The 56,589-nt window shown below is 61.6% G+C and carries 51 protein-coding genes and 1 riboswitch (2 of these 52 only partly in view); of the genes, 30 read left to right on the plus strand and 21 right to left on the minus strand.

Translation table 11 applies throughout. The features are described 5' to 3' along the window. The 4 genes in view from ACMGF7_RS19445 to ACMGF7_RS19460 are tightly spaced (at most 10 nt apart) and all read right to left on the minus strand, a layout consistent with a single transcriptional unit that may run on beyond the window. On the minus strand, nt 1–328 hold the 5' portion of the coding sequence (locus tag ACMGF7_RS19445) for an ABC transporter ATP-binding protein (RefSeq protein WP_015377959.1). Its footprint begins 386 nt before the window's first position; 328 of the gene's 714 nt are visible here — the first part of the coding sequence; its start codon is at nt 326–328; its stop codon lies off the left edge, out of view. After that, complete coding sequence (locus ACMGF7_RS19450; protein WP_004938167.1) at nt 321–1,091, minus strand: ABC transporter ATP-binding protein; 771 nt, start codon at nt 1,089–1,091, stop codon at nt 321–323. The genes ACMGF7_RS19445 and ACMGF7_RS19450 overlap by 8 nt, the downstream gene beginning before the upstream one ends. Next, nucleotides 1,088–2,200, minus strand: a complete 1,113-nt coding sequence (locus ACMGF7_RS19455) for an ABC transporter permease subunit (RefSeq protein WP_044031172.1) — start codon at nt 2,198–2,200, stop codon at nt 1,088–1,090. Before ACMGF7_RS19455 ends, ACMGF7_RS19450 begins: the two co-directional genes overlap by 4 nt. 10 nt (nt 2,201–2,210) lie before the next feature. Further along, nucleotides 2,211–3,161: a branched-chain amino acid ABC transporter permease gene (locus ACMGF7_RS19460; RefSeq protein WP_420286582.1), complete on the minus strand. Its 951-nt coding sequence runs from the start codon at nt 3,159–3,161 to the stop codon at nt 2,211–2,213. Nucleotides 3,162–3,330: 169 nt separating this feature from the next. Between ACMGF7_RS19460 and ACMGF7_RS19465 the strand changes: the two genes are divergently transcribed. The 3 genes from ACMGF7_RS19465 (at nt 3,331) to ACMGF7_RS19475 (ending at nt 5,680) form a co-directional block, all read left to right on the plus strand. Beyond that, complete coding sequence (locus ACMGF7_RS19465) at nt 3,331–4,260, plus strand: LysR substrate-binding domain-containing protein (RefSeq protein ID WP_044031173.1); 930 nt, start codon at nt 3,331–3,333, stop codon at nt 4,258–4,260. A gap of 262 nt (nt 4,261–4,522) precedes the next feature. Continuing rightward, the gene (locus ACMGF7_RS19470; protein WP_049240918.1) at nt 4,523–5,242 is read left to right on the plus strand and encodes a glucosamine-6-phosphate deaminase; all 720 of its coding nucleotides are present in this window, start codon (nt 4,523–4,525) and stop codon (nt 5,240–5,242) included. A gap of 117 nt (nt 5,243–5,359) precedes the next feature. After that, nucleotides 5,360–5,680 (plus strand): cupin domain-containing protein, encoded by a 321-nt coding sequence (locus ACMGF7_RS19475; RefSeq protein WP_049241068.1) that lies wholly within the window; start codon nt 5,360–5,362, stop codon nt 5,678–5,680. Here ACMGF7_RS19475 and ACMGF7_RS19480 read toward each other — a convergent pair. Further along, nucleotides 5,659–6,786, minus strand: a complete 1,128-nt coding sequence (locus ACMGF7_RS19480; RefSeq protein ID WP_065426065.1) for an alpha/beta fold hydrolase — start codon at nt 6,784–6,786, stop codon at nt 5,659–5,661. The genes ACMGF7_RS19475 and ACMGF7_RS19480 overlap by 22 nt on opposite strands. 106 nt (nt 6,787–6,892) lie before the next feature. On the opposite strand from ACMGF7_RS19480, the gene ACMGF7_RS19485 reads away from it, so the two are divergent. Then, nucleotides 6,893–7,786, plus strand: a complete 894-nt coding sequence (locus ACMGF7_RS19485; RefSeq protein ID WP_049240920.1) for a LysR family transcriptional regulator — start codon at nt 6,893–6,895, stop codon at nt 7,784–7,786. Between the two features lie 39 nt (nt 7,787–7,825). Here the strand turns inward: ACMGF7_RS19485 and ACMGF7_RS19490 are convergent, their stop codons facing one another. After that, nucleotides 7,826–8,419, minus strand: coding sequence for a TetR/AcrR family transcriptional regulator (locus ACMGF7_RS19490; protein ID WP_049240921.1), 594 nt, complete (start codon nt 8,417–8,419; stop codon nt 7,826–7,828). A gap of 140 nt (nt 8,420–8,559) precedes the next feature. On the opposite strand from ACMGF7_RS19490, the gene ACMGF7_RS19495 reads away from it, so the two are divergent. The 3 genes from ACMGF7_RS19495 to ACMGF7_RS19505 are packed head-to-tail and all read left to right on the plus strand — an operon-like array spanning nt 8,560 to nt 11,427. After that, the gene (locus ACMGF7_RS19495) at nt 8,560–9,615 is read left to right on the plus strand and encodes a sugar phosphate isomerase/epimerase family protein (protein WP_420286584.1); all 1,056 of its coding nucleotides are present in this window, start codon (nt 8,560–8,562) and stop codon (nt 9,613–9,615) included. A gap of 26 nt (nt 9,616–9,641) precedes the next feature. After that, nucleotides 9,642–10,535, plus strand: coding sequence for an alpha/beta fold hydrolase (locus ACMGF7_RS19500; protein WP_420286585.1), 894 nt, complete (start codon nt 9,642–9,644; stop codon nt 10,533–10,535). Next, nucleotides 10,525–11,427 (plus strand): alpha/beta hydrolase, encoded by a 903-nt coding sequence (locus tag ACMGF7_RS19505; protein WP_197763528.1) that lies wholly within the window; start codon nt 10,525–10,527, stop codon nt 11,425–11,427. The genes ACMGF7_RS19500 and ACMGF7_RS19505 overlap by 11 nt, the downstream gene beginning before the upstream one ends. Before the next feature lie 48 nt (nt 11,428–11,475). On the opposite strand, the gene ACMGF7_RS19510 is transcribed toward ACMGF7_RS19505, so the two are convergent. After that, nucleotides 11,476–12,909: an NAD-dependent succinate-semialdehyde dehydrogenase gene (locus tag ACMGF7_RS19510; protein WP_164094923.1), complete on the minus strand. Its 1,434-nt coding sequence runs from the start codon at nt 12,907–12,909 to the stop codon at nt 11,476–11,478. A gap of 197 nt (nt 12,910–13,106) precedes the next feature. Here ACMGF7_RS19510 and ACMGF7_RS19515 point away from each other — a divergent pair, with 197 nt between their 5' ends. Both ACMGF7_RS19515 and ACMGF7_RS19520 read left to right on the plus strand, forming a co-directional pair. Further along, complete coding sequence (locus ACMGF7_RS19515; protein ID WP_164123803.1) at nt 13,107–13,934, plus strand: AraC family transcriptional regulator; 828 nt, start codon at nt 13,107–13,109, stop codon at nt 13,932–13,934. A 98-nt stretch (nt 13,935–14,032) separates the two neighbouring features. After that, the gene (locus ACMGF7_RS19520) at nt 14,033–15,001 is read left to right on the plus strand and encodes a DMT family transporter (RefSeq protein WP_197763530.1); all 969 of its coding nucleotides are present in this window, start codon (nt 14,033–14,035) and stop codon (nt 14,999–15,001) included. A 27-nt stretch (nt 15,002–15,028) separates the two neighbouring features. On the opposite strand, the gene fusA is transcribed toward ACMGF7_RS19520, so the two are convergent. Together fusA and ACMGF7_RS19530 are read right to left on the minus strand one after the other, a co-directional pair. Next, nucleotides 15,029–17,134, minus strand: a complete 2,106-nt coding sequence (fusA, locus tag ACMGF7_RS19525) for an elongation factor G (protein WP_420286586.1) — start codon at nt 17,132–17,134, stop codon at nt 15,029–15,031. A gap of 226 nt (nt 17,135–17,360) precedes the next feature. Next, nucleotides 17,361–17,609 carry a glycine zipper domain-containing protein gene (locus tag ACMGF7_RS19530; protein ID WP_004938127.1) on the minus strand — a complete coding sequence of 83 codons (249 nt, stop codon included), beginning with the start codon at nt 17,607–17,609 and terminating at the stop codon, nt 17,361–17,363. Nucleotides 17,610–17,830: 221 nt separating this feature from the next. Between ACMGF7_RS19530 and ACMGF7_RS19535 the strand changes: the two genes are divergently transcribed. Continuing rightward, nucleotides 17,831–19,327, plus strand: coding sequence for an alpha/beta hydrolase (locus tag ACMGF7_RS19535; RefSeq protein ID WP_164094925.1), 1,497 nt, complete (start codon nt 17,831–17,833; stop codon nt 19,325–19,327). 32 nt (nt 19,328–19,359) lie between these two features. On the opposite strand, the gene ACMGF7_RS19540 is transcribed toward ACMGF7_RS19535, so the two are convergent. From ACMGF7_RS19540 to ACMGF7_RS19550, 3 genes are read right to left on the minus strand one after another with little or no spacing between them, the layout of a single operon-like run. Continuing rightward, nucleotides 19,360–20,397, minus strand: a complete 1,038-nt coding sequence (locus tag ACMGF7_RS19540) for an ABC transporter ATP-binding protein (RefSeq protein WP_021503743.1) — start codon at nt 20,395–20,397, stop codon at nt 19,360–19,362. Beyond that, entirely contained in the window at nt 20,394–21,977 is a 1,584-nt protein-coding gene (locus tag ACMGF7_RS19545) for an ABC transporter permease (RefSeq protein ID WP_049240937.1), read from the minus strand. Before ACMGF7_RS19545 ends, ACMGF7_RS19540 begins: the two co-directional genes overlap by 4 nt. 33 nt (nt 21,978–22,010) lie before the next feature. Beyond that, on the minus strand, nt 22,011–23,027 hold the full coding sequence (locus ACMGF7_RS19550; RefSeq protein ID WP_004938115.1) for an iron ABC transporter substrate-binding protein: 1,017 nt from the start codon (nt 23,025–23,027) through the stop codon (nt 22,011–22,013). Nucleotides 23,028–23,439: 412 nt separating this feature from the next. On the opposite strand from ACMGF7_RS19550, the gene ACMGF7_RS19555 reads away from it, so the two are divergent. The 5 genes from ACMGF7_RS19555 (at nt 23,440) to ACMGF7_RS19575 (ending at nt 28,385) form a co-directional block, all read left to right on the plus strand. After that, on the plus strand, nt 23,440–25,059 hold the full coding sequence (locus tag ACMGF7_RS19555; protein ID WP_176325900.1) for an ABC transporter substrate-binding protein: 1,620 nt from the start codon (nt 23,440–23,442) through the stop codon (nt 25,057–25,059). A gap of 142 nt (nt 25,060–25,201) precedes the next feature. Then, nucleotides 25,202–25,375, plus strand: a riboswitch (M-box (ykoK) riboswitch). 75 nt (nt 25,376–25,450) lie between these two features. Then, nucleotides 25,451–26,473 carry a magnesium transporter gene (locus tag ACMGF7_RS19560; protein ID WP_048323604.1) on the plus strand — a complete coding sequence of 341 codons (1,023 nt, stop codon included), beginning with the start codon at nt 25,451–25,453 and terminating at the stop codon, nt 26,471–26,473. A gap of 138 nt (nt 26,474–26,611) precedes the next feature. Beyond that, on the plus strand, nt 26,612–26,695 hold the full coding sequence (gene mgtS / locus ACMGF7_RS19565; RefSeq protein ID WP_369803928.1) for a protein MgtS: 84 nt from the start codon (nt 26,612–26,614) through the stop codon (nt 26,693–26,695). A 107-nt stretch (nt 26,696–26,802) separates the two neighbouring features. Continuing rightward, nucleotides 26,803–26,982, plus strand: coding sequence for a hypothetical protein (locus ACMGF7_RS19570; protein WP_004938106.1), 180 nt, complete (start codon nt 26,803–26,805; stop codon nt 26,980–26,982). Nucleotides 26,983–27,008: 26 nt separating this feature from the next. Next, a complete protein-coding gene (locus ACMGF7_RS19575; protein ID WP_273890382.1) occupies nt 27,009–28,385 on the plus strand; it encodes a cation diffusion facilitator family transporter in 1,377 nt (458 codons plus the stop codon). Here the strand turns inward: ACMGF7_RS19575 and ACMGF7_RS19580 are convergent. After that, nucleotides 28,328–29,173 (minus strand): inositol monophosphatase family protein, encoded by an 846-nt coding sequence (locus tag ACMGF7_RS19580; protein WP_273890383.1) that lies wholly within the window; start codon nt 29,171–29,173, stop codon nt 28,328–28,330. The genes ACMGF7_RS19575 and ACMGF7_RS19580 overlap by 58 nt on opposite strands. A gap of 316 nt (nt 29,174–29,489) precedes the next feature. After that, nucleotides 29,490–31,220: an ABC-F family ATP-binding cassette domain-containing protein gene (locus ACMGF7_RS19585; protein WP_197799164.1), complete on the minus strand. Its 1,731-nt coding sequence runs from the start codon at nt 31,218–31,220 to the stop codon at nt 29,490–29,492. Nucleotides 31,221–31,669: 449 nt separating this feature from the next. Here ACMGF7_RS19585 and ACMGF7_RS19590 point away from each other — a divergent pair, with 449 nt between their 5' ends. Then, nucleotides 31,670–34,099 carry a DUF3772 domain-containing protein gene (locus tag ACMGF7_RS19590; RefSeq protein ID WP_170310334.1) on the plus strand — a complete coding sequence of 810 codons (2,430 nt, stop codon included), beginning with the start codon at nt 31,670–31,672 and terminating at the stop codon, nt 34,097–34,099. A gap of 48 nt (nt 34,100–34,147) precedes the next feature. On the opposite strand, the gene ACMGF7_RS19595 is transcribed toward ACMGF7_RS19590, so the two are convergent. After that, complete coding sequence (locus tag ACMGF7_RS19595; protein ID WP_004938091.1) at nt 34,148–34,330, minus strand: hypothetical protein; 183 nt, start codon at nt 34,328–34,330, stop codon at nt 34,148–34,150. A 197-nt stretch (nt 34,331–34,527) separates the two neighbouring features. On the opposite strand from ACMGF7_RS19595, the gene ACMGF7_RS19600 reads away from it, so the two are divergent. The 7 genes from ACMGF7_RS19600 to ACMGF7_RS19630 all read left to right on the plus strand — a co-directional run bounded on the left by ACMGF7_RS19600 (nt 34,528) and on the right by ACMGF7_RS19630 (nt 40,017). Then, the gene (locus ACMGF7_RS19600; RefSeq protein ID WP_370531148.1) at nt 34,528–34,635 is read left to right on the plus strand and encodes an alpha/beta fold hydrolase; all 108 of its coding nucleotides are present in this window, start codon (nt 34,528–34,530) and stop codon (nt 34,633–34,635) included. A gap of 55 nt (nt 34,636–34,690) precedes the next feature. Next, nucleotides 34,691–35,152 carry a GNAT family N-acetyltransferase gene (locus ACMGF7_RS19605; RefSeq protein ID WP_041922341.1) on the plus strand — a complete coding sequence of 154 codons (462 nt, stop codon included), beginning with the start codon at nt 34,691–34,693 and terminating at the stop codon, nt 35,150–35,152. Between the two features lie 320 nt (nt 35,153–35,472). Beyond that, nucleotides 35,473–36,915, plus strand: a complete 1,443-nt coding sequence (locus ACMGF7_RS19610) for a sensor domain-containing diguanylate cyclase (RefSeq protein ID WP_015377933.1) — start codon at nt 35,473–35,475, stop codon at nt 36,913–36,915. 104 nt (nt 36,916–37,019) lie between these two features. Next, nucleotides 37,020–37,370 (plus strand): DUF1428 domain-containing protein, encoded by a 351-nt coding sequence (locus tag ACMGF7_RS19615; RefSeq protein ID WP_004938082.1) that lies wholly within the window; start codon nt 37,020–37,022, stop codon nt 37,368–37,370. Between the two features lie 11 nt (nt 37,371–37,381). Beyond that, nucleotides 37,382–37,855 carry a VOC family protein gene (locus ACMGF7_RS19620; protein WP_015377932.1) on the plus strand — a complete coding sequence of 158 codons (474 nt, stop codon included), beginning with the start codon at nt 37,382–37,384 and terminating at the stop codon, nt 37,853–37,855. Nucleotides 37,856–37,881: 26 nt separating this feature from the next. Further along, nucleotides 37,882–38,571, plus strand: coding sequence for a VIT1/CCC1 transporter family protein (locus tag ACMGF7_RS19625; RefSeq protein ID WP_015377931.1), 690 nt, complete (start codon nt 37,882–37,884; stop codon nt 38,569–38,571). 108 nt (nt 38,572–38,679) lie between these two features. Next, on the plus strand, nt 38,680–40,017 hold the full coding sequence (locus ACMGF7_RS19630) for a D-serine ammonia-lyase (RefSeq protein WP_420286589.1): 1,338 nt from the start codon (nt 38,680–38,682) through the stop codon (nt 40,015–40,017). Between the two features lie 54 nt (nt 40,018–40,071). Here the strand turns inward: ACMGF7_RS19630 and ACMGF7_RS19635 are convergent, their stop codons facing one another. The 4 genes from ACMGF7_RS19635 to tet(41) form a co-directional block, all read right to left on the minus strand. Continuing rightward, a complete protein-coding gene (locus ACMGF7_RS19635; RefSeq protein ID WP_152903418.1) occupies nt 40,072–41,508 on the minus strand; it encodes a 6-phospho-beta-glucosidase in 1,437 nt (478 codons plus the stop codon). Nucleotides 41,509–41,636: 128 nt separating this feature from the next. Further along, complete coding sequence (locus ACMGF7_RS19640; RefSeq protein ID WP_004938065.1) at nt 41,637–42,371, minus strand: MurR/RpiR family transcriptional regulator; 735 nt, start codon at nt 42,369–42,371, stop codon at nt 41,637–41,639. 258 nt (nt 42,372–42,629) lie between these two features. After that, entirely contained in the window at nt 42,630–43,586 is a 957-nt protein-coding gene (locus ACMGF7_RS19645) for a sulfonate ABC transporter substrate-binding protein (RefSeq protein WP_015377929.1), read from the minus strand. Between the two features lie 197 nt (nt 43,587–43,783). Continuing rightward, complete coding sequence (gene tet(41), locus ACMGF7_RS19650; protein WP_420286590.1) at nt 43,784–44,962, minus strand: tetracycline efflux MFS transporter Tet(41); 1,179 nt, start codon at nt 44,960–44,962, stop codon at nt 43,784–43,786. A 64-nt stretch (nt 44,963–45,026) separates the two neighbouring features. Here tet(41) and tetR point away from each other — a divergent pair, with 64 nt between their 5' ends. From tetR to ACMGF7_RS19675, 5 genes are all read left to right on the plus strand, one after another. Then, nucleotides 45,027–45,668, plus strand: a complete 642-nt coding sequence (gene tetR, locus ACMGF7_RS19655) for a tetracycline resistance transcriptional repressor TetR (RefSeq protein WP_004938056.1) — start codon at nt 45,027–45,029, stop codon at nt 45,666–45,668. Between the two features lie 175 nt (nt 45,669–45,843). Next, complete coding sequence (locus ACMGF7_RS19660; RefSeq protein ID WP_021503731.1) at nt 45,844–46,317, plus strand: (2Fe-2S)-binding protein; 474 nt, start codon at nt 45,844–45,846, stop codon at nt 46,315–46,317. Further along, on the plus strand, nt 46,314–48,572 hold the full coding sequence (locus ACMGF7_RS19665) for a xanthine dehydrogenase family protein molybdopterin-binding subunit (RefSeq protein ID WP_197763537.1): 2,259 nt from the start codon (nt 46,314–46,316) through the stop codon (nt 48,570–48,572). The genes ACMGF7_RS19660 and ACMGF7_RS19665 overlap by 4 nt, the downstream gene beginning before the upstream one ends. Nucleotides 48,573–48,600: 28 nt before the next feature. Beyond that, the gene (locus ACMGF7_RS19670; protein ID WP_049240952.1) at nt 48,601–49,899 is read left to right on the plus strand and encodes a c-type cytochrome; all 1,299 of its coding nucleotides are present in this window, start codon (nt 48,601–48,603) and stop codon (nt 49,897–49,899) included. Between the two features lie 69 nt (nt 49,900–49,968). After that, nucleotides 49,969–50,574, plus strand: coding sequence for a nitroreductase family protein (locus ACMGF7_RS19675; protein WP_004938044.1), 606 nt, complete (start codon nt 49,969–49,971; stop codon nt 50,572–50,574). A 209-nt stretch (nt 50,575–50,783) separates the two neighbouring features. On the opposite strand, the gene ACMGF7_RS19680 is transcribed toward ACMGF7_RS19675, so the two are convergent. Continuing rightward, nucleotides 50,784–51,680, minus strand: coding sequence for a DMT family transporter (locus tag ACMGF7_RS19680; RefSeq protein ID WP_197842833.1), 897 nt, complete (start codon nt 51,678–51,680; stop codon nt 50,784–50,786). A 129-nt stretch (nt 51,681–51,809) separates the two neighbouring features. Between ACMGF7_RS19680 and ACMGF7_RS19685 the strand changes: the two genes are divergently transcribed. Continuing rightward, complete coding sequence (locus tag ACMGF7_RS19685; RefSeq protein WP_197763540.1) at nt 51,810–52,379, plus strand: helix-turn-helix domain-containing protein; 570 nt, start codon at nt 51,810–51,812, stop codon at nt 52,377–52,379. 123 nt (nt 52,380–52,502) lie between these two features. Further along, nucleotides 52,503–54,428, plus strand: coding sequence for a DUF3857 domain-containing protein (locus ACMGF7_RS19690; RefSeq protein WP_004938037.1), 1,926 nt, complete (start codon nt 52,503–52,505; stop codon nt 54,426–54,428). 67 nt (nt 54,429–54,495) lie between these two features. On the opposite strand, the gene ACMGF7_RS19695 is transcribed toward ACMGF7_RS19690, so the two are convergent. Beyond that, nucleotides 54,496–56,589, minus strand: the 3' portion of a protein-coding gene (locus ACMGF7_RS19695; RefSeq protein WP_274864129.1) for an FdhF/YdeP family oxidoreductase. It continues 204 nt past the right edge of the window; the window shows 2,094 of its 2,298 coding nt (coding positions 205–2,298); its start codon lies off the right edge, out of view; its stop codon occupies nt 54,496–54,498.

The following is a 56,589-nucleotide window of genomic DNA, read 5'->3' on the forward strand; positions in this document are numbered from 1 at the left end:
TGTCGCGCCGCGCATAGGCGCCGAGCTGCAGGTTCTCCCGCACCGTCAAACGGGTGAAAATGCCGCGTCCCTCCGGCACCATCACCAGCCCCCGTTGCAGCAACCGGTGCGGCGGCACGCCGCGAATCGAGAAACCGTCGAACAGGATGTCGCCTTCGAACGGCTGCAGGCCGGTCAGCGCTCGCAGGCTGGAGGTCTTGCCCGCGCCATTGGCGCCGATCAGTGTCACCTGTTCGCCGGCGTTGACCATAAAATCGATGCCTTTGACCGCATGAATGCCGCCATAAGACACTTTGAGTCGTTTAACGCTCAGCAGGGCTTCAGACATGCGCGCCGCCTCCCAGATAGGCCTGAATGACCGCCGGTTCACGTCGCACCTGCGCCGGCTCGCCTTCGGCGATCGCTTTGCCGTAATCCAGCACCGTCAGCCGATCGCACAGACCCATCACCAGTTTGACGTCGTGTTCGATCAGCAGCAGCGTTTTACCGCTGTCGCGGATGCGCAGCAGCAGCTCGCGCAGCGCCACTTTTTCACCGGCGTTCATGCCGGCCGCCGGTTCATCCAGCGCCAGCAGCCGGGGCTCGGTCGCCAGCGCGCGGGCAATCTCCAGACGGCGTTGGTGGCCATAGGCGAGATCGCCGGCGCGGTAATGGGCGAATTGGCTGATGCCGACGTACTCCAGCAGCGCATGAGATTTATCGCGCACCGCCTGTTCCTCCTCTTTCGCGCGCCCGTGGCGAGCGATCGCCGCCCACAGGCCGTTGCGGGTGCGCACATGGCAGCCGACCATCACGTTTTCCAGCACGCTCATTTCGTTGAACAACCGCAGGTTCTGGAAGGTGCGGGCGATGCCGGCCTGCGCCACTTTGTCGATGGCCTGCGGTTTATAGCGCTGGCCCAACAGGCTGAACTCGCCCTCGTCGGCGCGATACAGGCCGGTGATCAGGTTGAAGCAGGTGGTTTTGCCGGCGCCGTTCGGCCCGATCAGGCCGTAGATTTCCCCTTGGCGGATGCTCATGCTGACGTCATCCACCGCCGTCAGGCCGCCGAAACGTTTGCTGACGTGATTTAAAGCGAGCAGCGGCGTCATGCGGCGTTCCTCCCGGCATGGCGAGCCGGCCATAGGCCCGCTGGGCGATACAGCATCACCAGGATCAGCGCCAGGCCGTAGAACAGTTGGCGGATGATTTCCGGGTCGATCAGCACCTGGCCGAACAGCGCCTGCTGCAGCGGCCCCATGCTGCTGCGCAGCAGCTCCGGCAGGGCGGCCAGCAGCAGCGCGCCCAGGATCACGCCGGGGATGTGCCCCATACCGCCGAGCACCACCATCGCCAGTACGGCGATCGATTCCTGCAGGGTGAAGGATTCCGGCGACACGAAGCCTTGAAACGCGGCGAACAGCGCGCCGGCCACGCCGCCGAAGGTGGCGCCGATGGCGAAGGCCAGCAGCTTGAAGTTGCGGGTGTTGATGCCCATCGCCCGCGCGGCGTCCTCGTCTTCGCGGATCGCCGTCCATGCGCGGCCAATGCGCGAATTCTGCAGCCGCAGGCTGATAAACAGGATCGCCAGAAGCAGCGCGGCGAACAGGTAGTAATACAGGTACAGGCCGGAAAAACGCACGCCGAACCACTCATGCATGCCGGAAAACTTCAGGCCGAACAGGCTGACCGGATCGACGCCGGAAATGCCTTTGGGGCCGTTGGTGAGGTTGACCGGGCGATCCAGGTTGCGCATCAGAATGCGCACGATCTCGCCAAAGCCCAGCGTGACGATCGCCAGATAATCGCCGCGCAGCCGCAGCGTCGGCGCGCCGAGCAGGATGCCGCACGCCGCCGCCAGCAGCGCCGCCAGCGGGATCAGCCACAGCATCGACAGATGCAGTCCGTCGGGGAACCACTGCAGCAGCAGCGGGAACTGCTGCGTCAGATGCGGTGACGACAGCAGCGCGGCCAGATAGGCGCCAACGGCGTAAAAAGCGATAAAGCCCATGTCCAGCAATCCGGTCATGCCCACCACGATGTTCAGCCCGAGCGCCAGCATCAGGTACAGCAAGGCGAAGTCGACAACGCGCACCCAATAGTTGCCGCCGGCGGCACCCGCCACCCAGGGCGCCAGCAGCAGGGCGAGAATGAACAACGTCAGCCCCAGCCCGGCGCGACGCGGCCTGGCCAGAGGAGCGGGGGGAGTCAAAACGGTCATCATGATGTCCTTATGCGCGCGTGGCGATGCGTTCGCCCAACAGCCCGGAGGGGCGGAAAACCAGCACGGCGATCAGCACCAGAAACGCGAACACGTCCTGGTAGTTGCTGCCGAACACGCCGCCGGTCAACTCGCCGAGATAGCCGGTGCCCAGCGATTCGAACAGCCCCAGCAGCAATCCGCCGAGCATCGCGCCGCGCAGGTTGCCGATGCCGCCGAGCACGGCGGCGGTAAACGCCTTGATGCCGGGCAGAAAGCCCATCGAGAAACCGGCGTTGCCGTAGTTGCTGGCCATCATGATGCCGGCGACCGCCGCCAGCGCGCCGCCGAGCGCGAAGGTCAGAACGATGATGCGGTCAGGACTGATGCCCATCAGGCCGGCGACCTGCGGGTTTTCCGCCGTGGCGCGCATGGCGCGGCCGAAATGGCTGTGTTCGACCAGCAGCCAGAGGCCGGCCATCACCGCTACGGCCACCGCCAGCGTGACGATCGCCGTGCCGGTGATCACCGCCGGCGCATGTTCGGCGCTGCCTGCGGTCAGGGCGATGGGCGTCATCGGCAACAGCTGCGGAAACATCAGGGGATTGCGTGACCAGATCAGCATCGCCAGGGTTTGCAACAGCAGCGAGACGCCGATGCCGCTGATCAGCGGGGCCAGGCGCGGTGCATTACGCAACCGGCGATAGGCCAGACGCTCGATCGCCATCGAGGTGATGGCGCAGACCGCCATGGCGAACAGGGCCGCCAGCAGCAGCGTGGCGTAGGGCGATAACGCGGGAAAGTGGTGTTGCAACACGCTTATCGCCGACAGCGCGCTCAGCGCCCCGACCATCAGCACGTCGCCGTGCGCGAAGTTGATGATGCGCAGGATGCCGTACACCATGGTGTAGCCGAGCGCGATCAGCGCATAAATGCTGCCGAGCATCAAACCGTTGACGGTTTGCTGTACCAGCGTATCCATAAGGAGAGTCCGGAGATAATGAGTCAGAGGCTCACAGTAGAGAATTTAAAAAAATTGTAAAATACGGAAAAATACTTTCTTATACAAAAAACGAGTGATTTTAATGCATTGATTTTTATGTATATTGAATCCATTCCTTCAGTGTCGATTTCCCAAAAACAGTCAATATATGAAAAAAACAGAACAGTACGATGAGCCATTGCCGATGCTGCCGAACGATCCGCCGCTGCGCGCCGTGCGGGCGTTCGAGGCCATCGCGCGCCTGGGTGGCATCAGCGCGGCGGCTAACGAGCTGATGATTTCGCCTTCGGCGGTCAGTCATCAACTCAAAACGCTGGAGGCATTTTTGCAGATGCCGTTGACCGAACGGCAGGGGCGCAACCTGGTGCTGCGCAGCGAGGGGCGGGAGTACTACCGTTCGATTCGCTCGGCGTTCAACGTGCTGCGCCAGGCGACCGAACACGTGCGTGAACAATCCGCGTCGCGGCAGGTGACCATCAGCCTGATCCCGCTGTTCGGCATGGGCTGGTTCATTCCGCGGCTGCGCGGTTTTCTGCGTGAAAATCCGGATATCGACATCAATGTGGTCTACGCCAACCACCGCAATTACCTGAGCGACGCCGCCGATCTGTCGATCCGCTTCGGGGTCGGGCAGTGGACCGGCTATCGCAGCGAGAAGCTGATGTCCGGAAAAATGGTGCCGGTGTGCAGCCGGGCATTCAGTAAACTGCACGGTCTGCTCGATACGCCGGATCAGCTGGCGACGCTGCCGCTGCTGCACGACGAGGAGCGCAATACCTGGATGCAATGGTTTCAGCAGGCCGGCGTCAAGCGCCCGCTGCGCAGTATCGGCCCGATGTTCGAGGATGGATTGTTGACGTTGGCGGCGGTGCAGGCGGGGTTAGGGTGCGCGTTGATGCGTGAACCGTTAATCGCCCACTACCTTGAGAGCGGTGAGTTGATCAAAATGTTCGATCTGCCGATCGACGACGGCCGCGATTATTACCTGTGCGCTCGGCTGGACAGTGAACTGTCGCAGGAAGGCGAAAATCTGCGGCAGTGGCTGCGCCGTGAGGCGGCGGAAAGCCGAGGGGATTAAGCGCCGTTTGGCCATGGCGGCGCGGAACCTTCGAACCGCCCAGCCTGGCGCGGCGATTTGCGCGGCTTGATAGCCGGCAAGAAAAGAAATGTCACAACTGCGGCGCCTATCACACCGTGCAGATTGCATTTCATTCCTGGCCGCCATAACCTGACAAGAAACGGATTGTTACTGACGCGATCAGGCAAAACCTAACTTCTCTCCCGGCATCGAACATGGCCGGATGGGCGGTTAGGTTTTTTTTTTGCAAAAGGAGAAGGGAATGAAACTTGTCGTCGCTAATGACTACCAGGAAATGAGTGAGCTGGCCGCCAGCCTGTTGTTGAGTTACATGCTGCGCCCGCAGCGCGTCAATCTGGCTATCACCGCCGGCTCGACGCCTAAACGGATGTATGAGTTGTTGGCTCCGCGCGTCAAGGGCCACGCGGAATTCGCCAACGTGCATTACTATAATTTCGATGAAATTCCTTACGCCGGCCGATTGGGCTATGGCGTCACCATGGAGAATCTGCACCGTATGTTCTTCGGCCCGGCGGCGATCCCCGAGCGGCAACTGCACGTCTTGAATTCGGACAACTACCTCCAGCACGATCGGCGTATCGCCGAGGATGGCGGGCTGGATGCAATCGTGATGGGCGTCGGAGCGGACGGGCATTTCTGCGGCAATCTGCCGGGCACCACTGCCTTCGAAGACCGCACTTGTCGGGTGCCGGTTTCCGCCAGGCCGGATATGGCGGACATTTTGCTCAAAGAGGTGGGCGGCCGCACTGAATGGCTGCCCGATCATTACGTCACCCTGGGGCCTGCGAGCGTGATGGCCGCCAAAAAGCTGGTGCTGATCGTCAACGGTTCCCACAAAGCGGACATTTTGCGGCGCATTGTCACCGGCCCTGTCGACGCCGCAGTGCCCGCCAGCATTTTGATGTTGCATCCGGACCTGTTGATTATCGCCGATCGGGAGGCCGCGGCGCTGCTGTCTTAAGCGTTCATCCGGCGCATCTCGCCTCAGAACCAACGGTCATAACCTGCAACCAAAGCGTCTTTCCCTGTGGCACAGAATCAGGCTAGAGTGCGTTTTTTCATGCAACTGGGGATGACGATGCTGTTCGATTTAAACCAGCAGGCGGCCGAACTGCCCGAGGCCTGGCGTTCCGCCGTGCTGGGCCGCGTCGGTGCGGCCAATATCAAAGTGCTGCGTATGGATGCGCGCAGCATTGCGGATGAAGTGCATGATTACAGCGAAGGGTTGCTGGTGATCAGCGGCCGCCTGCGGCTGCAGGTGGCGGGGGAAGAAGTGGTGGTGCGGGCCGGGCAGCTGTATCAGGCCGCGGCCGGCGTGCCGCACCGCGTGTTGCCGGGCAGCGAAGGCACGCTGGTGATTGTCGATCTGCCGGAAGATCAAGCGCCGTCGTTGGGCTGAGGCTGCGCCAGAAATCTGACAACGCCCTGGAGAAAGCGTTGTCTGCCGGCGTTATCCCTATCGAGATGGACAAAATGTGTTGCTTCAGGAATGACCAGCTTTTCGGCTGAAGGGGCATCTTTCATGATGGCGTCAACATCCTCGGGCCGGCTCCAGAAATCCCGCTCCGAGCGAACAACCAATACGGGAACGGTGGTTAAGGCGGTTGCCGACCACTGTTTTCTGCCCATCGCCAGTTCAAAGCTGTCAGCCATTGCACCGGTCGGTGCGCGGAAGCTGTGTGGCGTTCTGCGCTGCGAGGTGTTGTCCGATGCCAGTGCGGCATCACCGTAAGCGCGTTTAACTGTCTCATCACGCCACTGTGTTTTATCCGCCACGGGAATGCTGTTATCCCAGGCAACAAACAGACTGTCCCGCGTGCTCAGGTTCCAGCCGCCAAATTTGGCTGCGTTGAAATGTCCCGGGTTTTGAGGATCGTCCAGCGGCGATCCCTGGCCCAGCAGCGGGTGGTGGGTGGTTCCGCCATAAAGCGTGTTATAGAGCACCAGTCGTTCCACATTCTGTGGGTATTGGGCCGCATAAGCGCCCGCCCAGTGTCCTCCCGTCGCCCATCCCAGGAGGTTAACGCGAGGGGCGCCGCTCCACGCCTGAATAGCCTGCACGGCGTGAGCGATATCGGCCACGGCATCCGCAGTGCGGATTAAAGGCGCCGATTGGTCTGGGGGGCTATTCATCGCGGCCGGGCGGCTGGATAGCCCATACCCCCGCAGATCGAGGATGTACACTCGAAAGCCTGCAAATGCCAGATCTGCCGCCAGAGAGCCGCCTTTGACAGGCAAGTCAAAGGAGGCGAGGCCGGGAACCCGCGCGCCATGAATCAGCAGCACAGGCGGTTGCGGTATCTTGCCTTCAGATTTCAGGCGGACTTCCCTGACATGGAGTTGCTCTCCGTCCGCAAGCACAATGTACCTGTCTGTTCGCTTTATCGGCGCGGAGATTTCATTTTCTTTCGATGCAGCCAGTGTGGGTGATGCCGACATCACAAGGAGGGCCAGCAACATATTTAGGCTTCGGTAAGTCAGTGACAACGATCTGAGTATGCTCATTGTTATTTCTGCTCCGCGAATATATACAGAAAGCATCTTCTGGCGGCCTTGCTTGTGTGTCTAATACTATCGTGAGGCTTTCTTAATACGTTTAAGGTATCGCGATATGCTCACCCTGCGTCAGCTTCGCCAGTTTCTTGCTGTTGCGGAGACCATGAATATCAGGAAAGCGGCAGAGCGCCTGCATATGGCTCAGCCGCCCCTTACCGCTGCGATCCGTCATATGGAAGAGACGTTGGGCACCCGGCTTTTTGAACGAACTAATCGTATAACGGCGCTGACGCCGGCAGGCAAAGTGTTACAGAAAGAAGCGGCTGCGACGCTGATGCAGATGGAACGGTCGATGTTGCTGACACGACGCGCCGGCCAGGGAATGACGGGGGCTTTGCGCATCGGTTTTGTCGCTTCCGCCGTCAGACATCTGCTTCCCGAAATAGTCGCCCGTTTTCACTTTTCCTGTCCGGAGGTCGTCCTTGAACTGAAAGAAATGACCACCGCGCGACAGGTTGTGAGCCTTTTGGAAGACACGCTTGATATTGGCATTGCGGTTTTACCTGTTCCTGAATACGCCATACCGAAACTGTCTTGCCATCCATTTTTTAGCTGCCCGCTGATTGCCGTTATGCCGAGTAAACATCCTGCCGGAACAAGCGACGTTCTTTCGCTTTCTGCCCTGGCCAGGGAGCCGTGGGTATTGTTTCCCGAGCAGGAAGGGCCAGGTCTCTATCGTGCTATCATTGAGGCCTGCGAAAAGGCAGGATTTGCTCCTGAGGTTGTTCAGCAAGCCGTGCAGATGGAAACGATAGTCGGCCTTGTTGCTTCGGGATTAGGAGTCAGTCTGGTCCCTGAATTCATGCAAAAAAGCGGCTGGGCAAACGTTTCTTTTTGTCGGCTTAGTGGAGAACAGATCCCGTATCAGGTTGCTTTGATTCACAAGCCGGAAAATACCAATCCTCACGTCGCAGATTTTGTCACAAACGCGGTTCCTCCACAGCCATAGGTAAAACGCGCCGGAGTTTGAACCGCATTCAAGAATCGATTAGGCGCGGTTGCCCAATGCCCTGAGCGCCACGTTCATCGCCGCCAATAACCGCGCTTCTGTGACGCCGTCACGCGCTTGAATCGACAGGCCGTGCAAGAAGACGGCGAAATAGTCCCCCAGGCTGTCGGCGTCGGTGTCGGCCGGCAGTTCGCCGGTTTGCACCGCCTGGCGCAGCCGTTCGACGATCTGCTGCGTGCGCTGCAGCCGATGCTCTGCCAGCCAAACTTTGAGTCCGTCGTTTTCCGCGCTGACGCTGGCGGCGGAGGAGACCACCATGCAGCCCTGCGGCAGATCCGGCCGGCTATAGAGCCGCACGGCATCTTCCAGCAGGCGTTTGAGCGCCGGGCGAATGCCGCTTTCCTGCGCGAAGGCGCGATCGGCAAAGCCGCCTTCCTTGGTTTCGTAACTGGCGATCGCCTCGCGGAACAGCTGCTCTTTGGAGCCGAACGCTTTGTAGATGCGCGCGGAAGCAATACCCAATTCCGCCACCAGATCCGACATCGAGGTGCCTTCGTAACCCTGCCGCCAAAATAAGTTTCGCGCCTTCAAGAGCGCCTGTTCGCGATCGAACTCGCGCGGTCTGCCTGCCATTCGCTGCTCCAATTTACCTGCCATTCAGCGACATAGGATCGCCTAAATCGGCGGGAATACCAATGCCTTTATAAATTTCGCTTGCGGTCGCCACGCTTTGCTCCTATTGTTTGTCAATCGACAACTAATTGGAGCTTACGATGAAAACCCTCAAAGGTCCAAGCCTGCATCTCGCGCAGTTCAGCGATGAGACAGCGCCGTTCAACAGCCTGCCCGCCATTGCCGAGTGGGCGGCGCAGACCGGTTTTAGCGCGTTGCAGATCCCGGCCTGGGATCGGCGTTTATTCGACGTGGCCACCGCTGCGCAAAGCCAAACCTACTGCGACGATCTGACCGGTATGTTGGCGGAGCATGGGTTGGTGGTCAGCGAACTGACCAGCCATATTTTCGGCCAACTGATGGCGGTGCACCCGGCTTACGATGCGCTGTGCGACAGCTTCGCGCCGCCGGCGCTGCACGGCGATGCCAAAGCGCGCGGCGAGTGGGCGTGGCAGCAAATGCTGCTGGCGGTAAAAGCCTCGGCGCGGCTCGGGCTCAGCGAGCTGGGCACCTTTTCCGGTTCACTGGCCTGGCCCTATCTGTTCCCGTTCCCGCAGCGCCCGGAAGGATTGATCGACGCCGCGTTCAACGAGCTGGCCAAACGCTGGCTGCCGGTGCTCAACGCCTGCGACGAGCAGGGCATCAACCTGTGCTACGAAATTCACCCGAGTGAAGATCTGCATGACGGCGTGACCTACGAGATGTTTCTGGAACGCGTCGGCCACCACCCGCGTTGCCGGGTGCTGTTCGATCCGAGCCATATGGTGCTGCAGCAGCTCAACTATCTGGAGTTTATCGATATCTATAAAGAGGTTATCGGCATGTTCCACGTTAAGGACGCCGAGTTCAATCCGACCGGCCGCCAGGGCATTTACGGCGGTTATCAGTCATGGATCGATCGCGCCGGCCGCTTCCGCTCGCTGGGCGACGGTCAGGTCGATTTCAACGGCATTTTTTCCCGTTTGACGCAGTACGGCTATTCGGGCTGGGCGACGCTGGAGTGGGAATGCTGCCTGAAAAATCCGCAGGACGGCGCGCGCGAAGGCGCGGCCTTCATTCGCGATCGCATCATCCATGTCACCGACAAAGTGTTCGATGACTTCGCCGGTGCGCCGGTCAATCCTCAGCAGATCAATGCGTTGCTCGGCATTCGCTGAGCCTGACCCCACAGGGAGTTAACCCCATGAAACAACAAGAGAACGAGATCCTGTTGCAGGATCTCGGGGCGGAACACGTCTATACCCAGGTCAATGGCCAACGTATCCACTGCGTGATAGCCGGTGAAGGGCGGCCGGTGTTGCTGATCCCCGGCTGGCCGCAAACCTGGTACACCTGGCGCCATGTGATGCGCGCCTTGGCGGCGGCCGGTTTTCAGGCGATCGCCGTCGATCCGCCGGGCATCGGCGACTCTGACAAGCCCGTCGGCGGCTACGACACCGGCAGCATCGGTGCGGCGTTGCACGCGATGATGGCGCAACTGGGCCACGAACGTTACCAACTGGTCGGCCACGACATCGGCATGTGGGTCGGTTACGCCATGGCGAGCGATTTTCCGCAGGCGGTGGAGCGCCTGGTGCTGACGGAGGCGGTGATCCCCGGTCTGGCGCCGCCGCCGCCGATTTTCGTCGCGCCGGAGGAGAACATCTTCCTGTGGCATTTCATGTTCAACCAGTTGGCGGATTTGCCGGAGACCCTGACCCAGGGGCGCGAACGGGAGTATCTTGGCTATATCTTCAACCGCTGGTCTTATCGGCGCGATCGGGTGGCGGCTGAGGTCTATATCGCCGCCTATTCGGCGCCGGGCGGCCTGCGCGCCGGATTCGACTATTACCGGGCGATCCCGGATACCGTTCGCCAGAACCGAGTGCGCGCCGCCACGCCATTGACGATGCCGGTGCTGACCGTGGGGGCGGAACACGCCACCGGCGACGCGCCGCTGACGACGCTGCAGGGCAATGCGCGCGATCTGCGGGGCGAAACGGTCGCCGGCTGCGGCCATTTCATCACCGAGGAGTGTCATGAAGCGTTTATCGCATTGATTACACCGTTCCTGGCGGGAGAACAGCATGCCGCTTGATGAACGCATCGCCGCCTTTTTGACGGCATCGGCCGATGTGCCGCCGCCCGCGTCGCTGGCGGACATGCGGGCGGCCACGGAAACCGGTTTGCGTCTGCTGCAGGGCGAGGCGGCACCGAGCGGCGGCGTCAGGGACTATACGGTGGTCGCCACCGATGGGCACCGGATTGCGCTGCGCGCCTATCTACCGGCGGGGGAAAGGCGCGCTGCCGCACAACCGGCGATGCTGTTCGCCCACGGCGGCGGCTGGTGCCTCGGTTCGCTGTCGCTGTATGACCAGCCCTGCCAGGCGCTGGCTAACGCCACCGGCCGGGTGATCCTGTCGGTCGACTATCGTCTGGCGCCGGAGTATCCGTTTCCGCAGCCGCTGGAAGATGTCTATCAGGCGCTCTGCTGGGTGGTGCAACAGGCGCCGCAGTTGGGGATCGACGCGCAGCGCCTGGCGGTGGGCGGCGACAGCGCCGGGGGCAATCTGGCGGCGGCGGTCGCGCTGCTGGCGCGGGATCGCGGCGGCCCGCATATCGAGCGCCAACTGCTGCTGTACCCGGCGCTCAGCCGCGAAATGGCGACGGAGAGCTATTGCGAGTTTGTCGAGGGGCACTTTCTGACGCGCGACGCGATGGTATTTTGTTGGCAGCAGTATCTGGCTCAGCGGCGCGAACCCTACGGCGAACCGCTGCACGCCGCCACGCTGCGCGGGTTACCGCCGGCCACCATTCTGAGTTGCGAATATGATCCGCTGCGCGATGAGGCCGAACAGTATGCGCAGCGGCTGCGTGAGGCGGGTGTGGCGGTACGCTGCGAACGGTTGCCGGGCATGGTGCATGCCTGCATACACATGCTGGGGTTGACCCCGGCGGCGCGACGGCTGTTCGAGCTGGCTCGCGAGTAAAAAAAAGCCCCGCATTGCGGGGCGTTTGGCTATTCATCAGACACGTGATTAACGGCCGGCGACGGTGACGAAGCGGGTTTCCAGATAGGATTCGATCGCTTCGCTGCCGCCTTCGGTGCCGTGACCGGAGTCTTTCACGCCGCCAAACGGCGTTTCCGGCAGGCCAAAACCGATGTGGTTGATGCTCAGCATGCCGCTCTCCACGTCGCGCCCCAGCGCATTGACGGTGGCGATGTTGCGGCTGTAGGCGTAGGCGGCCAGCCCGTACGGCAGGCGGTTGGCTTCGGCGATCGCCTCGTCGTAGGTGGCGAACGGGCGCAGCAGGGCGACCGGGCCAAACGGCTCTTCCGACATGGCGCGCGCGCTCAGCGGCACGTCGCGCAGCACCGTCGGCTCGAAGAAGTTGCCTTTGCCCGCCACGCGTTTGCCGCCGGTGCTGGCCTTCGCTCCGTGGGCGATAGCGTCCTGCACCAGCGCCTCGATATTGTCGACGCTGCGGCCCAGCACCATCGGGCCCATCGTCACGCCGTCTTCCAGCCCGTTGCCGAGCTTGAGCTCACGCACGGCAGCGGTGAATTTCTCCACGAAGGCTTCATAAACGCCTTGCTGGATCAGGAAGCGGGTCGGGGCGATACAGACCTGGCCGGCGTTGCGGAACTTCGACTGCGCCAGCTCTTTGGCCGCTGCGTCGAGATCGGCGTCGTCAAAGATCAGCACCGGCGCGTGGCCACCCAGCTCCATGGTGGCCTTTTTCATATGCTGGCCGGCCAGCGCCGCCAGATGTTTGCCCACGCGGGTGGAGCCGGTGAAGGAGATCTTGCGAATGGTCGGATGCGGGATCAGGTATTCCGAGATTTCCGCCGGGGTGCCGTACACCAGCGCGATCACCCCGGCTGGGATACCGGCGTCGGCGAAGGCTTTGATCAGCTCTGCCGGGGAGGCCGGGGTTTCTTCCGGGCCTTTGACGATGATGGAACAGCCCGCCGCCAGCGCGGCGGACAGCTTGCGCACGATCTGGTTAATCGGGAAGTTCCACGGCGTGAAGGCGGCCACCGGGCCGACCGGCAGTTTCAGGGTTTGCTGCTGCACGTCGCGGGCGCGGGACGGAATGATCTGCCCGTAGGTGCGGCTGGCTTCGCCGGCGAACCAGTCGATAACGTCGGCGGCGTTGAGAATTTCAATCTTGGCCTGCGCCACCGGTTTGCCCTGTTCCTGCGTCATGATGGCGGCGATGGCGTCGGCGCGTTCGCGCAGCAGCGCAGCGGCTTTGCGCATCAGGTTGGCGCGCTGGTGTGCGGCGGTGTTGCGCCAGAGGTTAAATCCGCGCTCGGTGGCGGCCAGCGCCAGATCGAGATCCTCTGTGGCGGCGTGCGCCACCTGACCGATGACCTCGTCGCTGGCGGGGTTGGTGACAGGCAGGGTTTTCCCGGCCAGCGCGTTGCGCCATTGTCCATCGATATACAGTTGAGTATCCGGATACATTGTTGCCTCTTGTTTACGGAGTGGTCAGGGGCCGCTGAGTTTTGCGATGCGGCGCGCCTGAATGGGACAGGGACCTTAACCCTACGCCGAATGGCGGCGATCGTCCAGGCGAGGGGCACGAAAGGACCAGGGCGGCTACTCAATCGGCGATGTTTTGGCTATGCTGAGCAGATTGTCAGCACGGATGAGGAGGTCGGGTGCAAGGGGTTCCACAACAGTTTCCGTTCGAGAAGGATTGCGCGCAGTTCCGGCATTTGTCGCATCTGCCCGGCGTCGAACTCTATCAGGCGCACATTGAGCGCTATGCCTTCGAGCCGCATACCCATGACGCCTTCGCCATCGGCACCGTGGATACCGGGGCGGAGCGTTTTCGCTATCGCGGGGCGCAGCATTTGGCGGCGCCGGGCGCGCTGGTACTGATGAACCCGGACGAGCTGCACACCGGCGAAGCCGAAACGCCGGGCGGTTGGTGTTACCGCATGCTCTATCTGGCGCCCGAGGCGCTGGAGCAGCTGTCCGGCGATCGGAGCCAGTGGTTTACTGATGCGGTGCGCCACGATCCGCGGGCGGCGCAGCGCCTGTCCGCCATTCTCGCCATGCTGTGGCAAACCGACGATCCGCTTACGCTCGACGGCCTGCTGCTGGAGGCCGTCGAGTTGCTGCAACCGCATATCCGCACCGGTCAACGAGAGAAAGCCGAGGCGGCGCACCGTTTCGAGGTGGTGAAAAGCTACCTGCACGATAATTACGCCGAGGCCGTAACCCTCCACCAACTGGCCGATCTGGTCTCGCTCAGCCCGTACCATTTCCAGCGCAAGTTCAAGGCCGAATATCACGTCTCTCCGCAGCAGATGCTGATGGCGATCCGGCTGTCGCAGGCTAAACGCATGCTGGAGCGCGGCATGCCCGCCGCACAGGTGGCGGCGGCGGCGGGGTTGACCGATCAGGCGCACCTGACGCGCGCGTTCGCTAACCGTTACGGCGTCACGCCGGTGCGTTTCCAGAAACAGGTGAAATTGGGCTAAAACAGCAACCTGCTACAATCATTCCTCCCCGCGTTTTCGTTACTCTGCCGCTGTCTTGTCGGGCGGGTTGGCCGCGCCGGCCGTTTGTCGGAGTCGTTATGTTCATTGGCGTTGTGTTTGCCCTGGCCGCCGGGCTGATGTGGGGACTGATTTTCGTCGGCCCGCTGCTGGTACCGGACTATCCCGCCGCGCTGCAGTCCACCGGGCGCTATCTGGCCTTTGGGCTGATTACCTTGCCGCTGGCGTGGTTTGATCGTCGCCGTCTGCGCAAGCTGCGGCGTCAGGATTGGCTGGAAGCGCTCAAGCTGACGGCCATCGGCAATCTGCTGTACTACCTGTGTTTGGCCAGCGCCATTCAGCGCACCGGCGCACCGGTCTCGACCATGATCATCGGCACTTTGCCGGTGGTGATCGCCATCTGCGCCAACCTGTTTTACGGCCGGCACGACGGGCGCCTGGCCTGGGGCAAGCTGGCGCCGGCGCTGCTGCTGATCGTCTGTGGATTGGCGTGCGTGAACGTCGCCGAGCTGCGCGGCAATGCGGTATCGATCGACGGCTGGCGCTATCTCAGCGGTCTTGGGCTGGCCGTGTTGGCGGTGGCGTGCTGGACCTGGTTCCCGCTGCGCAATTCACGCTGGCTGCGGGAGAATCCGACGCAGCGTCCGGCCACCTGGGCCACGGCCCAAGGGCTGGTGACGCTGCCGCTGGCGCTGCTGGGCTATCTGGCGGTCTGCGGCCAATTGGCATTGAGCGAGCCGGCGTTCACCTTGCCGTTCGGCCCGCGCCCTGAGGTGTTTATTCCGCTGATGCTGATCATCGGCGTGTTCTGTTCCTGGCTGGGGGCGCTGTGCTGGAACGAAGCCAGCCAGCGGCTGCCGACGGTGTTGGTGGGGCCGCTCATCGTGTTCGAAATTCTGGCGGGGTTGGCGTATACCTTTCTGCTGCGCCAGGCCTGGCCGCCGTTGCTGACGCTGGCCGGTATCGTCTGTTTGATCGCCGGCGTGGTGTACGCCATGCGCATCAAGCCGCAGCCGGTGGTGGTGGCGCTGGAGGAAAAGCAGGGGTGACGCCCGCCGCAGCGGCGGGCGCGAGGGTTAACGCTTGCTGTGGTGAATGATCTCTTCGGCCACGTTGCGCGGCGCTTCGGCGTAGTGGCTGAATTCCATGGTGTAGGTGGCGCGGCCCTGCGACATCGAACGCAGGGTGGTCGAGTAGCCGAACATCTCGGACAGCGGCACCTTGGCGCGAATTTCCTTGCCGCCGCCGCCCGGGATCTCTTCCATGCCCTGCACCAGGCCGCGGCGTGAGGAGAGGTCGCCCATCACGTTGCCGGCGTAATCCTCCGGCGTTTCCACCTCCACCGACATGATGGGCTCCAGGATCACCGGATCCGCCAGACGGCAGGCTTCCTTGAAGCCGAAGATCGCCGCCATGCGAAACGCCTGTTCCGACGAGTCGACGTCATGGTAAGAACCGAAGGTCAGGTGCACCTTGACGTCCACTACCTGATAACCGGCCAGCACGCCGTTATTCAGCGCCTCGAGCACGCCTTTTTTCACCGCCGGGATAAACTCGCCCGGAATGACGCCGCCCTTGATCTCATCGAAGAACTCGAAGCCTTTGCCGGGTTCGTTCGGCTCGACGGTCAGCACCACATGGCCGTATTGCCCTTTACCGCCGGACTGGCGCACGAACTTGCCTTCCACGTCGGCCACCCGCTTGCGGATGGTTTCGCGGTACGACACCTGCGGCTTGCCGGTGGTGGTCTCCACCCCGAATTCACGGCGCATGCGATCGACGATAATCTCCAGGTGTAGCTCGCCCATGCCGTAGATAATGGTCTGGCCGGATTCTTCATCGGTGCGCACCCGGAACGACGGATCTTCCGAAGAGAGGCGCTGCAGCGCGATGCCCATTTTCTCCTGGTCGCCCTTGGTTTTCGGCTCGATCGCCTGGGCTATCACCGGCTCGGGGAAGGTCATGCGCTCCAGCGTAATGATGGCGCCGGGATCGCACAGCGTATCGCCGGTGGTGACGTCCTTCAGGCCGACGCAGGCGGCGATGTCGCCGGCGTGCAGCTCGTCGATGTCCTTACGATCGTTGGCATGCATTTGCACGATGCGGCCGATGCGCTCCTTTTTGCCTTTGATCGGGTTGTAAACGCTGCTGCCTTTGGCCAGCACCCCGGAGTAGACGCGCACGAAGGTCAGCTGGCCGACGAACGGATCGGTCATCAGCTTGAACGCCAGCGCCGAGAACTTTTCGTTGTCGTCGGCTTTGCGGGTGATGATTTCATCGTGTTCGCCGTGGCCTTCCATCGGCGGCACATCGAGCGGCGAGGGCATCAGCTCGATCACCGCGTCCAGCATGCGTTGCACCCCTTTGTTGCGAAACGCCGAGCCGCACAGCATCGGCTGGATTTCACCGGCGACGGTGCGCACCCGCAGCGCGTGGACGATCTCCTCTTCGCTCAGCGGCACCTGATTGAGGTATTTCTCCATCAGTTCTTCCGAGGCTTCGGCGGCCGCTTCAATCATGTTTTCACGCCATTCCTGCGCCGAATCGCGCAGCTCTGCCGGGATCTCTTCGAAGCTGAAGTTCATGCCCTGCGAGGCCTCGTCCCACAGAATGGCCTTCATCCGCACCAGATCCACCACGCCGCTGAAGCGGTCTTCGGCGCCGATGGGGATAACGATCGGCACCGGGTTGGCTTTCAGGCGCTCGATCATCATTTTACGCACGCGGAAAAAATCCGCGCCGATGCGGTCCATCTTGTTGACGAACGCCAGCCGCGGCACCTTGTACTTGTTGGCCTGGCGCCAGACGGTTTCCGACTGCGGCTGCACGCCGCCCACCGAGTCATAGACCATCACGGCGCCGTCCAGCACGCGCATCGAGCGTTCCACTTCAATGGTGAAATCGACGTGCCCGGGGGTATCGATGATATTGATGCGGTGCTGCGGATAGTTATGCTGCATGCCGTTCCAGAAGCAGGTGGTGGCCGCCGAGGTGATGGTGATGCCGCGCTCCTGTTCCTGCGCCATCCAGTCCATGGTCGCCGCGCCGTCATGCACTTCACCCAGCTTGTGGCTGACCCCGGTGTAAAACAGAATCCGCTCGGTGGTGGTGGTCTTGCCGGCATCGATATGCGCGGAGATGCCGATATTGCGGTAACGTTCGATAGGGGTGGTGCGAGCCATAATCAACCTTTCTTAGCCGCGTGAAGGAGAGCGGCTTAAACAGCATGGATAATGGTGATAATCCTCATAGGGTTATCCGTCGGATCGCAGAGCCTCGCTCTGGTCACAAACTAATCGTAGTTGAAGGCGTTGGTTTTTTTAAGCGATGGCTGTGATAGATGAAAGTTTGCACACAGGCGAAAAAAAGGCCCGTAACGGGCCTGTTGTCGAGCGGCGCGTTCGCCGCTTATTTGCGTCCCAGCAGGAAGCCGAAAACGATGCCGACCGCCGCCGCAACGGCCACGCCGGCCAGCGGGTTGGCTTCCACCTGCGTTCTTACGCTGTCCGCGGCGTCTCGGGCGGCATAGCTGGCCTGGGAGGCGTATTTTCGCGCCGCGCCGCGCACCTGATGCTCCGGCGAATCAACGGCTTTGCCGAACGCTTCTTCTACCGCGCCTGCGGCTTCATTGGCTTTGTCTTCCGCTTTTCCAAACATGCTGCTCTCCTGTTCCTTGTGGGATAATGAACCCTAAGCCTAGCAGGCAAACTACGTTTTTTGCAGCACTCTGTGCGTTATAAGAGCAATCCGAGCAGAGAAAAGTCTTGCCGGGCGCGCGGTGACGGCTTCACCCGCGCGGCTTTTTGTGTTCTATTGGCTAGCGGTTTAACCGGGTACCGTTACCCTTTGACCGATTCGTTGAGTTGAAAGGACTCCCCATGTCAGTACTGCGTATTCTGGCGCTGCTCGCCGCGACTGCCGCCGCGTTGCCCGCTCAGGCTAAGCCTGCGCTCCACGGGGCGGCGGCCGGAAACGGCATTCGTTGGCAATCTTGTCTCAACAGCGGCTTTCAGCGTTGGTTCGATGAGGCGCCGCCGCCGGGGCTGCGCTGTGGCTATCTCGAGGTGCCGCTGGCGTACGCCACGCCGCCCGCTCATACCGTGCAGGCGGGCGAACAGACCGTGCGCCTGGCGCTGACCCTGCTGCCCGCCACCGGGCCGAAAAAGGGCAGCGTGGTGACGATCAGCGGCGGGCCGGGCCTGCCGGGCATCAACCCCTATTTAGGCAACGACGCCCACGTCGCCAGGCTGCGTAAATCCTACGACATCATCGGTTACGATCCGCGCGGCGTCGGCCAATCGACGCCGAAAATCTCCTGCCAGCTGGCCGAAGGTGACGAACGCCCTGAACCGGACGACAACGACGTGGCCGGCGCGGAGAACCAGACGCGCGCCCTGATTGCCGCCTGCATCAAACAGACCGGCGCGGACGTGCTGCAACATATCGGCACCGACGAAGCGGTCAACGATCTGAATGCGATCCGCCACGCGCTGGGCGAGCCAGGGCTGACGGCGGTGGCGTACTCTTACGGCACCAAGGTGGCGGCGCTGTATGCCGAGCGTTTTCCGAAGAAAACGCGCGCGCTGGTGCTCGACGGGGTGGTGGACCTGGCTGAGGACGATTTCACCCAGCGGCTGAACCAGGAACGGGGTTTCCAGCAAAGCTTCCTGCGCTTCGCCGCCTACTGCGGTAAAACCGACAGCTGTCAGCTGGGCGGCGGCGCCAATCAGGCGCTGCAGCGCTATCACGCCTTGCTGCGCAAGCTGCACGAGCAGCCGTTCGTCACTGCGGCAGGCTATGAAATCTCCGCCGACGACGTGTTGACGGTCACGCGTTCGCTGCTGCTGTGGCCGGAGCGCTGGCATGAGCTGGCCACCGTGCTGCGCCAGCTCGATGCCGGCATCGCCGGGCAGCAGGTTTCCGATCTGATCGACGAAAGCTATTCGCCGGATGCCGATGACGCCCTGAACGTCATCACCTGCGCCGACGTCGCCAACCCGACGGCCGATCCGCAGCAGTTGCGCCGGCAGCGGCAGGAGATCAATACCGCCGCTTTGTATGCCCACTATCTGCCGCTGCACGAATACCCGCTGGAAATGTGCGATCTGTGGCCGTACCGCGGCAAAGATCGGCCGCACACCCCGGTGGCGTCCGCCGCGTTGCCGCCGCTGCTGTTCGTTGCCCAGCGCTACGATCCGACTACCCCGTACCGCAACGCGCAAGTGATGGCCGCCGCCTTTAAAAGCCCGCTGATCACCCGCGAACGCGACGGGCATACGCTGGCGCTGAACGGCATCGACAGCTGCGTTGACGAAAGCGTGGTGGATTATCTGCTGGCGCCGAAAAAGCCGCGCCGCGACAAGATTTGCCGCTGAGAAGGCCGGGGAGCAGCCCGGCCTTAAGTGAGTCAGCCGGCGAAAATATGCGCCTGGCCCATTACGTTGAGAGTGACCTGAGAACCGGGCTGCAGGCCTTCGCGGCTGACGGTTTTGATCTCGATTTGCGCGCCGCCGGCGACCATCCGCAGGTTGAGCGTAGAGACGAAGCCGGCGAAATCGATGCCGGTGATCACCGCCTGGCCGCGCTGCGCCGGATCGGACAAGCCGATTTGAATCTGCTCCGGGCGCAGCATGATGCGCGCCGGGCCGCTGCGTTGGCGATCGTCGACGGCGATGCGCCCCAGTGCGCAGTCGGCCCAGCCGTGCGCCAGTTCGGCGGTCAACACCAGCGTTTCGCCAAGGAAGCTGGCGGTCGGTTCATCGACCGGGCGCAGATAAAGATCCTGCGGCGCGCCCACCTGCGCCAGCCGGCCATTGCGCATCACCGCCACCTGATCGGCGAACGACAGCGCCTCGCTCTGATCGTGGGTGACCAGGATCGACGCTACTTTGGCCTCCGTCAGCAGTTCGGCCACCGCTTTTCGGGTGGCGGCGCGCAGGCCGGTATCCAGCGCCGAGAACGGCTCGTCCAGCAGCATCAGCCGGGGTTGCTGCGACAGAGCGCGCGCCAGCGCGACCCGCTGCTGCTGCCCGCCGGACAGTTCATGCGGCCACAGGGCCGCCAGACGGCGATCCAGCGCCACCATCTCCATTAACGCCTCGATGCGATGCTGTTTCTCGCGTTTGCTGCCCTTGAGGCCAAAACCGATGTTGCCGGCGACGGTAAAGTGCGGGAACAGCGCGCCATCCTGCGGAACGAAGCCGATGCCGCGCAGGTGTGCAGGCACCCAGCCGCCGCCGTTGCCCATGGCTTGCCCCTGCAGCAGGATCTGGCCGCCGTCGGGGATTTCAAAGCCGGCGATGATGCGCAGCAGAGTGGTTTTGCCGGAGCCGGAAGGGCCGACGATCGCCGTGCGGCTGCCGGCGGTAACCTGCAGGTCAATATGTTCCAGCACTCTGATGGCGTTGTAAGATTTTCCGATACCGTGCAGTTCGAGCGTGCTCATAGTCCCGCCGTGCGTTTAGATTGAGAATAAAGAAGCCAGGTGAGCGGCAGCGACAGCGCCACCATAATTAGCGCATAAGGCGCGGCGGCGACGTAGTCTATCTCGCTGGTCAGCGCCCAGAAGCCGGTGGCCAGCGTGCGGGTGCCGTTCGGCGCCAGCAGCAACGTGGCGGTCAATTCATTGGCGATCGCCAGGAACACCAGCGCAGCGCCCGCGGCGGCGCCCGGCGCCGCCAGCCGCAGCGTGGTGCTCCACAGCGCCTGCGCCGGCGATTTGCCCAGGCTGCGCGCCACGTTTTCCAACTCCACCGGCGCCTGCGCGATGCCGGCGCGCAGGTTGATCAACGCTCGCGGCATAAACATCAGCAGATACGCCAGCAGCAGGGTGATTTCGGTCTGGTAAATCGGCCGGAAACTGTGAATGGTGATGGTCACCAGCGCCAGCGCCACCACGATGCCGGGCAGCGAGCTGGTCACGTAGTTGCAGCCTTCCAGTACCCGATACAGCCGGGCCGGATAGCGTACCGACAGCCAGGCCATCGGAATGGCGCACAGGGTGATCAGCAGCGCGCCGGCGGCGGACAGCGACAGCGTTTGCCACAGCGCGGGCCACAGATCGGCGTTGCGCCATACGTCGAGGCCGCCCAGCCACAGCCAGCGGGCCAGGGTGATGAAAGGCACGCCCAACGCCAGCGCGGTCAGCGCGATCGGCAGCAGCAGCGCCAGCGCGGCGAGCGGCGGCGAAAGGCGGCGCGGCGTTTGGCTGCGTGCGCTGCCGGAACCGACGCGGGCATAGCGTGCGCGGCCACGGCTTATGGCCTCAAGCAACAGCAGCCCCAGGCAGCACAGCACCAACACGCCGGCCAGCATGTTGGCCGCCGGGCCGTTGAAGGTCGACTGGAACTGATCGAAGATCGCGGTGGTGAAGGTATCGAAACGGATCATGGCGTACAGGCCATACTCCGCCAGCAAGTGCAACGCGATCAGCAGCGAGCCGCCCCAGACCGCCAGTTTCAGTTGAGGCAATACCACGCGGAAAAACACCGCCGGCGGCCGGGAGCCGAGTGAGGTGGCGACGTCTTCGATACCGGGATCCAGGCGGCGCAGCACGGCGGCGGCCGGCAGGTAGATAAACGGGAAGTAAGCGAGCACCGAGATGAAAACGCCGGCGCCCAGGCCGTGCATCGACGGCACCAGGCTGATCCAGGCATAGCTTTGCACGAAGGCCGGCACCGCCAGCGGCGCGGTCGCCAATACCGCCCAGAGACGGCGGCCCGGCAGCGTGGTGCGTTCGGTCAACCAGGCCAGGGCCACGCCCAGCACGGCGCAAATCGGCAGCGTCAGCACCACCAACAACAAAGTATTCAACAGCAGCTCCGCCACGCGTGGGCGGAAAACCAGTGCTTTGACCGTTTGCCAGCCGGTTTCAACCGCCACGCCGATAACGAATCCCAGCGGCAACAGCGCCAGCAGCGACAGCAACACGGCGCTGACCACCACGATCGCCCCTGGCCGCGGGTGACGGGGGATAGCGGAATAACGCCGCGCGGTCTGCGCGGCGTGGGTACTCAGGTTTGACATAACGATCAAAAACTCTCGGTTTGCCGGCGGGCCTTACAGCAGGCCCGCCTCGGTCATCAGTTCGACAACTTTCTTACTGTTCAACTGCGCGGCGTCTACCTTCGGCGCGTCCAGATCTTTCAGCGGCACCAGTTTCGGGTTAGAGGCCGCACCGACGCCGACGGCGTATTCGAAGGCGTTGTTGGTGCGCAAGATCTCCTGGCCCTGTTTGCCGGTGATCCACTTGATGAACGCCTGCGCCTGCTGCTGATGCTTGCTGGAAGCCAGCACGCCGCCGCCGGAGATGCTGACGAAGGCGCCCGGATCCTGATGTTTGAAGTAATACAGCTTGATGTTGTTGCTGTTCTCGCCGGTTTTCGCGCCATCCACGAACGGGTAGTAGTGATAGATCACGCCGCTGTCGATCTGGCCGGCATTGACCGCTTTCATCACCGTGCTGTTGCCTTTATAGGCGGTAAAGTTGGTTTTCATCGCTTTCAGCCAGTCCAGCGTGGCTTTCTCGCCTTTCAGCTCCAGCAGCGCGCTGACGATCGCCTGGAAATCGGCGCCCGACGGCGAAGCGGCCCAGCGGCCTTTCCATTCCGGCTTGGCCAGATCCAGCAGTGACTTCGGCAGCTGCGCGTCGCTCAGTTTGGCCGGGTTATAAACAAACACGGTAGAGCGGGCGGCGATGCCGATCCAGCGGCCGTGGCTTGGGCGATATTGTGGTTCCACCTGGGCCAGCGTGGCGGCGTCCAGCGGGGCGAACAGCTTGGCGTTATCCACCAACACCATCGCCGGGGAGTTTTCCGTCAGAAACACGTCGGCAGGTGAAGCGCTGCCTTCCTGTACCAGTTGGTTGCCCAGTTCGCTGTCGCCGCCGTTGCGCAGCGTCACCTTGATGCCGGTGTCTTTGGTAAATCCGTCGACCCAGGATTTCACCAGATTTTCATGCTGGGCGTTATAAATAACGATGCCCTGGTCGGCGGAGGCCGCCTGAGCGCCAAAGGCCAGCATCATCGAGGAGGCGAGCAGGGCGACGGGGCCGAGAGATGAAATACGCAGCTTCATGCAGTTATCCTTTTTAGCGTTCGAATGAAGAAAACGAATATCGCCTGGCGAGCGCAAGCAGGCCGATTTTAGCCAAGAACATCAATAATGATAGTGAAAACGATTCGTATTAAATTATTTTTGACGATCGCTCACAAAATGAATTGCCCTAAGGATAAGTTAAGCTTCGGCTGGAATAATCTTGTATTGATTGCCTGAATTTATGTCGCCGCCGGTTCACGGCGTTCCTGACGGCAATGCCGGTCTCCGCGTTTATCCTCGTGTTTTTCATCGTTCTGTCGCCAGTACTTCTTTGATAATGAAAGAAATTCAACACCGCTTTTGGTTATGACTCATAGCGATTAATGATTTAATTTATTCCACTGTCTCATTGCATATTAAACGCGATAAAACACTAATCAGGGATATCGACGTGAAATATTCATTTAATGGCAAGAAACTGGCTGGTTTAATCCTCCTGGCTTTTAATGCTACGGCTGCCCATGCCGCAGAGGTGCCGGCAGGCGTTAAACTGGCGGCGGTGCAAGAACTGGTGCGCGCCAACGGGTATGAACCGGCGACGCTGGATCCAAACCTGGCCGAAAGCAATGTGGAGTTCTACATCTTCAACGATCTGTTCGAAGGCTTGCTGCGCGTCGGAAAAGACGGTGAAGTGATCCCGGCACTGGCGCAGACGTGGGAGCATCAGGGCAACGTCTGGACTTTCCATCTGCGGCCGCAGGCCAAATGGTCGAACGGCGATCCGGTGACCGCCGACGATTTTGTATACAGCTGGCGGCGCCTCACCGATCCGAAAACCGCCTCGCCGTACGGCAGCTATCTGGCTTCGGCCTACGTGCTGAATGCGGCGGCGATCAACGCCGGCAGCAAATCGCCGAGCGAGCTGGGCGTCAAGGCGCTGGATGCGCACACTCTGCAGGTGACGCTGTCGGAGCCTAATTCCTATCTGCTCAAGCAACTGGTGCATTTCCCGGTTTTGCCGGTTAACCGCAAGGTGGTGGAGCAGTACGGCAAAAACTGGACGCAGCCGGCGCACTTTGTCGGCAACGGGGCGTTCCGCCTCAGCCAGTGGGTGGTGAACGAAAAGGTGGTGGTGGAACGTAACCCGCAGTATTGGGATAACGCCAATACCGTGCTCAACAAGGTCACCTTCTTGCCGATCCAGGGCTTCCCGGAAGTGGCGCGTTTTCGCGCCGGTGAGGTTGAATTGGGGTATACCACGCCGCCGGAGCTGTATCAGCAGCTGAAAAAAACGCTCGGCGAGCAACAGCTGGTGACCTATCCGCTGCTCTCCACCAGCTATTTCGCCTTCAACAACCGCCAGGCGCCGTTTAACGACGTGCGGGTGCGCCAGGCGCTGAACCTGGCGCTGGACAAAGAGATTATCGCCGGCAAAGTGTTGGGATACGGCCAGCAGCCGGCCTGGACCTTTACCCCAACCGGGGCGGGCGGTTATAGCCTGCAGCCCGGCGCCGCGGCCGGTTTGACGCCGGAACAACGCCACGCCCAGGCGAAGCAACTGCTGGCGCAGGCCGGTTTCAACGCCGAGCATCCGCTGCGCTTTACCGTGCTGTACAGCAATGACGCCACCATTAAGAAGATCGTCATCGCCGCCGCCGCCATGTGGAAAAAGAACCTCGGCGCAGAGGCCACCTTGCAAAGCCAGGAGCGCAAAGTCACGCTGGACAATATCAACCGCGGGCAGTACGGCGTGGCCTTTACTCGCTGGCTGGCGGATTACAACGATCCGTCTACTTTCCTGAACGTGTTCCGTTCCGACAGCAGCGAGAACAGCCCCAAATACCGCAATCCGGAGTACGATCGCATTCTGCATCAGGCGACGGCGGCGCCGACACCGCAGCAGGTGCAGCAGTATTTCCAGCAGGCCGAGGCGGTGCTGGCCGTCGATACGCCGGTCGCGCCGGTTTACTACGAAGCCAACGCCACGCTCATCAAACCTTACGTGAAGGGGATCGACTTTACTCGTCAGGGCGCCTTATACGATAAAAACGTCTACATTCTCGAACACTGAAAAATAAAAAACGGCTGATTTATATCAGCCGTTTTTATAAATGGCCGTTTAATTAATATTATCCTAAATACTCCATAAACGACGGGCAATCTTTTCTTCCCGCCGGATAAAACAACGCCTATACTGCGCCGGTAGTTTATATGCAGTATCTCGTTTGGCGAGGCTCCTATACAAACACAGGTTACTGATCTGACGACATCGAGAGATGCCCAAGGTTAAGACAGGCTTTATCGGATTAAGGTTCAGCCCAAAGTAACTTCCGAGCAACAACTCGGATACGTTGTATAGTGCTAAAACCTGGACGCGGAGATAGGCAGTCTGCACTCCCTCTGTGGTTACGCCCCTATGCGATTCGCTGTTGAAGTTCACAACAGAAATAGGGACTGACAAAATGATCAAGTCACATCAACACTCTTCTTCTCCGGCGCTGAACGCGACTGAAACTCTCGACGAGACTTCGGTCGCCGGTTATATGAACGCCGATTTTATTACCGTTCCCGCAACGATGACGGTCAATCATGCCCGGGAATATTTACTTTCACAGCTCAAAACGGACGAAATTCCCAGCCGGGTATTTATTACCGCGGACGATTATCATCTGCGCGGCACACTGTCGGTGAAAAAACTGTTGCAGTGCGAAGAACAGGATAAAGCCGTCGGTGTAATGATGGATTACAGCTATTTCCAGGTTTCACCCGACGATGACCGTAACGACGTGGCGCATCTGCTGGGCAAAGGCGGTTTGGACGTGGTGCCGGTGGTGGCCAATAACACGCTGGTCGGCGTACTGGGCGAGCGTGAGATCGCCCGGCTGGTCGAGGATGAAAACACCGAGGATGCACAACGCCAGGGCGCGAGCCTGCCGCTGGACAAGCCTTATCTGGAGACCAGCCCGTGGGCGCTGTGGCGCAAACGCTCGGTGTGGCTGCTGATGTTGTTCGTCGCTGAAGCCTACACCGGCAACGTGCTGAAAGCGTTTGAAGATCAGCTCGAAGCGGCGATTGCGCTGGCGTTCTTCATCCCGTTGCTGATCGGCACCGGCGGCAACAGCGGCACCCAGATCACCTCGACGCTGGTGCGCGCCATGGCGCTGGGCGAGGTCAGCCTGCGCAACCTGGGCGCGGTGATCCGCAAGGAGGTCACGACCTCGCTGCTGATCGCCGTCACCATCGGTCTGGCGGCCTGGGTGCGCGCCTGGATCATGGGCGTCGGCATGGAGGTGACGCTGGTGGTCAGCCTGTCGCTGGTGGCGATCACCGTGTGGAGCGCCATTGTTTCGTCGATCATCCCGATGCTGCTGAAACGTCTCGGCATCGATCCTGCCGTGGTGTCGGCGCCGTTTATCGCCACCTTTATCGATGGCACCGGCCTGATTATTTATTTCAAAATCGCCCAACACGTTTTGGGTATTTAAACCGCTCCGCCCGTAAAGGGCGGAAATGTGACAAGCCTGAGGAGGACGTTAAAAACCATGGATGCCGACCAACCCCGATATTTAACGCAAGGGGATTTTATCGATAACATTTAACCTGAGGACAAAATAATGGGAAACATGACTATTTTTATGGGGTTCCTGGCAATGATCAGCTCGTTGGGCCTGTTGGCGGCCTATATGAGCACCAAATGGGATGATTAATGAACGCTAAAGATCCGCCTAGATGCATCCTCCCCGTGATCGCTATTTATTATGGGGAGGATTTAGCGGCGCGCTGAACGCGCGGCCTGATACGGGAGTTGATAATAATGACGATTCTTATTCTGGGATTGCTCTACGCCATTTTAATGATTTCGGTGGGGGTGAATGAGATTTATTTTTATTCCACCGGAAAATCCAATTTTCTTACTAGCCTCATGCTGACTTTCTCTGGCAGTATGCTGCTGATCGCCTTTGTCTGGCAATTATCCTCTAAAGTAAAAAAATAAATCACCGTCCGAATGTGAGCAGCATCATGCAAAATGAAAAACAGGCCGTGGCCAGAAACTCGATGATCGCCAGCGGGTTGCTGGCCACGGGCAAATTCGTCGCCGGCATTTTTACCGGCAGTATCGGCCTGATATCCGAAGGGATCCACTCTTTCACCGATTTTATCGCCACCAGCATCACCTGGCTGGCGGTGCGCATCAGCGATAAACCCGCCGATGACGATCACCACTTCGGCCACGGCAAGGTGGAAAACCTGGCGGCGCTGTTCGAGGTGTTGCTGTTGCTCGGCGCCGCCGGTTGGATCGTCTACGAGGCGGGCAGCAGCCTGCTTGGGCAGCCGCATGAGATCGTCGCGGCGCCGGTGGTGATCGCGGTGCTGCTGATTTCCATCTGCGTCGATTTTTTCCGCGTGCGGGCGCTCAACCGCGTCGCCAGGGCGACCGACAGCGCGGCGCTGGAAGCGGATGCGCTGCATTTCTTCTCCGACATGCTTTCGTCCGGCGTGGTGCTGCTGGGCATGGTGTTTGTGCTGCTGGGCTTTGGCCGTGCGGACGCCATCGCCGCGCTGATCGTCGCCGGTTTTATCTTTGTCGCGGCAATCAAACTGGGTAAACGCTCCTTCGACTCGCTGATGGATGCCGCGCCGGCCGGAGCCACCGAGGCGATTCGCGCCACGCTGGACAGCTTCCCGGCGGTGCTGGCCTGCGACAGCGTGCGTATTCGCAACGCCGGCGCCGTACTTTTTGTCGAGATCACGGTGGCGGTGTGCCGCACCTTGCCGCTGGAGCGCATCGATGCGCTCAAGCGAGAAATCGTCGAACGACTGCGGGAGCAGTATGCCAAGGCGGAGTTTACCGTCATCGCGGTGCCGCAGACCCGCAGCGACGAAGACATGGCGACGCGCATTCGGGCGATCGCCGCCAATCACGGCGCGCAGGTGCAGAACGTCACCTTGCAGCAGTTGCCGACGCGCATGGCGATCGGCATGGATTTGGCTGTGCCGGCCAACGCCAGCGTGGCGCAGGCGCATGATATCGCCACGGAGATAGAAGGGATCCTGCGTCAGGCGATCGGCGAGGACACCGAGATAGAGACCCATCTGGAGCCGCAGACGCCGCACTGGCTGGCCAGCGAGGATGTTTCCGCCGCCGAGCTGGCCGATATCCGGCTGATTTTGCAGTCGGCGCTGGAGCAGGGGGATAAGGTGCAAGACGTGCACAACATCCGGGCGCGCAGAACCGACGGCGGCATCATCGTCAACTTCCACTGCCGGGTGTCGCCGGCGGTGACCATCGCCGCCGCGCACGATGCGGTCGATCGGGTCGAACGGCGGCTGCGCGCGCTTTATCCGGCCATCACGCGCGCGATAGGGCACGTCGAGCCGATCAAGCCCGGCGTTTGAATCAGCTCGGCCAACTGCGGGTAGAGCGCCGCGTTGGCCAGTAGCAGCGGGTTGCCGCGCCGCAGCCCGTTGTGGTGCATAAAGTCATTCGCCACGCCGCCGGCTTCGCGCGTCAGCACCAGCCCAGGCAGGCTGTCCCAGGCGTTCATATGCGGTTCGTAATAGCCTAGCAGGCGCCCGGCGGCCACCTGGGCGGTCATCAACGCGCCGGAGCCGCTGCGCACGAACATGCCGCCCGCCTGCAGCAGGCGACAGAGAAAACCGCTGAATTCCGCCGCCGAGGCGCGCGGTGATATCCCGACGCCCATCACGCCATCCGCGACGCTGCGCCCGGCATGCACGCCGATCGGTTCCCCGTTGAGGAAAGCGCCTTGGCCGCGGCAGGCGCGGAACATCTCGCGGTGGTTGGGATCGTAGACCACGCCGATCGTTGGCTCGCCGTCGATCACCACGCCTATCGCGATACACCAGGTATGCAGCCCGTTCAGGAAGCAGGCGGTGCCGTCAATCGGATCGACGACCCAAAGGCAGGCGGCGTTATCGCCGCTGCCGCCGCTCTCTTCGCCGAGAAACCCATCCAGGGGAAAGCGCCGGTTGATCATACGGCGGATCAGCGCCTCGACGCGGCGGTCGGCCTCGCTGACCACGTCCTGCAGGCCCTGTTTAAACTCGACGGCCAGACTTTGCCGGCGTTGGTAAAAGCTGAAGGCGAGATCGGCGGCGGCGCGGGCGATCTCACGCGCGAAGCGGTAGCGCGCCTCGATGTCCCGTGGAGAGAGTGATGTCATGGAGTGCCTGATAACGAAAAAAAGAATGGCAGTAGCCTGCCAGAGAATGATGAAAGTAATGTGTCGCTCAGCGCTGCGGATAACAAAAGCGCAGCGTGTCGCGCCTCAAGCCGGCGGCGGCACGCGGTTTTTGCAAAGAGGAAAAAACAGGCCGCCGGGCGGCCTTTATACCCTTGCTGGGTTGGCAGAGAGCACCGAATAAAAAACAAGGAAAATCAATTTATTGATTTTCGGCTGATCGCCACAAAGAGGGGAAAAACCACGCTTTTTCCCCTCTTTGTCAATAGCCTGACAGGCCGCCGGGCGGCCTGTGGGATTAGCCCAGATGCAACCGGGCGGTGATGTCGGCAATCTCGCGGCGCCAACGCGCCTGAAGCTCCGGTTTTTGATGCTTCGGTTTACGCGCCAGGTCGGCCTCCAGTTTGCTTTCGAGGGCAAACAGGGCGGTCAGCAACGCCTCTTCGCCTTCCAACTGCGGGTTTGGCGTCGGGGCGTCTGCGTTGGCCTCGTGCGCCGTCGGCAGAGCCGGCGTTTCACCCGCCAGGCGCTGGTACACCGGCGCGAGATCGTGCCACTCCTCCAGTTTTTGCTGGTCTATCAGCCAAAAGCGGTTGCAGCTCTGTTCGATCAGCATCCGATCGTGGGTGACCAGCATGACGGCGCCGGGGAATTGGCGCAGCGTTTCCGCCAGCTCCTCTTTGCCGGCCATATCCAGGTGGTTGGTGGGCTCGTCAAGCAACAGCAGCGAATGGTTGGCCAGCGTCAGGCCGACAAACAGCAACCGCGAACGCTCGCCGCCGCTCAGCGAACGGATCTGCTGATGGTGGCGCAGGTAAGGGAACCCGGCGCCGATCAGCGCCATTTTCCGCTGTTCCTCGGTCAGCGGCGCAAACTGCGCCAGCGCTTCGCTCAACGTGTCTTCATCGCGTAGCTGTTGCAGGCTCTGATCGTAATAGCCGATGCGCACGCGCGGATGGAACAGCGCCGGGCGCTGCGTTTGTTGCTGATACTCGCGCCACAGCAGGCGCAGCAGCGACGATTTGCCGCAGCCGTTGCGCCCGACGATGGCGATGCGATCGCCGCTTTTCACGCGCAGATGTTCCAGGCTGAACAGCACCGGCGCATCCGGCGCCGGGCGCACCGCCCAGTGCGGCAGCGCCAGCAGGCGATCGGCGTCCAGCGCTTCTCCCTGCAGCCGCAGCCGCCACGGGCTGCCGGCGGTCAGGGTGGTCTGTTCTTCCTTCAACCGATCGACGCGCTTCTCCATTTGCTTGGCCTTGCGCGCCAGATCTTCGTTGTCGTAGACCTTGCCCCAGGTCGCCAGGCGCTTGGCGCTTTTTTCCACCCGGTCGATTTCCTTTTGCTCAGCGTGGCGCCGCTGTTCGTCCGCGGCGTCCTGTTCCGCCAGCGCGGTGCGCGCCGCAGAGCAGGGCAAACGGAAGAACTGCAGCGTTTTGTCGCGCAGGATCCAGGTGCAGTTGGTTACCTGGTCGAGCAGGTAGCGATCGTGCGACACCAGCACGAAGCTGCCGGTCCAGTTACGCAAGAACTGTTCCAGCCACAGCAGCGTGGGCAGGTCCAGGTGGTTGCTGGGTTCGTCGAGCAGCAGCAGATCGGGTTGGCGGATCAGCGCGCGCGCCAACAGCAGCCGCGTATGCTGGCCGCCGCTGAGGGTGCCGGCGGTCAACGTCCAGCTCTCTGGTTCAAACCCCAGCTCGGCCAGTAGCGCTTCGCAGCGCCAGCGTTCGCTGAGGTGTTGGCCCGCAGGGAGCCGCGCCAGAACCGCATCCAGCAGGGTATTGGCGTGCAGCTCCGGCGGCAGATGCTGCTCAATGCGCGCCATCAGACATTGATGTGACAATGTCACCGTTCCGGTGTGCGCAGGCAGGTCGCCGCTGAGAATTTGCAGCAGGGTGCTTTTGCCGCAGCCGTTATCGCCGATCAAACCGATGCGGTCGCCTTTTTTCAGGCTGAAGGAAATCTCGCTCAGCAGGACGCCGAACGCGTTGTCGTAACCGACAGATTGTGCAGACAGTAATGTGCTCATTGCTTACTCAAGAGTTACAGGCATGACAATGCCTATCGTCAAATATTGCTGACGACAACCCGGTAAGCCGGAGGGAAGATCCTGGATTTAGTAAGCTTCGCTCAAGCTGGGTTATCGCAGCGCGATACCGGTAATGCTTGAGCGGCGACGATTACCAAAGAAGTGTGAGTGAAAAACCAATTCACACGTCAGCATAGTAAGTCTCCTTTTATTGGTTGCAGGTTAATCGGTGGCTGGATTATAGAGCGCTTCATGCCGTATCGCCAGTGTAAAAGCGCCTGAATTATCAGCAAGCTAAGGCGAGCGCGGGCGCGTGGCACACAATGGGAATAATTACTGTATTTCGGCCGACATTAAGCAGCTATTATAATTAGCGTTTATGGTTAAGCGACGGTTCATCCGCCGCCTGTTCGTCTGTCTATCAGATAATGATGCTGAGCACTGAATTTATGTTAAAGCCTCGCCCGTTCCTGCTGTTGTTATTATTGCTGTTGGGTATGCAACTGACGCCGTTCGCCGCCGTCGCCGCCACCCAGGATGATCCCGCCGCCGAAAGCGCGCCCGATCCCGCTACGCAGCTGAAAGCCGCGCAAAAGCAGTTGGACAGCATGAAGCAGCTGGTTTCCAAAGCGACGACCGACACCCAGCTCAGCAAACTGCGGTTGGCGACCGACGATCTGGTCGCCAGCATGGATAAATTGTCCGCCGATCTGCAGCCGGTGCAGGAAAAACTGCAGGCGCAGCTGGACGTGCTGGGGCCGGCCCCGGCGGCCGGCGCGCTGCCGGAAACCCCGGCCGTCGCCCAGCAGCGCAATGCGCTGAACAGCAGCAAGAAGCAGTTGGACGATGCGGTAAAACGCGCGCAGGCCATCAAGACCAGCGCCTTCGATCTGGGCCAGCAGATCAGCGATCTGCGTCGGGTGGCGTTCAAAACCCAGCTGGCGCTGAACACCGGCAGCATTTTGGGCGTCAAATTCTGGACGCCGGTGGTGCAGCCGTCAGCGGATGACGTGCAGCGGCTGGACCAGTTCAACGCCGAGATGAAAGCGGCCTGGGACGCCAGTTGGCAGGACGAATGGCGGTACGGCACGCTGGCGTTGCTGGCGCTGGCGGTGATCGTCTGGTCCTGGGGGCGCTATTTGTCCGAGCGTTTCCTCGCCTGGATCAGCATTCGCTTCCTGCCGGACGGGCGCCTGCGCCGCAGCTTTATGGCCATCATCACCGTGGCGGTGACGGTGATCACCACCTCGATTGCGCTGAACCTGCTGTATTACGTCTTTATCCGCGTGCAGCCGCTGCCGGTGATGCTGGAAGACTTCGCCGAAGGCTTTAACCGTCTGGGGATTTTCTGCGCGCTGATCGCCGGGTTGGGGCGTGCGGCGCTGTCGCTGAATCGCCCGTCGTGGCGTCTGGCTTCGCTGGACAATGAAGTGGCCGCCGGGCTGCGTTACTTCTCGCCGCTGCTGGCCGGTCTGGCGCTGGCGTTCGGCACCGTGGAGCTGATCAACAACGTCGTCAGCGCCTCATTGGCCACCACCATCTTCGGCAATGGCCTGGTGGCGGGGCTGATCGGCATGGTGCTGCTGGCGGCGCCGCTGCGCGGCCAGCGCATTCGTCGCCGTCTGGAGCAGCAGGGCGCGCACCTGGAAAAACGCACGCTGGTCGGCGGGCTGGTGCACATCGTCACCCTGGTGTGTTCGGTGGTGATCCTGCTTTCCCTGCTTATCGGCTACATCGCCTTCGCCCGTTTCCTGACCTACCAGCTGATCTGGGTGGTGCTGGTGCTGATGGCGTTCTACTTCATGGTGCTGTTCGCCACCGACCTGTGCGCCGCGCTGTTTTCGCCGCAGACCGTCAGCGGCAAGATGCTGAAGAAAACGCTCAGCTTCAAGGATCGCCATCTGGAGCAGATGTCGATCATCACCACCGCGCTGGCCAAATGTTCACTGTTGCTGTTGATGATTATCGCGTTGTTCAACGGCTCGTTCGGCAGCACCACGCCGGGCTCGCTGATGGAGAAAATCGTCTCCATCCTGACCGGCGAAGGGCTGCAGCGTTTCAACATCGTGCCCGGCAACCTGCTCAACGCCGTGATCTGCCTGGCGATCGGCATCTACATCCTGCGTGCGGTACGGCGCTGGCTTGGCTCTGAGCTGTTGCCGAAGACCATTTCGGACGTCGGCATCCGCGCCTCGCTGGTGACGCTGTTCAGCAATATCGGCTATGTGCTGGTGATTCTGATCACCCTGGCGGCGCTGGGCATCCAGTGGAGCAACCTGGCGTGGATCGTCAGCGCCCTGTCGGTCGGTATCGGTTTCGGTTTGCAGGAGATTGTGAAGAACTTTATTTCCGGCCTGATCCTGCTGACCGAACGCCCGGTGAAGGTCGGGGATATGATCGGCATCGGCGGCGTGGAGGGCGACGTGCGGCGCATCAACGTGCGCGCTACCGAAATCCAGCTCAGCGACCGTTCCACCATGATCGTACCGAACTCGCAGCTGATCTCTCAGAACGTGCGTAACGCCACCATGGGCAACGCGCAAGGCGTGGTGACCATCGCGTTGACGTTCCCGACCTCGATCGATCCGGAGCAGGTGCGCAATATCTTGCTCAGCGCCTATAACGAGTACGAAACCATTCTGGACACGCCGGCGCCTTACGTGCGCTTCAGCCAACTGGGGCCGGACGGCATTATCCTGAGCGTGACCGGCTATGTGCCGAGCCCGCGCATGGTCGGCGCCACCAAGAGCGAACTGCTGTTCAATATCCTCAAGCTGCTGCGCGCGCAGGAAGTGAGCCTGTCCAGCCCGCAGGAAGTGGTATTTATGAAGCAGCAGGCGACGCGATATCAGGCCAATGAAGAGGAGCACTCCTCCTAGTGCCGGTTTGAGGCGGCGGGCCGTTAAGCGACGGCCCGCCGAGCGCGGCTAGTACATCGATGGTTCCACCGATTGCGAGCAGTCGCTGTTGGCGCTGGATTTGGTGCAGGTGTAAGGTTCATTTGGCGATGCCGAAGGCGCATTCGATGGGCCGCCGCCTCCGCCGATACAACCGCTCAGCATCAACGTCAAAAACACGAGAATTATCTTCTTCATCTCACCGTCCTCCATTGCGATTCCTCCTTTAAGTATATGCCGGGAAAGCGAACGGCACCGCTTGCCGCTGCGAACTATACTCCCTGGATGCCGTATTGATGCTCAACCTCGGCGAATGAGGGGAGAAAGATGCAAATCGACGACGATTTGACCCGCTTTGCCGCGCAGGGCGCGCCGCTTACCTGAGCCACCGCATCCCCGGCGTTCGTCTGGTGACGCTGCCGGGGGGCAGCCACTTCGCGCCGCTGCAGCGGCCGGCGTTGTTCAACCGCGCGCTGCTGGATTTTCTCGCCGGTGTGATGCCGCCGCCTGCGCGTTGACGCTCGTTGTTCTATGCTGGAGGCGGGGCATTTTGGCATCATCGAAGAGGACATCATGAGCGAAAGCATCGTGGTCAGATCGTTGGAACAAAGGGATTACGCCGCCTGGCTGGCACTGTGGCAAGGGTATAACGCCTTTTACGGCCGGGAGGGGGCAACGGCGCTGCCGGATGAGGTGACACAGACCACCTGGCGGCGTTTTTTCGACGCCTATGAACCGATGTACGCGCTGGTCGCCGAGCATCAGGGGCAGGTCGTTGGATTAACGCACTATCTTCTGCACCGCAGCACCATTCAGCTGCAGCCCAACTGCTATCTGCAGGATCTGTTCACCGCAGAGGCGGTGCGCGGCAAAGGGGTGGCGAGGGCGCTGATCGCGGCGGTTTACGAGCGTGCGCAGCAGTTGGGGTTGCCGCGTGTGTATTGGAATACCCACGAAACCAACCAGATCGCCATGCGGCTGTACGACAAGGTGGCGGAGCGTCCCGGTTTTGTGATGTATCGCAAGGCGTTTTGACGCGGGATGAAAAAACAACCCCACATAGCCCAATCTTATTTTGCTTTTGAGGAAAAAGACGGCGGTTTTTACCGGTAACAGGCCAACTGGGGCGTGAAATGTTCAAAGTGAAGCGTCCGCTTTAGCCGTTTCTGTGCCAGGTATGCGGGTGTCGTCAATATATTGATACACAAATATATTTTTCCTAGATGAATAAACAGATGTCCGGGCCAGCAAAACTGGCAATAATAGGCGAGTCGGCCGCTTATCTTCTCCTCATCGTCGACGGTTGTGACACGAACAGATTGTCACCTTACGCAGCAGAAGTCTCTGGATCCAAGATGCAAACCACCTCGTTGTCCGATGCCCGGAAAATTTGGCCCGCACTCACCGTCTTTCTGTTGGTGTTCGCGGTTTGCCTGTTGGGCATCGTGAGCCGCCCCGTCGGATTTTTGGCGATATTCTGGCCGGTAAACGCCGTACTGCTGGCGTTTCTGGTGCGTCGCCCTCAGTGGGCCACGCGCGCCGGCTGGGGCATGGCGGTGCTGGGTTATCTGGCGGCGGACCTGCTGACCGGCAGTTCGCTGCAAAAGGCGCTGCTGCTGAACGCCGCCAATCTGACCGGCGTGGTGGTGGGGTATCTGCTGTACATGCGGCTGTCGCCGCCAGCGCGTATGCTGCAGCGTGGCGCCTCCAGCATGTACCTGTTCGGCATCTGCCTGGCCGCCGCCGCCGCGACCGGTTTGGTGGGCGCGGCGGCCTCGCAGTGGCTGTTCGGCAGGCCCTATTTGACCTCGCTGGCACTGTGGTTCTCATCCGAGTTCACCAACTACGTCACGCTGATGCCGTTTATTCTGGCGTTTCCCGCCGATTGGCGGCATCGCTTGCGCGCGGCCCGCAGCATAGTGACGCAGCGCAGCCAATGGCCGCGCGCGGGACGAAAACTGGCAGTATTGGCGCTGCTGGCGTTGGCGGCGATCTGCAGCGTGCTGATCGGCGGCCCCGGGGCGGTGATCTTTCCCATGCCGGTGCTGCTGTGGCTGGCGATGTCCTTTTCGCTGTTCTGCACCATGATTGCGGTGCTGATTTATGTGCTGTGGTGCCATCTGGCGATCGATTTCGGGTTGCTTAGCACGACGCTCGACATGCAGGTGTTGCAAAACGCGGTATCGATGCGTTTGGGCATCGCGCTGCTGGCGCTGGGGCCCATCGCCGTGGCCAGCATGAACTATGCGCGCAGCGCGCTGCTGCGCACGCTGGAGCATGTGGCGAACCACGATGCGCTGACCCACGTGCTGACGCGCAATGCGTTTATGCAGCGCGGCGAGCGGATGATTGACCAAAAGGGCGAGTTGGTATGCGTCATGATGCTTGATATTGATTACTTCAAATCGATCAATGATCGTTTCGGCCACGCCGGCGGCGATCAGGCGCTGATGGCCTTTACCCGTGCGATCGCCGCCGATTTGCGCGTCGATGATCTGTTCGGCCGCATGGGCGGCGAAGAGTTCGCTATCGTCTCGACGCTCGGCCAGCCACAGCAAGGGTTGCAGCTGGCTGAACGGCTGCGGCAACGCATTGAGGCGGAATCGATCACCATGCCGGCCGGCCATCCGCTGCAGATCACCGTCAGCATCGGCATGGTGACCTGCCCGGGCGGTTCCGGCCACAGCCTGGCCGACTTGCTCAAACTGGCGGATCTGGCGGTATACAAAGCGAAAAACGCCGGCCGTAACCGGGTCGCCACGCCGGACTCTGACCCACCGAACGATCCTGAGCGCTGAACTTCCGATCCGGGTTGCGCGCCCGCCGTCTAAACTGGTAGGGGGCGCAGGCAACGTCGCCCGCGCTGAACCGACTGTCCTTAATCAGACAAGAGGATACCAGGATGAAATACGTAGACGGTTTTGTGGTGGCGGTACCGGCCGCCAACAAGGAGGCTTATCACCGGTTGGCGGCCGCAGCGGCGCCGCTGTTCAAAGAGTTTGGCGCCACGCGCATCGTGGAGTGTTGGGGCGATGACGTGCCCGACGGCAAGCTCACCGACTTTCGCGGCGCGGTGAAGGCGCAAGAAGGTGAAGTGGTGGTGTTCAGCTGGATAGAGTACCCCTCCAAAGCGGTGCGCGACGCCGCCAACGAGAAAATGATGAACGATCCGCGCATGAAGGCGCTCGGTGAGATGCCGTTTGACGGCAAACGCATGATCTTTGGCGGGTTCGCGCCGATCCTCGATGCGTAAAGGAGGCGCAAATGGCCAGAATTACGCAACATCTGTGGTTTGAAAAGGACATGGAAGCGGCGCTGAATTGCTATGTCGCGCTGATCCCCGGTTCGTCCGTGAACTGGTTTTCCGACCTGCCGGCGGATACGCCGAGCGGCCCGGCCGGCAGCGTGAAACTGGCTTCTTTCACGCTGGGGGACCAGCGCTACGCGGCGATCGAAGCCGGGCCGCTGGATCCGTTCAACCACAGTTTCTCCGTGATGGTGGAATGTGACGATCAGGCGGAAGTCGACCGGCTGTGGGATGCCTTGAGCGAGGGCGGCGAGGCGGAGCAGTGCGGCTGGCTGCGCGATCGCTGGGGGCTGTGCTGGCAAATTGTGCCGCGGCGCCTGACGGAGTTGATGAACGATCCCGACGCCGCTCGTGTGCGGCGGGTCACGGAAGCGATGCTGCTGATGGGCAAAATCGACATCGCCGGGTTGGAAGCGGCGGCGCGGGGCTAGCGGTAAGAGAACGAAGGAGAGAAAGGATGCATCGAGAGCGGCACAGTATTGAACGCATCGGCTGGCTGCGGGCGGCGGTGCTCGGCGCCAACGACGGCATCGTTTCGACGGCCAGCCTGCTGCTGGGCGTGGCGGCGGCCAGCGCCGCGCATTCCGCGCTGATGATCGCCGGCGTCGCCGGGTGGGTGGCCGGGGCGATGTCGATGGCCACCGGTGAGTATGTGTCGGTCTCGTCGCAGGCGGATACCGAAAAGGCCGCGCTGGCGGAAGAGCAGGCGGAGTTGCTCGAAGACTATCCGGGGGAGTTTCGCGAACTGACGTCAATCTACGTGCATCGCGGGCTGGATCCGGCGCTGGCTCGGCAGGTGGCGGAAAAGCTCATGGCGCATGATGCGCTGGAGGCGCACGCGCGCGACGAGCTGGGCATTTCCTCCGTCACCCGCGCCCGGCCGCTGCAGGCCGCGTTGGCGTCGGCCCTCAGTTTCTCCCTCGGCGCGCTGCTGCCGCTGCTGGTGGCGCTGTGGGCACCGCTCGACTGGACGCGAGCGGCGCTGGTGGCGTCGGCGCTGATTTCTCTCGGCGTTCTCGGCGGCATCGCCGCGAAAACCGGCGGGGCGCCGATCTTGCCGGGCGTGGCGCGTATCCTGATCTGGAGCGCGCTGGCGATGGCGGTCTCCTCAGGCGTGGGCATGCTGTTTGGCGTGACGGCAGGCTAACGCCGCGTTTGCATCAATCTATTGCACCTCAAACTCAGAATTTATCATTTGTCAGCCGCCGGCGTTCACGGCATGGTGACGGCAACGCCAAATCAGTCAGGGACTCTTATGCAAAAATCACAGATCCAACCGTGGGTTGCGCAGCATCCGCTGCTGCAACGAATGGTCGCCCTCGAGCCGATCACCTGGTTCAATCCGCGTGCGACCACGCTGGCCGCCGGCTTGCCCCATGTCGGGCTGACCGCCGCCGACGTGGCCGAAGCCGAGCAGCGCCTGGCGCGTTTCGCGCCTTATCTCGCCGCGGCCTTCCCGGAAACCCAGCCGACAAAGGGGATCATCGAGTCCGAGCTGGTGGCGATCCCCGCCATGCAGCAGGCGTTGGATCGGCGCTATGGGCAGGCGTTGGGCGGGCGTCTGCTATTGAAAAAGGACAGCCATCTGCCGATTTCCGGTTCAATCAAAGCGCGCGGCGGCATCTATGAGGTGCTGACGCACGCGGAGAAACTGGCGCTGGAGGCGGGGCTGCTCCAGATCGGCGACGACTACGCCCGGCTGTGTTCCGATGCGTTTCGTCAGTTCTTCCGCCAGTACCGCATCGCCGTCGGATCGACGGGCAATCTGGGATTATCCATCGGTATCATCAGCGCCCGCCTGGGATTTGATGTCAGCGTGCACATGTCGGCGGATGCGCGAGAGTGGAAAAAACAGAAGCTGCGCGACAATGGCGTGACGGTGGTGGAATACGCCGAAGATTACGGCGTGGCGGTCGAGCAAGGGCGCCAACAGGCGGCGAACGATCCGAATTGCTTCTTTATCGACGATGAAAACTCGCAAACCCTGTTCCTCGGCTACGCGGTGGCGGGCGGCCGCCTGAAGCGGCAGTTTGCCGAACAGGGCATTGTGGTGGACGCGCAGCATCCGCTGTTCGTGTATCTGCCGTGCGGCGTCGGCGGTGGGCCGGGCGGTGTGGCCTTTGGTCTCAAGCTGGCGTTCGGCGATCACGTTCACTGCATTTTCGCCGAACCGACCCATTCCCCCTGCATGCTGCTCGGCGTCTACAGCGGGTTGCATGACGGCATTGCGGTGCAAGATCTCGGCATCGACAACCGCACGGCGGCGGACGGGCTGGCGGTGGGGCGCGCCTCGGGTTTTGTCGGCCGGGCGATGGAGCGCCTGCTGAGCGCATTTTACACGCTGAGCGACGAAGAGATGTTCGCGTTGCTCGGGTTGTTGGACAGGCACGAGCATATCCAGCTGGAACCCTCCGCCCTGGCGAGCATGGCCGGGCCGTGGCGCATGGAGGCCAATGCGCAACAGCTTAGCGGGCAAGGGGTGAGTGCGGAAAGCCTGGCGCAGGCGACGCATCTGGTGTGGGCGACCGGCGGCGGCATGGTGCCGCCGGCGGAAATGGCGAAGTACCTCGCCGCCGGGCAGACGGCGGAGTAAGGCGCAATAAAGTAAAAAGGGGCGAATATCGCCCCTGATTGGTCTGCCGTGCGGTTAAAGCTGTTCGCCGTTGCTGGCGATCACCCGGCGATACCAGTCGAAGCTTTTCTTGCGCGAACGTTCGAGCGTGCCGGTGCCGTCGTCGTGTTTATCGACGTAGATAAAGCCGTAGCGCTTGCTGTACTCGCCGGTGGTGAACGATACGCAGTCAATGCAGCCCCACGGCGTATAGCCGATCAGGTCTACGCCGTCTTCAATCACCGCTTTTTTCATCTCTTCGATATGGGCGCGCAGATAGTCGATGCGATAGTCATCGTTGATCTGGCCGTCCGCTTCCACCTTGTCGAAGGCGCCGAAGCCGTTCTCCACGATAAACAGCGGTTTCTGGTAACGTTCATACAATACGTTCAGCGAGTAGCGCAGCCCGACCGGATCGATCTGCCAGCCCCAGTCGGAAGCCTTGACGTGCGGGTTCGGCACGTTGCCCGGGAAGCCGAACATGCCGTCGCTGCCTTCCACCGCGTTGGCCTGCAGCGCGTTGCTCATGTAATAGCTGAAGCCGATGTAGTCGGTGCAGCCCTCGCGCAGGATCTGTGCGTCCTGCGGCTGCATCTCGATCTTCAGCCCTTTGCGTTCCCAGTCGCGCAGCAGATAGCTTGGGTAGTAGCCGCGCATCTGCACGTCGGTGTACAGATAGCGCTGGTGCATCGCCTCCACGGCGTACATCACGTCGTCCGGCTTGCAGGAATAAGGGTAGAACGGCACGCAGGCCAGCATGCAGCCGATCTTGAACTCCGGGTTGATCTGATGGCCGAGTTTGACCACCTGCGCGCTGGCGACGAACTGGTGGTGCAATACCTGGTACAGCGCCTGCTCCGGGTTGTCTTCCTGAGTGTAGTCCACGCCGGAACAGCAGTAACCGAACAGCGGGTAGCGGTAGTTGCTCTGGTTGTTGATCTCGTTGAAGGTCATCCAGTACTTCACCTTCTCGCGGTAGCGGCGCATCACCACTTCGCTAAAGCGCACGAAAAATTCCACCACCCGGCGGTTTTTCCAGCCGCCGTAGGTTTTCACCAAATGGTAAGGCATTTCGAAGTGCGACAGGGTGATCACCGGCTGGATGCCGTATTTCAGCAACTCGTCGAACAGATCGTCGTAAAACTGCAGGCCGGCCTCGTTTGGCGCTGCTTCGTCGCCGTTCGGGAAGATGCGCGTCCAGGCGATCGAGGTGCGGAAGCATTTGAAGCCCATCTCGGCGAACAGCGCCACGTCCTGTTTGTAGCGGCCGTAGAAGTCCACCGCTTCATGGTTGGGGTAACGGTAGCCGTCGAGCACGCCGTCGGTCATCACGCGATCGACGCCGTGCGAACCGCCGGACAGCACGTCGGCGATGCTTGAGCCTTTGCCGCCCCGATCCCAACCGCCTTCAACCTGGTGCGCGGCGACCGCGCCTCCCCACAGAAAATCTTTCGGCAACTGTTTCATCGTCAATGTCTCATCTTATTTAATGAAGGATAATAACGTTCGCATTGCCAATAGAGTAACAAGACCAAAAGAAATGTCACGATATAACAAATCGCCGGACAAAGTGATTTGTCACAATAAAAAAACAGCCTGTTTTATTTTGCCGAATTAATATGCCCAAGCCGTTTGCCGATGGTTTCAATAATGTAAAGCACGGGGATCTGCGTGGTGATATTGTGATGGCCGCCGATCAAATGCTGCGGCACGTGGTAGGAGAGATTAAAGTCCGCCAGCCGCGCCAGCGAAGAGGTTTCGTTGTTGGTGATGCTGATGATCTTGCAGTGGTGCAGACTGAATTGGCTGGCCAGCCGCAGGATCTCTTCGGTTTCGCCGGAAACCGACAGCATGATCGCCACCGCGTTTTTATACATATCGCTGTTGACGGGATAATAAGGATCGTCGATATGGGTGCTGAATTTCCCGACGTTGGAAAAGAAACGCGCGCCATATTTCCCCAAGGCGCCAGAGGTGCTGATGCCGACGAAAATAATCCGCTCGGCGGCGGCGATATGATGCGCCGCTTCATCGAGTAACTGATTAAATTCGTCGTTGCTGACGCTTTTAAAAAAACTGAGAATTTCGCCGATGCCGGAATCGACCGGCGGCGCATCGCTTTGCTCCAGATACAGTTTGAAACGGATGCGAAATTCTGAATAACCGTCGCAACCCATTTTTTTGCAAAATCGCAGCACGGTGGTGGTGGATACGCCGGCGGCCTCGGCCAGCTCGCGGATGGTCATGTACATCACTTGATTTTTGTGTTTGCTGACGTAGTTATAAACCATCAGCTCCAGGGCGTTGAGCTCGGCGATTGCTTTATGGGTGAACATGAGTCGATCCGGCGGCTGAAAACGGGACATTTATCTGCGGGTTACCATAGCAAAATTCGCCGCCGCCGACACTGCCGAACAAAAAGAAAAGCCGCACCAGTCAGGGGCGGCCCAGGGTTCACGACGAACAAATTAAAGCAAAACGTTCCGGAAGACATGCCATGAAACCGCGTTTCATCACACAGGGTTAGCATAGGCCGGCTGATGCCGGCGGCAAAATGCCGGTTTCTGCTTTCTAAAACCAAAGCGCGGCAAAGGCTATGGCGCCTCGGGCTTATCTTCGGACCAGCGGGCGGCGTTGACATCCACCTTAACCGGCAGCAGCCCGATGGCGGTGAATTTATCCGCCAACTGCTGTTGCTGTCTGAACACCTCCGGCGACATGCGCTGGCTGCCGAACGGCATGCGGGCGATGGCTCTGGCCCAAATGGCCTGATCCAGACCGGTGCTCTGAGCGAGGATCGCCGCCGCTTCCTGTGGATGCTCGTTGGCCCAGTCGCTCAGCGCGCCGAGCTGTTGAATCACCTGTTTGGCGCTGTCCGGGTAGGTTTCGGCAAAGCGGCGGCTGGCGAGATAGAAGGTATAGTGCGGCACCAGGCCCTCCGCGTCTTTCAGCAGGCGGGCGTTGGCGCGGGTTTCCACCTCGGCGTAGTAGGGATCCCAAATCACCCAGGCGTCGACGCTGCCGCGCTGGAAGGCGGCGCGGGCATCGCTCGGCGGCAGATAGACCGGCGTGATGTCCTTGTAGCTCAAGCCGGCCTGTTCCAGCGCGCTCACCAGCAGGTAATTGACGTCAGACCCTTTGTTCAACGCCACGCGTTTGCCTTTCAGATCGGCCACGGAGCGGATCGGCGAATCCTGCGGCACCACGATGGCTTCGGTTTTCGGGCTGGGCGGCGAATGCGCCAAATAAACCAGATCGGCCTTGGCGGCTTGCGCGAAGGCCGGCGGCGCGTCGCCGGTCGCCGCCAGATCGATGCTGCCGACGTTCAACCCCTCCAACATCTGCGGGCCGGCGGGGAATTCTATCCAGCGAACCTTGACGCCCTGCGGCTCAAGGGCTTTTTCCAGCGTGCCGCGGTATTTCAGCAGCGCAAAAATGTTGGCTTTCTGGTAACCGATGGTGATTTGCTGCGGTTTCTCCTGCGCGCCGGCCGGCAGGCTAAACAGGCCCAGCAGCAGTGCGGCGATCAGCGGCGTTGTGAGTTTTCTCATCCTGATTTTCCGATAGGCGAAGTGAACAATAGCGATACGCGCTGGGCGTAACACCATGAAACAGCATTCAAATTTTCCTGCGGCGGGATAAGGGCGATGATAATGAGCGGCGCACTGGCGTGTAAAGCGCCCGCTTATGCTGAATAATGCCTTGCTTAGCCATAAATGAGCTTAAGCGGGAGAAGGGGATCTCTACGCTATGCCGCGTCACGCTCGCGCGAACGCGCCAGCAACGGCGGCACCAGCAGATAGAGGGCGGCGGCCAACGCCCAGACCAGGCCGGGCCAGACATCGCGCGTGGCGGCATACAGCGCCGTCGCCATCAGCGGCCCCGCGACGCCGATCAGGCTGCCCATGCTGGCCAGCGTCCCTTGCAGCTCACCCTGATGGTCGTCGTCCACTTTGTGCGCCATTAACGCCTGCAGCGCGGGCAGCGCCATACCGCCCGCGGCGAAGAACGGCAGCAGCGCAAAGGGCGCCCAGCCGCGCGTGGCGATCGATAACAGCACCAGGCCCAGCGCGTCGGCGGTCAGGCCGATCAGCAGCGCCTTGCGTTCGCCGAGCCGCGCGACCAGCGGGCCGATGGCGAAGGCCTGCGACAGCGCGTGGCAGGCGCCGTAACCGGCCAGCGACAGGCCCGCCACCATCATGCTCCAGCCGAAACGATCCTGGCCGTATAAAATCCACAGCGTGGCCGGCGCCTGTGAAACCAGCGCCATGATCAGGTAAATGCCGGCCAGCGGCAGCAGGCCCGGTTTGCCGTGCAGCCGTCGCAATGACGAAAAGGGATTGAGGCGGATTTTCTCGGCGGCGCGGGCGCGGGGTTTACGCGATTCCGGCAGCAGGAAAAACGCCATCGCCAGGTTGACGGTGTTCATCGCCGCCGCCGCCAGGAAGGGCGCATGCAGATGCCACTCGCCCAGCGAACCGCCGAGCAGCGGGCCGACGATAAAACCGACGCCGAATACCGTGCCCACCAGGCCGAAACGCCGCGCGCGCTGGCCGGCAGGAGTAATATCGGTAACGTAAGCGGTGGCGACCGCCATGTTGGCGCCGGTGATGCCCGCCAGCAACCGGCCCAGATAGAGCCAGGCCAGCGTCGGCGCGAACGCCATCAGCAGGTAGTCGGCCGCGGCGCCGGCGAGTGAAATTAACAGCACCGGCCGCCGGCCGAAACGATCGCTCAGCGCGCCGAGGATCGGCGAGAACAGAAATTGCATTAACGCATAGGCCGCCAGCAGGGCGCCGTAGTGCAGGCTGCCGGCGTCAAGACCGCCCAGCGAACGCAACAACGCCGGCAGGATCGGCATGATCAGACCGATGCCCACCGCATCCAGCAACACCGTCAACAAAATAACCAGCATGGTTTTTTTCAAGATTGTGACTCTAACAGTGATAGAGTATTGAGTATTCCATAGTTACCCTATCAGTGATAGAGAAATGAGCGAAAAAAATACTGCGATACGTTTAACGCGTGAAACCGTCCTGCGCGGAGCGCTGGCGCTGCTGAATGAAATCGGCATCGATGCTTTGAGCACCCGTCGCCTGGCGCAACATCTCGGCGTGCAATCTCCCACGCTCTATTGGCATTTCAAGAACAAAGCCGAGCTGTTGAAAGCGATGGCGGAAACCATCATGTTGGATCACCGTGAAGAACTGCCCGCCGATATGGCCTGGCAGGATTGGGTCGTCACCAATGCGAGCAATTTCCGTCGGGCTCTGCTGGCTTACCGCGACGGCGCGCGTCTGCATGCCGGCACCCGGCCGCAGGAGCCGCAATTCGCCATTATCGAGGCCAAGGTGGCGCTGCTGTGCCGGGCGGGCTTGACGCCTGAACGCGCGGTGAATTTGCTGTTCGCCGTCGGGCGCTTCGTCGTAGGCTGGGTGCTGGAAGAGCAGCAAATGCAGCCGGACGATACGCTGAATGATGCCGATCGCCAGCGTTACCCGCTGCTGTGCGAAGGCTGGGAAACTTTGCAGGATAAGGGCGCAGACGCGCTGTTCGAAGCCAGCGTGCGGCTGTTGGTCGACGGTGCCGAGGCCGCGTTGACGAACGCCAATAATCACGGGACGCAATCATAAAACCGGGCTTATCTATCGGAAATTTATAGAAAATACCCACTTTTCGTTAAAGCCATGGCGGCCACATTCCCTTAACATTATCAAGTCTTTTGATGATAATTATTAGCATGCTGCTCAATTATTCGACGCAGTGATGTTACGGATTAAATCCGTTTGTTTAAGGGATAGTTTCACCATGGAAATCAATGTTAATGGCCGGGTGGTTCCACTCGGCGATATCTCGCCCGAGACCCCGCTGTTGTACGTGTTACGCAACGATCTGCACTTGAATGGCCCCAAATACGGCTGCGGCCTGGGGGAGTGCGGCGCCTGCACCGTTCTTATCGACGGCGTCGCCGCTCGCTCCTGCTCAATGCCGCTGGCCGCGGTAGGAAGCAAGTCCGTCACCACGCTGGAAGGCCTGGGCACGCCGGAAACGCCGCACCCGGTGCAGCAAGGATTTATCGATGAGCAGGCGGCGCAATGCGGCTACTGCGTCAACGGTATGATCATGACGCTGGTCGCGCTGTTCGAACGTGAACCCGAGGCGGACGAACAGGCGATCAAGAAAGAGCTGGCCTACAACCTGTGCCGCTGCGGCACCCATCTTGAGATCTTGCGCGCCGCCGAACGCGCCCGCGCGCTGCTGGCTGCACGGAGGCAAGCATGAGCCGCCTCGAACTGACCCGCCGCCAGCTGCTGCAGGCCGGTGGTGTGGTGATGGTCAGCAGCCTGCTGCCCGCACCGTTTAACGCCTTCGCCGCCGAGCCCGCCCCAACGCCTGCCGAGCTGCCGCTGGACAGGGTAGACAGTTTTATCAGCCTCACCGCCGACGGCCGGGTGACGGCATTCAACGGCCACGTCGATCTCGGCACCGGCATTCGCACCGCGCTGGCGCAGATCGTCGCCGACGAAATTTGCGTGCCGTTCGAGCACGTCACGATGATCCTCGGCGATACGCAACGCACGCCGGATCAGGGGCCAACTATCGCCAGCGCCACCCTTCAGGTGACGTCGGTGCCGCTGCGCCAGGCGGCGGCGCAGGTGCGGCATATGCTGACGGCGCTGGCGGCCAAAGCCTTCGAACTGCCGGCCGACCAGCTGACGGCGGCGGCGGGGCAGGTGTTTGTGACCAAGAATCCGGGGCGCGCCTTGAGCTATGCGCAGCTGGCGAGCGGGCAGAATCTGCACGTGGCGCTGGATAAAAACGTGCCGCTGAACGGTGAACAGCAGAGCCGCTATGTCGGCCGCGCCGTCGCCCGGGTCGATATTCCGGCCAAGGTCAGCGGCGCGCTGACCTACGTGCACGATCTGCGTTTGCCCGGCATGCTGCATGGCCGGGTGGTGCGCCCGCCTTACGCAGGCGCCGACAGCAGCGCGCCGCTGGGCGGCGGCCTGTTGTCGGTGGATGAAAGTTCGATCGCGCATCTGCCGGGCATCGTGAAACTGGTGGTGATCAACGATTTCATCGGCATTGTGGCCGAGCGCGAAGAGCAGGCGATCGCCGCCATGCGCCGGCTGAAAACCGAATGGAAACCCTGGGCCGGCCTGCCGGACCTGTCGCCGGAGGCGCTGCCCGCCGCGCTGGCAGCCAACCCGAAAACCGACCGCGTGCTGCGCGACGATGCGGGCACGGACGACGCGCTGGCATCGCTGCATACCGAAGTGCGGGCGGACTATGTCTGGCCTTACCATCAGCACGCCTCGATCGGCCCTTCCTGCGCAGTGGCGGAGGTTAAAGACGGGCGGGCGCAGGTGTGGTCCGGCACGCAAAACCCGCACGATCTGCGCAAAGATATCGCCACGCTGCTGGAATTGGCGCCTGAGCAGGTGCATATCACCCGCATGGAGGCCTCCGGCTGCTATGGCCGCAACTGCGCCGACGACGTCTCGGCGGACGCGGCGCTGTTGGCGCGGGCGACCGGCCGCCCGGTGCGGGTGCAGCTGATGCGCGAACAGGAATCCGGCTGGGAGCCGAAGGGCACCGGTCAGTTGATCCGGGTGCGCGGCGGCCTCGACGCGCAAAACCGAGTGGCGGCCTACGAGTTGAAAACCAGCTATCCCTCCAACAATGCGGTGACCTTGCCGCTGGTGTTGACCGGCAAGGTGGCCAACCGGGCTGACGTGCAACAGATGGGCGATCGCACCGCCATTCCGCAATACGAGTATCCGCACATGCGGGTGATTTGCCAGGACGCCGCGCCGATCGTGCGGGCCTCGTGGATGCGCGGCGTTTCGGCGCTGCCCAACGTGTTCGCCCATGAGTCCTGGATCGACGAGCTGGCCTGGCGCGCCGGCGAAGATCCGATCGCGTTTCGCCTGCGTTACCTGAACGATCCGCGCGCAGTGGCCTTGATTGAGGCCCTGAAGCGCCAGGCGAACTGGCAAGACGGCCCGGCGCACCGGTCGCGCGCCGCCGGCGCCGAAGTGGTGAGCGGCCGCGGCTTCGCCTATGCGCGCTATTTCCACAGCAAATTTCCCGGCTTCGGCGCCGCCTGGGCGGCCTGGGTGTGCGATCTCAGCGTCAATCGCCTTTCCGGGCAGATCACGCTCGATAAAATCTTCGTGGCGCATGATTGCGGCCGGATGATCAATCCGGCCGGGGTGCGCCATCAGGTGCACGGCAACATTATCCAGTCCGCCAGCCGGGTGCTGAAAGAGTTTGTGACCTTCAACGCGTCGGGCGTGACGTCATTGGACTGGGGCGGCTATCCGATCCTGCGCTTCGACGAATTGCCGCAGGTCGATATCCAGCTGATCGACCGCCCGGACGAAGCGCCGATGGGCGCAGGAGAGTCCGCCTCGGTGCCGAGTGCGGCGGCGATCGGCAACGCGCTGTTTGACGCCCTCGGCGTGCGCCTGCGCGAGGTGCCGTTCACACCGGCGCGGGTGCTCGCCGCGCTGCGCGCTCAGGCCGGCCATTAACCCCCCGTAACGAACAAGGACAGCAAAGATGAGTAAGATGAAAAAAATCGTCGGGTGGGGTGGCGTCACGGTGATCGCCGTGGTGGTCGCCGGCGTGGTCGCCAGTTGGCAGCCGGAGATTGCGCCTCTCGCCGCCGATGCGACCCACAGTTTCAGCGAGGCGCAGATCGCGCGCGGCAAAACGTTGGCCGATCTCGGCGACTGCGCGGTGTGCCACACCCGTGCGGGCGGCGAGCGCAACGCCGGCGGGCTGGCGATGGAGATCCCCTTCGGCACCATTTACACCACCAACATCACGCCGGACGTGGAAACCGGCATCGGCAGCTGGAGCTACGCGGCGTTCGAACGCGCCATGCGCCACGGCGTCGATCGCCAGGGCCGCTATCTCTATCCGGCGTTTCCCTATACCGCCTTTACCCGCACCCGCGACGACGATCTGCAGGCGCTGTATGCCTATCTGATGTCGCAGCCGCCGGTCAAGTACCGGCCGCCGGCCACCGATCTGCACTTTCCGTTCAACATTCGCCAGGGCATCTTCGCCTGGAACCTGCTGTTCCTGACGCCGGGCGCGTTGCCGGAACAGCCAGCCCAAAGCGCCGACTGGAACCGCGGCGCGTACCTGGTCGAAGGGTTGGGGCACTGCAGCGCCTGCCACTCGCCGCGCAACGTGCTGTTCGGCGAGAAAACCGGCGGCGAGCACCTGGCCGGCGGCGTGGCGGAAGGCTGGACGGCGCCGGCGTTGACCGGCCGCTCGCCCGCGCCGCTCGCCTGGTCACAGCAGGATCTGGTCGATTTCATGCGCACCGGCTACTCGGCCAACCACGGCGTCGCCGCCGGCCCGATGGCGCCGGTGATCGAAGAAGGGCTGTCGCGCTTGCCGCAGGCCGACCTGCAGGCGATCGCCGTCTATCTGCGCAGCTATCATCCGGAAGCGGCGGCGCAGGCCGCGGCGGCAACTTTGAACGCTCAGGCGGAGCGCCAGGTCGAGCCCCTGAGTTCGCAAGGGGCGCGGCTGTTTTCCGGTGCCTGCATGGCGTGCCATGCGCAGGAAAAAGGCGCGCAGATGGCGGGGGTGCGCCCGTCTCTGGCGCTGAATACCAACCTGTTCGCCGAGGCGCCGGACAACGCCATTCGCGTGGTGCTGGACGGCATACAGCGGCCGGCGAACGCCGAGCTGGGCTATATGCCGGGCTTTCGCCATAACCTGAATGACGCGCAAATCGCCATCCTGCTCAACTACCTGCGGCAGCATTACGCCGGTCAGGCGCCGTGGCCGGACCTGGCGGCGCAGGTCGGCCGCTTGCGCGCCGAAACCGCGCAGAAATAGCCGCCGGGGGCTGGACAGCCACGCCGCGTTGGCGACAATAGAGCTTTTCACATGGACAGAGGCAGTAAAATGAATACGTTAGACGCAATCCGCCAGCGCCGCGCCACCAAGCAGTTCGATGCGCAGCACGTGATGACGCTCGAAGAGAAAAAAGCGTTGCTGACTATCGCGCTGCAGGGCGCTCCCAGCGCGTTTAACCTGCAGCACTGGCGCCCGCTGCTGATTGAAGATCGCGCGCAGCGCGAGAAAATTCGCGAGGCGGCGTGGGGGCAGGCGCAGGTGACCGACGCGTCGATGCTGGTCGTGCTGTGCGGCGATCTGTCGAGCTGGGAGTCACAGGTAAAAACCGTCTGGGCCGAGGCCGCGGAGCCGGTGCAACAATTCATGATCCCGGCCGTCGATCAGTATTATCGCGGTAAGCCGCAGGTGCAGCGCGACGAGGTGATGCGCAGCAGCGGCATCTTCGCCCAGACGCTGATGCTGGCGGCCAAGGCGCAGGGCTACGACTCTTGCCCGATGGACGGTTTTGATTTCGACGCGGTGGGCGAGATTATCAATAAGCCGGCGCATTATCAGATCGCGCTGATGGTCGCTATCGGCAAGGCGGCGGGGCAACCTTACCCGCGCATCGGCAAGCTGCCGTTCGACGAGGTGGTGAAAACCGACCGTTTTTGACCCGAGCGGTGAATGACAAAAGGGAAGGCTTGCGCCTTCCCTTATTTTTTTGTGACGCACAGTTCGTTCCAGTAGCTGAAACGGATGCGCCGTTGCAGGCGGTGATGCCACATAGAACACTCCTTCTACCCTACACGGTTTAAATAAATAGCACCGCGCCGGACACAAGGCGAATGCCTTATTGTGCATAGCTTGCCCGTCAGGCGGGATTAACCGATTTTACCGGCCCGGTGCGCGGCGGGCGGCCATCGCCAGCCGAAGTTCATGCCCGCCGCCGCGCCGAGAATGGCCAGCGTGCCCAGCAGCTGCAACAGGCTGAGACGGTGCCCGAACGCCGCCCAGTCCACCACGATCGCCACTGCCGGGTAGATAAACGACAGCGCGCCGACCAGAGCGGTGGGGATTTTCTGGATCGCGCCATAGAGCAACGTGGACATCAACCCGGTATGCACCAGACCGAGGGTCGCCAGCAGCAGCCAGTCGAACGAATCTGCGGGAAGGTGGGCCAGACCGGCGAACGGGGCCAGCGCCAGCGCGCCGACGGTCAGCTGAATCAACACGATCAGCTGCGGCGGCAGCGCGGCCAGCTGTTTGACGATCGCCGCCGCCAGGGCGTACATCAGGGCCGCCCCCAGCGCCAGCGCCACGCCCAGCAGATAGTCGCCATTGCCGCCACCGCTTTGCCGGCCGGTGACGATCAACACCATCCCCGCGAACGCCAGCAGAAGCCAGCCCAGCCGGTTAGCCGTCAGTTTTTCACCGAACAGCAGCGCTCCCAGCGCCACCAACATAAACGGTTGAACATGGTAGGTCACGGTGGCGACAGCGATCGAGGCATGCGCATAGGCGGCAAACAATAGCGTCCAGTTGAGCACCAGCGCGAGGCCCCCCAGGACGGCGAAAGCCAGCTGCCGTCGGTTGATGGCGCCTGATTTCAGTTGCCCAAGCGCGGCGCAGGTGGCCAGCATCGCCAGCGCGCCGAACGCGCAGCGCCAAAACACCACCGTGGCGGGCGGCTGCCCTAACACGATCACCGGCCAACCGACGGTGCCGGAGATCGTCATGGCGAGGATCATTTGCACTGCGCCGCGCGTTTTCGTTTTCATGTCGTTTCCCTCGCGGCCTGACCGTGCTTGTGGTGAAGTCGCTTAATCATTAAAATGAACAATCGAACATTATGATGAACACGGTTGACGCCGTTCGTCAAGCCGAACAATTGAATGGTATAACGAACAATGAGCGAGAGCCTAATGCAGAACATCACGCCGATTGGCCTCTTGTCGGCGGCAATCCGCCGTGAGCGGGAGCGATTGAATCTGTCCGTTACCGAACTGGCGAAGCGCGCGGGTATCGCCAAGTCCACGCTGTCGCAGCTCGAAGCCGGCAGCGGCAACCCCAGCCTGGAAACGCTGTGGGCGCTGGCGATGGCGCTGGATGTGCCGGTCAGCCGGCTGATTTCACAGCCGAGCAGGCCGGTGCAAGTGATCCGCGCCCATGAGGGAACGCCGGCGCTGTCGGAGCAGGGCAACTACGCCGCCACGCTGTTGGCCACTTGTCCACCGGGCGCGCAGCGCGACATTTACCGGCTGCGGGTGCAACCCGGTGAAACGAAATGCTCGCGGCCGCATCCGCCGGGCACCGTCGAGCATGTGATCATCAGCAGCGGGCGCGCGCGCCTTGGCCCGGCGGATCAGCCGCAGGTGCTGAGCGCCGGGGATTACATCAGTTACTCCGCCGATCGCGAGCATATTTTCGAAGCGCTGGAGCCGGAGACCACCGCCGTCATGTTGATCGAGCAGGGCTAACCCGGGCGTTGATGGTTCGTTTATTGAAAATGATTCTCAATTATATTAGTGTGCCCGCCTGTTTTGACGCCGGGACGGACGTATGGCCCGGTGTCGCTGCTTAACACCCTTCAAGGACCGAAGATGAAAATCGCTATTCCTTCCATACTGTTACTCGCCGGTTTGACGGCGACGCATCCGGCCACCGTGTTGGCCGCTGCACCGCCCGCCGCGGCGGATCAGGGCCAGAACGACACGGCCAACAACGATTTCAGCTTCGTGCGCTATCGCGCGGATTATCGCGTTAACGCCAACGCCACCAACGTGAAGACGGAAAGCTACGAAGTGCTGCTGAAGACCAAGGCGGCGATCGAGAAATTCAGCCAGATCCGCCTGAGCTACAGCGAAAAAATGGAAACGCTCGAGGTGGTCGCCGCCTATACGCTGACCGCCGACGGCCAGCGCCACGACGTGGCGCCCGACCGCATCTACACCCAGGAGAGCTACTCCAGCGCCACGGCGCCGTTGTATGCCGACCGCAAAGTGCGCGTCATCGTGTTCTCCAACCTGGCGCCGGGATCGCGCGTGGTGTATGAGCTGCGCCGCACGCAAAACACCCCGTATTTCCCCGACTATTTCGGCCTGTGGGAGACGTTCAGCGTTTTCGATCAGTTCGACGACGCCGAAGTGACCCTGCAGGCGCCGGCCAAGCTGCCGATGCATATCTTCACGCGCGGCGTTGAAGGCGGGGACCAACCGCAGATCCGCAACGGCCAAGCGCACTGGCGCTGGCATTATTCGCGCAGCGCGCCGATGAAGGCGCAAAACTGGGCGGCGGACAGCTGGACCTTCAGCCCGACCATCATGGCCAGCACCTACCGCGAGTGGCCGCAGTTGGCCAAGGCCTACCAGCTGAAGGCCGGCGCGGCGGCAAAGGTGACGCCGGGCATTCAGGCGCTGGCGGACAACATTACCGCCGGCATCAGCGATCGGCGCGAGCAGGCGGAGGCCCTCTATCGCTGGGTGGCGCAAAACATTCGCTATGTGGCGGTGTATCTGGGCAATGGTGGGCTGGAGCCGAATTCGGCGCAGAGCATTCTCGATAACCACTATGGCGACTGTAAGGATCACGTGGTGATCCTGGAGGCGCTGCTCGCCGCCAAGGGCATCGAAAGCTCGCCGGTGCTGATCGGCATGGACGAAGGCCCGATACTGCCTAACGTGCCGCTGCTCGGCCGCTTTAATCACGCCATCACCTATGTGCCGGAATTCAAACTGTACCTCGATTCCACCAATCCCTGGGCGCGTTTCGGGCAACTGCCGGAGGGCGATCTGGGCGCGCCGGTGCTGCTCACGCGCGACGCCAAACTGGCGCGCACCCCGGGCAGCGACGAGCAGCCGGTCAAGAGCGCGTTGAGCGTCGATTTCGTGTTCGACAAGGCGGGCAACCTGCAGGGGGAAACCGAGCGCCGGCTGAGCGAAGTGGAAGAGATTGACCTGCGGGGCTACTTCTCGCAGATCAACCGCCAGAACCGGGCGCAGGCCGAAGCGACGATCATGTCCGCATCCGGCATCGACGGCAGCGGCGAGGTGGCGATGAACAGCGATCCGCTGGATCTCAAAAAGCAGTTCGGTTACCGCTTCCGCTTCAAGGCGGACGACTACGTCGATTTCGGCGTGGTGGGCGGCATGACGTTGCCCAACCCGCCCGGCGGCAAATCGTTCCGCACGCTGTATACCACCACGGCTGCGCCGGGCAACGAAACCCCGTTCTACTGCAGCGCGCAGCGCTACGACGAAACCTACCGTCTGCAGTTGCCGGCCAACGTGCCGATTATCGCCATTCCGCAAGACAGGCAGTTCCGCAATGCGGCGGGCGACTATCGCGTGGCATGGCGGCGCGACGGGCAGCAGGTGACCGTCAATCACCGCCTGCAGGTGAACGCCATTCGCGGCAAGGAAGCGCTGTGCCAGGCGCAGGATTACCCGGCGTTCCGCGAGCTGTTCCAGCAGGTGCGGCGCGGTTTCCGCGGCCAGGTGGTGTACGGTGAATTGGCCAACGGCAAATAGGACGCCGCTCCGTAGTCGGATAAAAATGGCCCCCAATCAGATGCCTGTGGGGGCCAAAGCATTCCTACTAAGCGATCTTAACCGCGCGCACCTCTTTGGATCTTAACTTCACGCGGATTGGCACCGATTTGTACGAAGGCGTACCGCTCTCCTCATCGATGTAATGCAACGGCACCAGCACGTTGGCTTCCGGGTAGTAGGCGCCGACCGATCCGGCCGAGATGTTGTAGGCGATCACCGTGATGCCTTCCAGGCGTTGGGTGCTGCCGGGCAGCGCCGTTTCCAGGTCGACCACGTCGCCATGCTCCAGCCCCAAACGTTGCAGATCGCTGTCATTCATAAACAGCACATCGCGCCTGCCGAAAACCCCGCGATAGCGGTCATCCAGGGCATAGATGGTGGTGTTGTACTGATCGTGGCTGCGCAGGGTGATCAGCCGCAGCGTATCTTGTTCCGCCGCAATCTGGTCTTCGTGCAACCCGCTGAACACCGAAAACATCGCTTTGCCCGTCGCCGTCGGCCACTGGCGTTCTGTCGGCGGCAATGGCATGCGAAAACCGCCGGGTTGACGAATGCGCGCGTTGTAATTGTCGAAGCCGGGGATGGTTTTTTCGATCAGATCGCGGATCACATCGTAATCCTCGACCAACTCATCCCAGGGCACTTTGCTGGCGGGCATCACCGCTTTGGCCATGCCGGCCACAATGGCGGGTTCCGAACGCAGGAGTTCCGACGCCGGTTTTAATTTGCCGGACGAGGCATGCACCATCGACATCGAATCCTCCACCGTCACCGATTGCCGTCCGCCGGCCTGCAGGTCCAGCTCGGTACGGCCCAGGCAGGGCAGAATGAGAGTTTCTTTCGCCACCAACAGATGGCTGCGATTGAGTTTGGTGCCGATATGCACGCTTAACTCCAGCGCTTTCATCGCCGGGAAGCTCTGCTCGGGGTCCGGCAGCGCCACGGCGAAGTTGCCGCCCAGGCAAATCAACGCTTTCGAAGCGCCGTCGATCATCGCCTGCATGCATTTCACGGCATCGTGACCGTGGGCTTTGGGCGGCGTGAAGCCAAACACCGTTTCCAGCTTCGCCAAAAATTCGGCCGAGGGTTTTTCGGTGATGCCGACGGTGCGGTTGCCCTGCACGTTAGAGTGGCCGCGCAGCGGGCAAATGCCGGCGCCCGGTTTGCCAATGTTGCCGCGCAGCAGCAGCAGGTCAGCGATCAGGCGCACGTTGGCCGTCCCTTTATTGTGCTGCGTAATGCCCATGCCGTAGGTCACGATGGTGGCGTTGGATTTCGCGTAAGCGGCGGCGACCTGTTCCAGATCCTGACGCGTCAGACCGCTTTCCGCCTCAATGGCTTCCCAACGGGTGGCCCGCAGATCGGCGTCGAAAGCCGTAAACCCTTCAGTGTGCTCGGCAATAAAGGCGTGATCCAGCGCATTGCCATGCTCATCATCCAACTGCAGCAACGCTTTGGCGATGCCTTTGAGCGCCGCGGCATCGCCGCCGGCTTTGACCTGATAGTAGGTTGAAGCGATCGGGGTCGAACTGTAGGTCGCCATTTCGATGACGTTTTGCGGATCGGTGAAACGTTCGAGCGCCCGCTCGCGCAGCGGGTTAAACACAATGATCGGCACTTTTTTGCGCGCGAGCTCATGCAGCGTGCCCATCATGCGCGGGTGGTTGGTGCCCGGGTTGTGCCCGATGGAAATAACCAGCTCCGCGCTGTCAAAGTCGTCCAGCGAGACAGTGCCTTTGCCGATGCCGATCGACTGCGGCAGGCCAACGCTGGTCGGCTCATGGCACATGTTGGAGCAGTCGGGAAAGTTATTGCTGCCAAATTCACGCGCAAACAGCTGGAACAGGTAGGCCGCTTCATTGGACGCCCGGCCGGAGGTATAAAATTCCACCTGTTCCGGCGGCAGCGTCTGCAAGACGGCGGCGATGCGTTGGAACGCCTCGTCCCAGGCCAGCGGGCGCAGGGTGTCCGTCCCGGCGTCATAAAACAGGGGCGTGGTCAGACGGCCGTAGTCCTCCAACTGATAATCGGTTTTTTGCAGCAGTGAGGTCACGGTATTTTGCGCCAGGAATTCGGGGGTCACGCGCTTGCTGGTCGCTTCCCAGGTCACGGCTTTGGCGCCGTTTTCGCAAAACTGAAA

It is taken from the genome of Serratia sp. BNK-17, from assembly GCF_048684935.1.
GTDB lineage: Bacteria > Pseudomonadota > Gammaproteobacteria > Enterobacterales > Enterobacteriaceae > Serratia > Serratia nematodiphila.

Coding starts and splice junctions, on each gene's coding strand:
- ACMGF7_RS19450 (WP_004938167.1), bottom strand. CDS start 1,091: ATGACGCCGCTGCTCGCTTTAAATCACGTCAGCAAACGTTTCGGCGGC.
- ACMGF7_RS19455 (WP_044031172.1), bottom strand. CDS start 2,200: ATGACCGTTTTGACTCCCCCCGCTCCTCTGGCCAGGCCGCGTCGCGCC.
- ACMGF7_RS19460 (WP_420286582.1), bottom strand. CDS start 3,161: ATGGATACGCTGGTACAGCAAACCGTCAACGGTTTGATGCTCGGCAGC.
- ACMGF7_RS19465 (WP_044031173.1), top strand. CDS start 3,331: ATGAAAAAAACAGAACAGTACGATGAGCCATTGCCGATGCTGCCGAAC.
- ACMGF7_RS19470 (WP_049240918.1), top strand. CDS start 4,523: ATGAAACTTGTCGTCGCTAATGACTACCAGGAAATGAGTGAGCTGGCC.
- ACMGF7_RS19475 (WP_049241068.1), top strand. CDS start 5,360: ATGCTGTTCGATTTAAACCAGCAGGCGGCCGAACTGCCCGAGGCCTGG.
- ACMGF7_RS19480 (WP_065426065.1), bottom strand. CDS start 6,786: ATGAGCATACTCAGATCGTTGTCACTGACTTACCGAAGCCTAAATATG.
- ACMGF7_RS19485 (WP_049240920.1), top strand. CDS start 6,893: ATGCTCACCCTGCGTCAGCTTCGCCAGTTTCTTGCTGTTGCGGAGACC.
- ACMGF7_RS19490 (WP_049240921.1), bottom strand. CDS start 8,419: ATGGCAGGCAGACCGCGCGAGTTCGATCGCGAACAGGCGCTCTTGAAG.
- ACMGF7_RS19495 (WP_420286584.1), top strand. CDS start 8,560: ATGAAAACCCTCAAAGGTCCAAGCCTGCATCTCGCGCAGTTCAGCGAT.
- ACMGF7_RS19500 (WP_420286585.1), top strand. CDS start 9,642: ATGAAACAACAAGAGAACGAGATCCTGTTGCAGGATCTCGGGGCGGAA.
- ACMGF7_RS19505 (WP_197763528.1), top strand. CDS start 10,525: ATGCCGCTTGATGAACGCATCGCCGCCTTTTTGACGGCATCGGCCGAT.
- ACMGF7_RS19510 (WP_164094923.1), bottom strand. CDS start 12,909: ATGTATCCGGATACTCAACTGTATATCGATGGACAATGGCGCAACGCG.
- ACMGF7_RS19520 (WP_197763530.1), top strand. CDS start 14,033: ATGTTCATTGGCGTTGTGTTTGCCCTGGCCGCCGGGCTGATGTGGGGA.
- fusA (WP_420286586.1), bottom strand. CDS start 17,134: ATGGCTCGCACCACCCCTATCGAACGTTACCGCAATATCGGCATCTCC.
- ACMGF7_RS19530 (WP_004938127.1), bottom strand. CDS start 17,609: ATGTTTGGAAAAGCGGAAGACAAAGCCAATGAAGCCGCAGGCGCGGTA.
- ACMGF7_RS19535 (WP_164094925.1), top strand. CDS start 17,831: ATGTCAGTACTGCGTATTCTGGCGCTGCTCGCCGCGACTGCCGCCGCG.
- ACMGF7_RS19540 (WP_021503743.1), bottom strand. CDS start 20,397: ATGAGCACGCTCGAACTGCACGGTATCGGAAAATCTTACAACGCCATC.
- ACMGF7_RS19545 (WP_049240937.1), bottom strand. CDS start 21,977: ATGTCAAACCTGAGTACCCACGCCGCGCAGACCGCGCGGCGTTATTCC.
- ACMGF7_RS19550 (WP_004938115.1), bottom strand. CDS start 23,027: ATGAAGCTGCGTATTTCATCTCTCGGCCCCGTCGCCCTGCTCGCCTCC.
- ACMGF7_RS19560 (WP_048323604.1), top strand. CDS start 25,451: ATGATCAAGTCACATCAACACTCTTCTTCTCCGGCGCTGAACGCGACT.
- mgtS (WP_369803928.1), top strand. CDS start 26,612: ATGACTATTTTTATGGGGTTCCTGGCAATGATCAGCTCGTTGGGCCTG.
- ACMGF7_RS19570 (WP_004938106.1), top strand. CDS start 26,803: ATGACGATTCTTATTCTGGGATTGCTCTACGCCATTTTAATGATTTCG.
- ACMGF7_RS19575 (WP_273890382.1), top strand. CDS start 27,009: ATGCAAAATGAAAAACAGGCCGTGGCCAGAAACTCGATGATCGCCAGC.
- ACMGF7_RS19580 (WP_273890383.1), bottom strand. CDS start 29,173: ATGACATCACTCTCTCCACGGGACATCGAGGCGCGCTACCGCTTCGCG.
- ACMGF7_RS19585 (WP_197799164.1), bottom strand. CDS start 31,220: ATGAGCACATTACTGTCTGCACAATCTGTCGGTTACGACAACGCGTTC.
- ACMGF7_RS19590 (WP_170310334.1), top strand. CDS start 31,670: ATGTTAAAGCCTCGCCCGTTCCTGCTGTTGTTATTATTGCTGTTGGGT.
- ACMGF7_RS19595 (WP_004938091.1), bottom strand. CDS start 34,330: ATGGAGGACGGTGAGATGAAGAAGATAATTCTCGTGTTTTTGACGTTG.
- ACMGF7_RS19605 (WP_041922341.1), top strand. CDS start 34,691: ATGAGCGAAAGCATCGTGGTCAGATCGTTGGAACAAAGGGATTACGCC.
- ACMGF7_RS19610 (WP_015377933.1), top strand. CDS start 35,473: ATGCAAACCACCTCGTTGTCCGATGCCCGGAAAATTTGGCCCGCACTC.
- ACMGF7_RS19615 (WP_004938082.1), top strand. CDS start 37,020: ATGAAATACGTAGACGGTTTTGTGGTGGCGGTACCGGCCGCCAACAAG.
- ACMGF7_RS19620 (WP_015377932.1), top strand. CDS start 37,382: ATGGCCAGAATTACGCAACATCTGTGGTTTGAAAAGGACATGGAAGCG.
- ACMGF7_RS19625 (WP_015377931.1), top strand. CDS start 37,882: ATGCATCGAGAGCGGCACAGTATTGAACGCATCGGCTGGCTGCGGGCG.
- ACMGF7_RS19630 (WP_420286589.1), top strand. CDS start 38,680: ATGCAAAAATCACAGATCCAACCGTGGGTTGCGCAGCATCCGCTGCTG.
- ACMGF7_RS19640 (WP_004938065.1), bottom strand. CDS start 42,371: ATGTTCACCCATAAAGCAATCGCCGAGCTCAACGCCCTGGAGCTGATG.
- ACMGF7_RS19645 (WP_015377929.1), bottom strand. CDS start 43,586: ATGAGAAAACTCACAACGCCGCTGATCGCCGCACTGCTGCTGGGCCTG.
- tetR (WP_004938056.1), top strand. CDS start 45,027: ATGAGCGAAAAAAATACTGCGATACGTTTAACGCGTGAAACCGTCCTG.
- ACMGF7_RS19660 (WP_021503731.1), top strand. CDS start 45,844: ATGGAAATCAATGTTAATGGCCGGGTGGTTCCACTCGGCGATATCTCG.
- ACMGF7_RS19665 (WP_197763537.1), top strand. CDS start 46,314: ATGAGCCGCCTCGAACTGACCCGCCGCCAGCTGCTGCAGGCCGGTGGT.
- ACMGF7_RS19670 (WP_049240952.1), top strand. CDS start 48,601: ATGAGTAAGATGAAAAAAATCGTCGGGTGGGGTGGCGTCACGGTGATC.
- ACMGF7_RS19675 (WP_004938044.1), top strand. CDS start 49,969: ATGAATACGTTAGACGCAATCCGCCAGCGCCGCGCCACCAAGCAGTTC.
- ACMGF7_RS19680 (WP_197842833.1), bottom strand. CDS start 51,680: ATGAAAACGAAAACGCGCGGCGCAGTGCAAATGATCCTCGCCATGACG.
- ACMGF7_RS19685 (WP_197763540.1), top strand. CDS start 51,810: ATGAGCGAGAGCCTAATGCAGAACATCACGCCGATTGGCCTCTTGTCG.
- ACMGF7_RS19690 (WP_004938037.1), top strand. CDS start 52,503: ATGAAAATCGCTATTCCTTCCATACTGTTACTCGCCGGTTTGACGGCG.